General features: G+C 70.0%; 46 protein-coding genes and 3 pseudogenes (2 of these 49 only partly in view). 32 read left to right on the top strand and 17 right to left on the bottom strand.

Annotation, left to right across the window (positions count from 1 at the left end):
* The 6 genes in view from FL344_RS03170 to FL344_RS03145 are tightly spaced (at most 46 nt apart) and all read left to right on the top strand, a layout consistent with a single transcriptional unit that may run on beyond the window.
* Positions 1-1,082, top strand: partial view of a hypothetical protein gene (locus FL344_RS03170; protein ID WP_141617463.1) — the 3' portion only. The gene continues 673 nt to the left of window position 1, outside the view; only the last 1,082 of its 1,755 coding nucleotides appear in the window; its start codon lies beyond the left edge, outside the window; the stop codon is at positions 1,080-1,082.
* Complete coding sequence (locus FL344_RS03165; RefSeq protein WP_141617462.1) at positions 1,079-2,065, top strand: ABC transporter ATP-binding protein; 987 nt, start codon at positions 1,079-1,081, stop codon at positions 2,063-2,065. The genes FL344_RS03170 and FL344_RS03165 overlap by 4 nt, the downstream gene beginning before the upstream one ends.
* Positions 2,062-3,591, top strand: a complete 1,530-nt coding sequence (locus FL344_RS03160) for an ABC transporter permease (protein WP_141617461.1) — start codon at positions 2,062-2,064, stop codon at positions 3,589-3,591. Before FL344_RS03165 ends, FL344_RS03160 begins: the two co-directional genes overlap by 4 nt.
* 8 nt (positions 3,592-3,599) lie before the next feature.
* The gene (locus tag FL344_RS03155) at positions 3,600-4,448 is read left to right on the top strand and encodes a DUF58 domain-containing protein (protein WP_194862973.1); all 849 of its coding nucleotides are present in this window, start codon (positions 3,600-3,602) and stop codon (positions 4,446-4,448) included.
* A 46-nt stretch (positions 4,449-4,494) separates the two neighbouring features.
* Positions 4,495-6,279: a BatA and WFA domain-containing protein gene (locus FL344_RS03150; protein ID WP_141617459.1), complete on the top strand. Its 1,785-nt coding sequence runs from the start codon at positions 4,495-4,497 to the stop codon at positions 6,277-6,279.
* Positions 6,280-6,316: 37 nt separating this feature from the next.
* Positions 6,317-9,061 carry a VWA domain-containing protein gene (locus FL344_RS03145; RefSeq protein ID WP_141617458.1) on the top strand — a complete coding sequence of 915 codons (2,745 nt, stop codon included), beginning with the start codon at positions 6,317-6,319 and terminating at the stop codon, positions 9,059-9,061.
* Here the strand turns inward: FL344_RS03145 and FL344_RS38390 are convergent.
* Both FL344_RS38390 and FL344_RS39685 read right to left on the bottom strand, forming a co-directional pair.
* Complete coding sequence (locus tag FL344_RS38390) at positions 8,942-9,433, bottom strand: co-chaperone YbbN (RefSeq protein ID WP_255508166.1); 492 nt, start codon at positions 9,431-9,433, stop codon at positions 8,942-8,944. The genes FL344_RS03145 and FL344_RS38390 overlap by 120 nt on opposite strands.
* Positions 9,407-9,649 (bottom strand): annotated as a pseudogene (locus tag FL344_RS39685) (LysR family transcriptional regulator); the annotation flags it as partial. The gene FL344_RS38390 and the pseudogene FL344_RS39685, both read right to left, overlap by 27 nt.
* Positions 9,650-9,894: 245 nt before the next feature.
* Between FL344_RS39685 and FL344_RS03135 the strand changes: the two are divergent.
* The gene (locus FL344_RS03135; protein ID WP_141592370.1) at positions 9,895-10,941 is read left to right on the top strand and encodes a hypothetical protein; all 1,047 of its coding nucleotides are present in this window, start codon (positions 9,895-9,897) and stop codon (positions 10,939-10,941) included.
* A gap of 58 nt (positions 10,942-10,999) precedes the next feature.
* On the opposite strand, the gene FL344_RS03130 is transcribed toward FL344_RS03135, so the two are convergent.
* A complete protein-coding gene (locus FL344_RS03130; RefSeq protein ID WP_141617457.1) occupies positions 11,000-15,733 on the bottom strand; it encodes a translocation/assembly module TamB in 4,734 nt (1,577 codons plus the stop codon).
* A complete protein-coding gene (locus FL344_RS03125; protein ID WP_141617456.1) occupies positions 15,730-17,877 on the bottom strand; it encodes a BamA/TamA family outer membrane protein in 2,148 nt (715 codons plus the stop codon). Before FL344_RS03125 ends, FL344_RS03130 begins: the two co-directional genes overlap by 4 nt.
* A gap of 156 nt (positions 17,878-18,033) precedes the next feature.
* Here FL344_RS03125 and FL344_RS03120 point away from each other — a divergent pair, with 156 nt between their 5' ends.
* Positions 18,034-18,345, top strand: coding sequence for a hypothetical protein (locus FL344_RS03120; RefSeq protein WP_090488432.1), 312 nt, complete (start codon positions 18,034-18,036; stop codon positions 18,343-18,345).
* Between the two features lie 45 nt (positions 18,346-18,390).
* Here FL344_RS03120 and FL344_RS03115 read toward each other — a convergent pair whose 3' ends face one another.
* Positions 18,391-19,941 carry a 4-alpha-glucanotransferase gene (locus tag FL344_RS03115; RefSeq protein WP_141617455.1) on the bottom strand — a complete coding sequence of 517 codons (1,551 nt, stop codon included), beginning with the start codon at positions 19,939-19,941 and terminating at the stop codon, positions 18,391-18,393.
* Between the two features lie 107 nt (positions 19,942-20,048).
* Here FL344_RS03115 and FL344_RS03110 point away from each other — a divergent pair, with 107 nt between their 5' ends.
* The 6 genes from FL344_RS03110 to FL344_RS03085 all read left to right on the top strand — a co-directional run bounded on the left by FL344_RS03110 (position 20,049) and on the right by FL344_RS03085 (position 25,632).
* The gene (locus FL344_RS03110; RefSeq protein WP_141617454.1) at positions 20,049-20,633 is read left to right on the top strand and encodes a DNA-3-methyladenine glycosylase; all 585 of its coding nucleotides are present in this window, start codon (positions 20,049-20,051) and stop codon (positions 20,631-20,633) included.
* A 35-nt stretch (positions 20,634-20,668) separates the two neighbouring features.
* Positions 20,669-21,283, top strand: coding sequence for an RNA polymerase sigma factor (locus FL344_RS03105; RefSeq protein WP_090488437.1), 615 nt, complete (start codon positions 20,669-20,671; stop codon positions 21,281-21,283).
* On the top strand, positions 21,280-21,588 hold the full coding sequence (locus FL344_RS03100; protein WP_225888203.1) for an anti-sigma factor: 309 nt from the start codon (positions 21,280-21,282) through the stop codon (positions 21,586-21,588). Before FL344_RS03105 ends, FL344_RS03100 begins: the two co-directional genes overlap by 4 nt.
* Entirely contained in the window at positions 21,585-22,661 is a 1,077-nt protein-coding gene (locus FL344_RS03095) for a radical SAM protein (protein WP_090488439.1), read from the top strand. The genes FL344_RS03100 and FL344_RS03095 overlap by 4 nt, the downstream gene beginning before the upstream one ends.
* 125 nt (positions 22,662-22,786) lie before the next feature.
* Entirely contained in the window at positions 22,787-23,407 is a 621-nt protein-coding gene (locus tag FL344_RS03090) for a DedA family protein (protein ID WP_141589340.1), read from the top strand.
* Between the two features lie 113 nt (positions 23,408-23,520).
* The gene (locus FL344_RS03085; protein WP_228564737.1) at positions 23,521-25,632 is read left to right on the top strand and encodes a hypothetical protein; all 2,112 of its coding nucleotides are present in this window, start codon (positions 23,521-23,523) and stop codon (positions 25,630-25,632) included.
* 36 nt (positions 25,633-25,668) lie between these two features.
* Here FL344_RS03085 and FL344_RS03080 read toward each other — a convergent pair whose 3' ends face one another.
* Positions 25,669-28,815 (bottom strand): ABC transporter substrate-binding protein, encoded by a 3,147-nt coding sequence (locus FL344_RS03080; RefSeq protein WP_141617452.1) that lies wholly within the window; start codon positions 28,813-28,815, stop codon positions 25,669-25,671.
* A 62-nt stretch (positions 28,816-28,877) separates the two neighbouring features.
* Here FL344_RS03080 and FL344_RS03075 point away from each other — a divergent pair, with 62 nt between their 5' ends.
* On the top strand, positions 28,878-29,903 hold the full coding sequence (locus FL344_RS03075) for a lasso peptide biosynthesis protein (RefSeq protein WP_141617451.1): 1,026 nt from the start codon (positions 28,878-28,880) through the stop codon (positions 29,901-29,903).
* A 9-nt stretch (positions 29,904-29,912) separates the two neighbouring features.
* On the opposite strand, the gene FL344_RS03070 is transcribed toward FL344_RS03075, so the two are convergent.
* On the bottom strand, positions 29,913-30,938 hold the full coding sequence (locus FL344_RS03070; protein WP_090488449.1) for an arginine N-succinyltransferase: 1,026 nt from the start codon (positions 30,936-30,938) through the stop codon (positions 29,913-29,915).
* Between the two features lie 256 nt (positions 30,939-31,194).
* Here FL344_RS03070 and FL344_RS03065 point away from each other — a divergent pair, with 256 nt between their 5' ends.
* The 4 genes from FL344_RS03065 (at position 31,195) to FL344_RS03050 (ending at position 36,937) form a co-directional block, all read left to right on the top strand.
* Positions 31,195-32,325, top strand: coding sequence for a heparin lyase I family protein (locus tag FL344_RS03065; RefSeq protein ID WP_141617450.1), 1,131 nt, complete (start codon positions 31,195-31,197; stop codon positions 32,323-32,325).
* 750 nt (positions 32,326-33,075) lie between these two features.
* On the top strand, positions 33,076-33,663 hold the full coding sequence (locus tag FL344_RS03060; protein ID WP_141617449.1) for a hypothetical protein: 588 nt from the start codon (positions 33,076-33,078) through the stop codon (positions 33,661-33,663).
* Between the two features lie 312 nt (positions 33,664-33,975).
* A complete protein-coding gene (locus FL344_RS03055; RefSeq protein WP_141617448.1) occupies positions 33,976-35,571 on the top strand; it encodes a serine hydrolase in 1,596 nt (531 codons plus the stop codon).
* 82 nt (positions 35,572-35,653) lie between these two features.
* Positions 35,654-36,937, top strand: a complete 1,284-nt coding sequence (locus tag FL344_RS03050) for a TIGR04013 family B12-binding domain/radical SAM domain-containing protein (RefSeq protein WP_141617447.1) — start codon at positions 35,654-35,656, stop codon at positions 36,935-36,937.
* Positions 36,938-36,984: 47 nt separating this feature from the next.
* Here FL344_RS03050 and FL344_RS03045 read toward each other — a convergent pair whose 3' ends face one another.
* Both FL344_RS03045 and FL344_RS03040 read right to left on the bottom strand, forming a co-directional pair.
* Entirely contained in the window at positions 36,985-38,400 is a 1,416-nt protein-coding gene (locus tag FL344_RS03045; protein WP_194862970.1) for a HEAT repeat domain-containing protein, read from the bottom strand.
* A 266-nt stretch (positions 38,401-38,666) separates the two neighbouring features.
* Complete coding sequence (locus FL344_RS03040) at positions 38,667-38,852, bottom strand: hypothetical protein (RefSeq protein WP_141617445.1); 186 nt, start codon at positions 38,850-38,852, stop codon at positions 38,667-38,669.
* Between FL344_RS03040 and FL344_RS03035 the strand changes: the two genes are divergently transcribed.
* The 6 genes and pseudogenes from FL344_RS03035 (at position 38,814) to FL344_RS03010 (ending at position 40,677) form a co-directional block, all read left to right on the top strand.
* The gene (locus FL344_RS03035) at positions 38,814-39,335 is read left to right on the top strand and encodes a transposase (protein ID WP_368667412.1); all 522 of its coding nucleotides are present in this window, start codon (positions 38,814-38,816) and stop codon (positions 39,333-39,335) included. The genes FL344_RS03040 and FL344_RS03035 overlap by 39 nt on opposite strands.
* 23 nt (positions 39,336-39,358) lie before the next feature.
* Complete coding sequence (locus tag FL344_RS03030) at positions 39,359-39,532, top strand: hypothetical protein (RefSeq protein WP_194862969.1); 174 nt, start codon at positions 39,359-39,361, stop codon at positions 39,530-39,532.
* A gap of 94 nt (positions 39,533-39,626) precedes the next feature.
* Positions 39,627-39,830 (top strand): annotated as a pseudogene (locus tag FL344_RS03025) (DUF2380 domain-containing protein); the annotation flags it as partial.
* Between the two features lie 8 nt (positions 39,831-39,838).
* Positions 39,839-39,961, top strand: a pseudogene (locus FL344_RS03020) (double-CXXCG motif protein); the annotation flags it as partial.
* A gap of 67 nt (positions 39,962-40,028) precedes the next feature.
* Complete coding sequence (locus FL344_RS03015) at positions 40,029-40,367, top strand: hypothetical protein (protein ID WP_011556377.1); 339 nt, start codon at positions 40,029-40,031, stop codon at positions 40,365-40,367.
* A 67-nt stretch (positions 40,368-40,434) separates the two neighbouring features.
* Positions 40,435-40,677 carry a hypothetical protein gene (locus FL344_RS03010; RefSeq protein WP_141617442.1) on the top strand — a complete coding sequence of 81 codons (243 nt, stop codon included), beginning with the start codon at positions 40,435-40,437 and terminating at the stop codon, positions 40,675-40,677.
* A gap of 3 nt (positions 40,678-40,680) precedes the next feature.
* Here the strand turns inward: FL344_RS03010 and FL344_RS03005 are convergent, their stop codons facing one another.
* The 3 genes from FL344_RS03005 to aceB all read right to left on the bottom strand — a co-directional run bounded on the left by FL344_RS03005 (position 40,681) and on the right by aceB (position 44,236).
* Positions 40,681-41,088, bottom strand: a complete 408-nt coding sequence (locus tag FL344_RS03005) for a hypothetical protein (protein WP_194862968.1) — start codon at positions 41,086-41,088, stop codon at positions 40,681-40,683.
* Between the two features lie 178 nt (positions 41,089-41,266).
* Positions 41,267-42,553, bottom strand: coding sequence for an isocitrate lyase (gene aceA, locus FL344_RS03000; RefSeq protein WP_141589328.1), 1,287 nt, complete (start codon positions 42,551-42,553; stop codon positions 41,267-41,269).
* A gap of 57 nt (positions 42,554-42,610) precedes the next feature.
* The gene (aceB, locus tag FL344_RS02995) at positions 42,611-44,236 is read right to left on the bottom strand and encodes a malate synthase A (RefSeq protein ID WP_141617440.1); all 1,626 of its coding nucleotides are present in this window, start codon (positions 44,234-44,236) and stop codon (positions 42,611-42,613) included.
* A gap of 248 nt (positions 44,237-44,484) precedes the next feature.
* Here aceB and FL344_RS02990 point away from each other — a divergent pair, with 248 nt between their 5' ends.
* The 4 genes from FL344_RS02990 to FL344_RS02975 all read left to right on the top strand — a co-directional run bounded on the left by FL344_RS02990 (position 44,485) and on the right by FL344_RS02975 (position 47,621).
* The gene (locus tag FL344_RS02990; RefSeq protein WP_228557770.1) at positions 44,485-44,838 is read left to right on the top strand and encodes a PspC domain-containing protein; all 354 of its coding nucleotides are present in this window, start codon (positions 44,485-44,487) and stop codon (positions 44,836-44,838) included.
* 99 nt (positions 44,839-44,937) lie between these two features.
* The gene (gene fumC / locus FL344_RS02985) at positions 44,938-46,338 is read left to right on the top strand and encodes a class II fumarate hydratase (RefSeq protein WP_141617439.1); all 1,401 of its coding nucleotides are present in this window, start codon (positions 44,938-44,940) and stop codon (positions 46,336-46,338) included.
* Between the two features lie 105 nt (positions 46,339-46,443).
* A complete protein-coding gene (gene clpP, locus FL344_RS02980; RefSeq protein WP_090488476.1) occupies positions 46,444-47,055 on the top strand; it encodes an ATP-dependent Clp endopeptidase proteolytic subunit ClpP in 612 nt (203 codons plus the stop codon).
* A gap of 146 nt (positions 47,056-47,201) precedes the next feature.
* On the top strand, positions 47,202-47,621 hold the full coding sequence (locus FL344_RS02975) for a hypothetical protein (RefSeq protein WP_141589323.1): 420 nt from the start codon (positions 47,202-47,204) through the stop codon (positions 47,619-47,621).
* Between the two features lie 63 nt (positions 47,622-47,684).
* Here the strand turns inward: FL344_RS02975 and FL344_RS02970 are convergent, their stop codons facing one another.
* Both FL344_RS02970 and FL344_RS02965 read right to left on the bottom strand, forming a co-directional pair.
* Positions 47,685-48,149, bottom strand: coding sequence for a DUF3293 domain-containing protein (locus FL344_RS02970; protein WP_228564736.1), 465 nt, complete (start codon positions 48,147-48,149; stop codon positions 47,685-47,687).
* A 223-nt stretch (positions 48,150-48,372) separates the two neighbouring features.
* On the bottom strand, positions 48,373-49,809 hold the full coding sequence (locus tag FL344_RS02965; RefSeq protein ID WP_141617438.1) for a M48 family metalloprotease: 1,437 nt from the start codon (positions 49,807-49,809) through the stop codon (positions 48,373-48,375).
* A 147-nt stretch (positions 49,810-49,956) separates the two neighbouring features.
* Between FL344_RS02965 and FL344_RS02960 the strand changes: the two genes are divergently transcribed.
* A complete protein-coding gene (locus tag FL344_RS02960) occupies positions 49,957-50,583 on the top strand; it encodes a hypothetical protein (protein WP_194862967.1) in 627 nt (208 codons plus the stop codon).
* Between the two features lie 8 nt (positions 50,584-50,591).
* Here the strand turns inward: FL344_RS02960 and FL344_RS02955 are convergent, their stop codons facing one another.
* Together FL344_RS02955 and FL344_RS02950 are read right to left on the bottom strand one after the other, a co-directional pair.
* Positions 50,592-51,077, bottom strand: coding sequence for an ester cyclase (locus FL344_RS02955; protein WP_141617436.1), 486 nt, complete (start codon positions 51,075-51,077; stop codon positions 50,592-50,594).
* A 63-nt stretch (positions 51,078-51,140) separates the two neighbouring features.
* Complete coding sequence (locus tag FL344_RS02950; protein ID WP_141617435.1) at positions 51,141-53,474, bottom strand: acyl-CoA dehydrogenase; 2,334 nt, start codon at positions 53,472-53,474, stop codon at positions 51,141-51,143.
* A gap of 141 nt (positions 53,475-53,615) precedes the next feature.
* On the opposite strand from FL344_RS02950, the gene FL344_RS02945 reads away from it, so the two are divergent.
* Positions 53,616-54,890 carry a phosphatidylserine/phosphatidylglycerophosphate/cardiolipin synthase family protein gene (locus FL344_RS02945; protein WP_090488489.1) on the top strand — a complete coding sequence of 425 codons (1,275 nt, stop codon included), beginning with the start codon at positions 53,616-53,618 and terminating at the stop codon, positions 54,888-54,890.
* A gap of 54 nt (positions 54,891-54,944) precedes the next feature.
* On the opposite strand, the gene FL344_RS02940 is transcribed toward FL344_RS02945, so the two are convergent.
* Entirely contained in the window at positions 54,945-56,426 is a 1,482-nt protein-coding gene (locus FL344_RS02940) for a LamG domain-containing protein (protein WP_228564735.1), read from the bottom strand.
* Positions 56,427-56,866: 440 nt separating this feature from the next.
* Here FL344_RS02940 and FL344_RS02935 point away from each other — a divergent pair, with 440 nt between their 5' ends.
* Positions 56,867-57,062, top strand: the beginning of a protein-coding gene (locus FL344_RS02935; protein WP_141617434.1) for a serine/threonine-protein kinase. Its footprint extends 3,440 nt past the window's final position; the window shows 196 of its 3,636 coding nt (coding positions 1-196); it begins with the start codon at positions 56,867-56,869; its stop codon lies off the right edge, out of view.

Raw genomic sequence — 57,062 nt, 5'->3', positions numbered from 1 at the left:
CGGGAGGACGGCTCGTCCTGCCGCAGGTGTCGAGCAGCCTGACGGAGCATCTGCCGCTGTTCACCGCGGAAGGCTCCAGGGATGCCGTGCCGTATGGCTTCGGGCGGGTGCGGCTGTGTGGCGCCGCGCTCGAATGCGGACAGGCCTTGAACGCGATGCTGGGGGAGTTCATCCCAGGGCCCGTGAATCCCGCGGGGGCCGCGCCTCGGTGGGAGCGAAGCAACCTGCTCGCCGGGGGCATCACGCCGCTGCTGGACCATGCCAACACGCCCGTGGGGCGGTTCCTGCTGCTCATCTTCGCCTTCGTGCTGGCGGTGGGGCCGGGCGGACTGCTGCTGGCGCGGCGCCGAGGGCCGGTGGCGGTGCTCGTGGCGGTGCCCCTGGTGTCGGTCCTCACCTGTGTGGCGCTCGTGACCTGGTCGGTGCTCGTGGATGGTTTCGCCGTGCACTCCGCGCGCTACAGCCTCACGTGGCTGGACGCGGAGCGCTCGCGCGCGGTGACGCTCGGCGTCTCTGCCTGGTACGCCAACGTGTCTTCGGGGCCGGTGCGCTTCCCGGCGACGAGCGCGCTGCTGGCACCAGACAACGCCGACGAGATGCTGGCGGACCTGGACTGGACGAATGGCCTGACGGTGACGCATGGCTTCCTGCCGCCACGGACCTACCGTGAGTGGGGCGAGGTGGCCGTGCTGCCTTCTCGCGCGCGGCTCGTCGTCCGGCGGGAGGGCGGCACCGTCCGCGTCCAGAACGCGCTGGGAGCGCGGCTGGTGCAGGGCTACGTCCGGGTGGGGAGCCAGAGCTACGCGTTGCCCGCGCTGGAGGATGGCGCGGAAGGGACGCTGGGCGAACCGCTGCCCGCGGGCGCGACGCCGGTGAACCAGTTGGTGTCCAGCGTGGGGGAACCGTCGCTCGCCGAGGGGCGACTGTCAGGGGGTGAGGTGAACTTCCGCGCTCCGCTCCCGGAGGGTGGCTTCATCGCGCGCCTGGAGGGATTGGGGCCGGCGCCCTCGTCCGCCGTTGACGTGGAGCTGGAGGCCGGCATCCACCTGGTGCGAGGCCAGTCGGAAGGGGGGCGGCCATGAGCCTGCTGGAGGTGAAGGGACTGCGGCGCGACTACGGGGCGCTGCGCGCGGTGGATGACGTGTCGTTCTCCCTGGAGGCCGGCAGCATCCTGGGCTTCATCGGGCCCAACGGCGCGGGCAAGAGCACCACGCTGCGCATCCTGGCCACGCTGGATGTACCCACATCGGGTGAGGTACTGCTGGACGGCCACTCGCTGGTGGATGCGCCGGACCGGGCGCGTCCGCTCATCGGCTACATGCCGGACCGGTACGGCACCTATGACGACGTCACCGTCTTCGAGTTCCTGGACTTCTTCGCGCGCGCCTATGGACTGAAGGGCGCGTCGCGTCGGCAGCGGGTGGAGTCGGTGATGGCGTTCACCGGACTCACGCCCCTGGCGGACCGGCTCACCACCGCGTTGTCCAAGGGAATGCGGCAGCGCGTGGCGCTGGGGCGCACGCTGCTGCACGACCCGTCGCTGCTGCTGCTGGACGAGCCCGCGGACGGGTTGGACCCGCGCGCCCGTATCGAGCTGCGCGAGCTGTTGCGCGCCCTGGCGGACCAGGGCAAGGCGGTCATCATCTCCAGCCACATCCTCACGGAGCTGGCGGAGATCTGCGACACCTGCGCCATCATCGAGCAGGGGCGTCTGCTGGCCACCGGGAAGGTGGCGGACCTGCTCCAGCAGCAGGAGGTGGGCGCGGCGGTGACGCCCGAGCTGACGGTGCGGCTGGCCGTGGGCGACGCGGGCAACGCCGTCTGGGAGCGCGCGGAGCGGGTGCTCCTCGAACAGCCGCGCGTGAAGCGTGTGGCGCGGGAGGGCGAGGCGCTGCGCGTGCGCCTGGAGCTGGATGCGGGCGCGGGCCCCGCGCAGGTGGACGCGGCGGCGGCGGTGCTGCTGGCGGCGCTGGTGGCCGCGGGGCTTCCCGTGTGCGCCTTCAGCGCGCGGGAGCGGAACCTCGAGGATGCCTTCATGACGGTGACGAAGGGGAGGGTGGCGTGAGCGCGCCCATGGATACGGCGATGAGCCCTCCGGCCCCGGAGCCGATGGCTTCGGGCGGTGGCCAGGTCGCGGGCGCGGAGCCCTGGTCGCAGCGGTGGGGGGACCGGCTCAACCCGCTGGTGGTGAAGGAGCTCCGCCAGGGACTGCGCACGCGCGTCTTCTGGGTGTGCTTCGGGTTGATGCTGCTGGCGTGCCTGGCGGTGGCGCTGGTGGCCTACGTGGACACGCGCGAGGGCGCCTACTCGCGGCGCGGCCAGGGGTATTTCTTCTCCTTCTTCGTCTGCCTGGGCGTCGCACACTTCTTCGTCATCCCGTATAGCGCCTACCGCTCGTTGGCGCGTGAGCGCGAGGACGAGACGTGGGTGTTGCTGGTGCTCACCGGCCTGGGGCCGCGCCGCATCCTCCGGGGCAAGGTGGCGTCGTTCCTCGTGCAGGCGGCCCTGTATGCCTCCGCGGCGGGGCCCTTCCTCCTCTTCAGCTACTTCCTCAATGGCATCACGCTGCCCACGATTCTGGTGGTGCTGGCGCTGGGCGGCGCGTGGCTCGTCTTCCTCACGGTGGCCAGCGTGTGCGCGGCGACGCTGGCCGACGGCCGCATGGGGCGTGCCTTCGTCCACTTCGGCCTGCTGGGCGCACTGGGCCTGGCGCTGGTGCAGGGCCTGGGCGCGGCCTACGCGATATCGGAGATGGGAGACCGGTTCCTGAATGATGTGGAGTTCCTCTATCTGGTGGGCACCGCGCTGATGCTGATGCTCATGGACGGCTGGCTGCTCTTTGAGGCCGCCGCATCCCGGCTGTCCCTGCCCACCGAGGACTACACGCGGGGGCCGCGTCGCGCGGTGGGAGTGCAGGTGCTGGTGGGCATGCTCGCCGGCTGTGCCATCTGGTGGCTGACGGGGCGTAAGCACAGTGTTCCGGAGATGTTCGCGCTCCTGGGCGGCGTCCACCTGCTGGGCGTGGGCATGTTCGTGGTCGCGGACGTGGATGGTCAGGCGCGCCCGCTGCGCGCGAGCACCCGGCCCTGGTCCGTGTTGCGGCCCGGCGCGCTGCGGGGCTTCCGCTGGATGGTGTTCCTGCTGGGGGCCTGGAGCGCGCTGTTCTGGGGCTTGCAGGTGGGGTCCTCGGACCTGCCGCTGAAGGGCCTCTCCCTGCGGATGGCCACCCTGGCATTGCCGGCGTATGGCGTGCTGTTCCTGTCGCTGGCGGTGTGGTTGGGGCGGAAGGTGCGCCCGGACCGGCTGGCCACGCCCGTGGCGGTGCGCTTGATGTTCGTGGCTTCCGTGGCGCTGGCCTCGGCGCTGCCTCCGTTGGTGGCGGTGTTGATGGGATTCGATGGGGATGATCCCATCCTCAACCTCTTCAACCCCGTGGTGGGCATCGCGAACTTCGCCACGTACGACTACGGGGCGTCCGGGCCGAAGATGTCCTGGGACTTGCTGGGCGCGGTCGTGGGCCTGGCGCTGGTGGCCGCCTACGGGACGGACCGGATGCTGGTGGCGCGTGAGCGGCGGGCCCACACGTCGTGAGCGAGCGGATGGACGCAGCCGCCGTCGCGCGGCTTGTTCCAGGGCTGGCCCTGGCGCTGCCCAGGGGACCCCACCGGGGGCTCGTGGGGGAGGTCCGTGCCACGTCCGCGGGCAGCGCGCTGGAACTGCATGACTTCCGTGCGTACCAGCCCGGGGATGACCTGCGGCAGGTGGACTGGAACGCGGTGGCGCGCACGGGAGAGCTCGTGCTGCGCATCCGCCAGGACGAGGTGTCGCCGCGCGTGGAGGTGGTGCTGGATGGTTCGCGCTCCATGGCGCTGTCCCCGCGCAAGGCCGCGTGTGCGCGGGAGGTGGCGCTGCTGACGGCGGAGGTGGCGGCGCGGCAGGGACTGTCGCCCACGTTGCTGGTGGCCGGTGCCCGGCCGGAGCGTGCTCAGGGACAGGCGTGCCGGGCGGCCTTGGATGCGGCGGAATTCGACGCGAGGGACGGGCTGCCGGAGTCGCTGGGGCGCCTGCCGCCGCTGCGGCCGTGTGGGCTGCGCGTGGTGGTGAGTGACTTCCTCTTCGAAGCGGACCTGCCGGCGCTGTGTGCGCGGCTGGCGCGTGGCGCGTCGGGCCTCTTCCTGGTGCAGGTGCTGGACGCCGAGGACCTGGACCCCGCGGGTGGAGATGGCGCCCGGCTGGTGGATTCGGAGAGCGGCGCGGCGCTGGAGGAATTGCTGACGGACGAGGTGCTGGCCGCGTACACGCGCCGCTTCGCGGAGCACCAGCGCGCTTTGAGGGGCGCGGCCTTGCGTGCTCGCGGGGCGCTGCTCACCGCTCGGGCTCAGGATGGGCTGGGCGCGTTGGTCGCGGGGCCGCTGCGGCCTCTATTCCTCGCGGCGGGTGCGTCGTGAGGGGGCGCTGGGGGGCGGGCATGGAGCGCGTCGCGGGAGGTGACGCGTGAGCTTCGGCTTCCCGTGGGGGCTGCTGGCGCTGGGCGCGCTCGTGCCGCTGGTGGCGGCGTACTTCCTGCGGCGCCGGCAGAAGCCGGTGGTGGTGAGCGCGCTCTTCCTGTGGCGCAGACCCAGTCCCCGCGCCGAAGCAGGGCCTCGCTGGGAGCGCTTCACGCGGGAGGCGTCGCTGCTGTTGGAGGTGCTGGCGGTGGTGGCCGCCGCGCTCTTCCTGGCGGACGTACGGTGGGGCGATTCGGCGCGGGTCCGGCACCTGGTGCTGGTGGTGGACGGGAGCCTGTCCATGTCCGCGCGCGGGCCGGACGGTGTGACGGTGTTGGAGCAGGTGCGGCGCGAGGCGGCGGCGCGCGTGGAGTCGGAGGAGGCAACGCAGGTGACGCTGCTGGCCAGTGGCGGCACGCCGCGCATGCTCGCGGGGCCAGAGGCGGAGCCTTCTCGGGCGTTGGCCGCGCTGGAGTCCTTCCAGGCGCAGGGCGCGGACCATGACCCGATGCCCACGCTCATCTGGGCGCAGGAGCTGGCGGGGGCGGGACGGCGCGTGGCCTTCTTCACGGACGTTCCTCCGGTGAACGCGGCCCTGGTGCCCGCGTCCGTGCGGTGGACGGCGCTGGGGACCGCGCGAGGCAACGTGGCGCTGGTCTCCGCGCAGCGGCGCGATGAGGGGCCTACGGCCACGGTGACGCTGCGGGTGGCGCGTTTCGGGGAGGCGCCGGAGGAGGTGGACGTTCGGGTCCGCGCGTTGCCTGGGGCCGGTGCGAAGGCAGGCACGGAGCGGGTGGAACGCGTGCAGCTTCCGGAGGAGGGCACCGCGACGGTCCGGCTGACGTTCCAGGAAGCCGGCGATGTGGAGGTGTCGCTTCCAGACGACGCGTTGCCCGAGGACGGCCAGGTGCGGCTGCCGCCCGCGCCCATGCGGCCCATCGCGGTGGCGTTGGCGCAGGGGCTGGGCGCTCCCGAGCAGACCGCACTGGAGCGGTTCCTCGCGGTATCGCCGGAGGTGGCGCGCGGAGCGGAGGGCTCGGCGACGGACGTGGTGTTGGTGCTGGGCCCGCCGGGGACGGATGCTCGGGTGACGGTGGGGGCGGGCGGTGCGCCGCGCACGTTCGTGGGGCCGTTCTTCTCCGAGAAGGGGCATCCGCTGCTGGATGACGTGCAGTTGGCGGGCGTGCGGTGGACGGCAGGGGACAATCCACCTGGAAAGCCACTGGTGAGCGCTGGGGACGCGGTGCTGGTGTCCGAAGAGGCGGACGGCCGGGTTCACGTCAACGTGGACCTGTCGCGTTCGAACGTGCAGCGCGTGTCCGCGTGGCCGGTGCTGCTGAGCAATCTGGTGCGCGAGGCCCGCCGCACGCGGGAGGGTTTTCCTCGGCGGCAGTTGATGCTGGGCGAGCCGCTGCCAGTGGTGACGCTCGCGGGTGCGCGTTACACGCTCGTGGGGCCGGGTGGCAGCCGGCCTGTGTTTGGCGCGGGCGAGGTGACGCTGTCACCTCCCGCCGGGCCTGGGGCCTATTCGCTGGAGCGTGACGGCGACGTGGTGGACACGGCGCAGGTGTTGGCGCTGGACGCCCGGGAGTCGGACCTGCGTGAGCGCGGGCGCGCGGAGGTGCCGGCACGTGAGGTCGGCGACGACGACGCGGGAGGCAGCGCGCCGGGCCGGGCTCGATGGCCTCTGGTTCTTCTGCTCGCCGCGCTGGTGGCGGACTTCTACCTCACGCGGCGAGAGACGCCGGGCGCTTCAGGTGCGAGTGCTCCAAGTACCGGGGGCTCGTCATGAGCGCGTCCGCCATGGCTTCCCTGCGCTGGAGTCGCGCATGACCTTCTCCCTCCCGCAGGCGTGGGTGCTGCTGCTGCCGCTGGGCCTCTTCCTCTGGAAGTACGGCCGCCGGCCGGGCCCGCCCATGTGGCTGCGCGCCGCGCTGCTGGTGCTCGTCGTCGGCGCGCTCTCGGGCCCCGAGCTGCGATGGGCCGATGCCGGCAGTGACGTCGTCGTGGTGGTGGACCGCTCCGCGTCCATGCCTCGTGACGTGGACCGCACGGCCCAGGAACTCATCACCCTCCTGGAGTCGCAGCGCCGTCCCGGGGACCGCGTGGGGGTCATCACCTTCGGCCGGGAAGCGCGCGTCGAGCAGCCCCTTTCTACCCTCGGAGGCTTTGGCGGTTTCACGCGCCCTGTGGACGCGGAGGCTTCCGACCTGTCCGCCGCGTTGGATGCCGCGAGCGCCCTCATCCCCGACGAGCGCACTGGCCGCGTGTTGGTGCTGTCCGATGGCCGCGCCACGGGCGTGGACGCGCGCGGCGCCGCGCGGCGACTGGCGGCCCGGGGCCTCGCCGTGGACTGGCGCCACATCGCTCGCCCCGAACCGCCGCTCGATGTGGCCGTCGTCTCCGTGGACGTCCCCGCCGCCGTCTCCGAGCGCGAGCCCTTCCAGTTCTCCGCCGTGGTGCATGCCTCCGCCGCCGTCACCGGTACCGTCCGCCTGGAGCGCAATGGCCGCGTGCTCCTCCAGGGGCCCTTCGACTTCCAGCCGGGCCCCAACGTGCTGCCGCTGCGCGACCTGGTCGAGGAGCCCGGCCTGGTCCGTTACCGGCTCTCCGTGACCGCTCCCGGCGACGGCGTCGTGGAGAACGACCAGGGCGTCGCCGTGCTGCGCGTGGAGGGCCCACCCCGGGTGTTGCTGCTCACGAACCAGTCCCGGGGCACGCTCGCGCAGTCGCTCGCCGCTTCGGGGTTGCAACTCGATGTGCGCGCGCCGTTCCGCCTCACGTTGGATGACCTGGATGGCGTGGGCACCGTGGTGCTGGAGAACGTGGACGCCAATGCGCTCGGCGAGCCGGGGCTCAACGCGCTGGCGGCCTACGTCGAGCAGGCCGGAGGCGGGCTGGTGATGACCGGCGGACGCAATAGCTTCGGCGAGGGCGGCTTCCGTCGTTCGCCCGTGGAGCCGCTGCTCCCGGTGTCCCTGGAGATGCGCGAGGAGCAGCGCCGCGCGTCCCTGGCGCTGAGCGTGTTGATGGATGCCTCCTGCTCCATGGGGATGACCGTCCCGGATGGGCGGACGAAGATGGAGCTGGCCGCCGAGGGCGTCGTGGCCGCCCTGACGCTGCTCAACCCCAAGGACGAGGTCTCCGTGCACATGGTGGACACGGCGGCCCATGAAATCTTCCCGCTCAGCCCGGTGGAGGCGGGGCTGCCCCTGGATGCCGTCGCGCGCGGATTCAGCGGTGGGGGTGGCATCTACGTGGGCGAGGCGCTCCGTGCCGGCCGCACGGAAATCCTCCGCAGCGAGAAGCCCACGCGCCACGTCCTCCTGTTCTCCGACGCCGCGGACTCCGAGGAGCCCGATGACTACCAGCGCACGCTGGCCCACTTGCGCGAGCAGGAGGTGACGGTGTCCGTCATCGGGCTGGGCGTGCCCTCGGACCCGGACGCGGACCTGCTCCGGGAAGTGGCCCAGCGGGGCGGTGGGCGCGTCTACTTCGCCGAGGATGCGATGAGCCTGCCGCGCATCTTCAGCCAGGAGACGCTCACGGTGGCGCGCGCCACCTTCGTGGATGAGCCCGCGTCGCTGGAAGGCGCGCCGGACCTGCCGCTGCTCGGCCGGCTGTCTGCGGAGGGGCTGCCCCAGGTGGGCGGCTACAACCTCACCTACCTCAAGCCCCGCGCCAACGTGGCGCTGCGCACCCTGGACACGAATGGCGCGCCCATCCTGGCGATGTGGCCGCGAGGCGCGGGGCGCACGGTGGCCTTCACCGCGGAGGTGGACGGGCCGTACACCGGCGAGCTGCGAACGTGGTCCTCCCTGCGCGCGGCCCTGGAGGGGATGGTGCGCTGGACGCTGGCGGGCGCGGCGCCCGTCGGGGACGCGGTGGTGCGGACCGAGCGGAGGGGGCACCTGCTGCGCGTGACGCTGGACCTGCCTCCCGGCGAGGCGCTGCCCGGCGCGGCACCGACGATGGTGCTCCTGCCCGGCGACGGACGCGCCGCGCCGGTGGAGCGTCCGATGCGGTGGGAGGATGAAGACCGGCTCGTCGCCGAGTACCCGCTGGAGGGCAGTGGAACGTGGCACCCGGTGGTACGGCTGGGCGCGAAGGTGCTCCGCGCGCCGCCCGTCACGCTGCCCTACGCGCCGGAGTTCGAGCCCGGCTCCACGAAGGCGGGACTGGAGCTGCTGCGCGCCATCGCGGCGGTAGGTGGCGGCGTGGAGCGCTTGTCCATGACGGGCCTCTTCATGGAGGCCCCGGAGTCGCTGGGCCGCGTGGCGCTGGCGCCGTGGCTGGTGGCCCTGGCGCTGGCCCTGCTGCTGGCGGAGGTGGCCGTGCGCCGCTTCCTCTCCGCGCCACGGCTGCGTGCGCCGCGGACCCGCGAGAACTCCGTGTCCATCCCCGCGGCACCCACGGCGCCGCCGTCCGCTCCGGCAACACGGACAACCCCGACGTCAGCTCCGCCGGCCCGCGAGGGCGACGCGGCGCCGGCGCCAGCGAAGCCGGCCGAGGGCAGCGTGGACTCCGCGCTGGATGCCGCGCGAGCCCGGGCCCGCCGACGGCTGGACCGTTGAAACGAAGGCGTTGGTAGAGGTGCGGGCCGCCCCGGACAGGAAGGGGCTGGCGCGGAGGAGGGCGACTGTCCGCAGTGGGTACGAGTCGCCCCGAACGAGATGGGGGGATCGGAGATGTGGGGCGACCCGCGCCCTGCGAGACTCACAGGGCGAATGAGTGGATACACGAACAGTGTACACTTTGCAACACGGGCCTAAAATTATCCGTGAGTGGAATGTGGTGCGGTAGCGCACGTCCTGGTCGGCCCGGGGTGTTGGGCACCAGGTAGCGGTGAAGTCCACCAGCACGGGCTCGGATGACTCCAGCACCTCCCGTTGAAAGTGCGCGTCGTCCAGCGGGATGACGCGCGACTCGCCGAGCGCGCGATTCACCTCGCGAGCCTCCGCCACCAGCCTCGCGCAGTGGGCGTGGTCGTCGCGGCTCACCTCCGTGAGCCGGAGCCCGCGCGTATTGCGCTCGATGAGTCGGACGCCGAGCCGCTCCTCCAACGCCGCGAGACGGCAACTCACCGTGGACTTGCGCAGCCCCAGCCGCTCCGCCGAGGCGGTGATGCCACCAGTCGCCACCACCTCGGTGAAGAGGAGCATGTCGTCCGCCGCCCTTCGCCAGCGAGGAAGTGCCTCATGGCGGGGACGCGACTCCCGCTGCCCGCGCGCTGTCTGTGTAGCCTGGGTGACGGATTCAGCAGGACACCAATAATCCGTCAGGCATTGAAGATAAGAAATTCTTGAATAATGTTTCACGCGGCAGGAGCCTCGGACTCCCCCAGGCCGTGTCCGGTGGACGGTGAGCACTGCTCTCCGGATTCGCGGCCCATCCCCCCGAGGACGCGATGAAGACGCGATTGTGGTTGCTCCTGGTGCCCGCGTTGGTGGCGGCCGGCTGTGGTCCCATCGACGAGGCAGATGAGCCCGTCATCGATGAGCTGACCGGCCAGGTGCTGCTGGAGGCCACCACGAAGTACGACATGCACCGGCTGCTGGAGGACACCGACATCACCGGTGGCCAGTGGATTACCACCGCGCAGGTGCAGGCCTTCCTCCAGCAGAACAACTCGTTCCTGGCGAACTACCGGGACCCGGCCTTCAGCAACAAGACGGCCGCCGCGCTCATCGTCGAGCGCTCCAAGGCCTTTGGCATCAGCCCGCTGTACATGCTGGCCCGCATCCAGGTGGAGTCCAGCCTCATCCAGAGCGGCACCTCCAACAACCTGGCCAAGGCCACCGGCTGTGGCTGTCCGGACACCAGCGGCTGTGACGCGCAATACGTGGGCTTCGGCAAGCAGATTGACTGCTCCGCCAAGAAGCTGCGCGGCTACCTGACGGACCTGGACGCGGGCCGTGCCACCATCTCCGGCTGGCGCGTGGGCGTGACGAAGTCCACGTCGGACCCGTGCTCGGTGCGTCCCGCCAACAAGGCGACGGCGGCGCTCTACACGTACACGCCCTGGGTGGGCGCGTATGCCCTCCAGTGCGGCCGCACCAACGTGGGCGGCTCGTCGCTGGTGTCCGTCGTCTACCACCGCTACGAGTCGGCCTATGCGTGGGGCTCCGCCTCCGGCTGCTACTCCGAGACGGCCGACACCACCGTGCCGGAGCTCGGCTGCGTGCAGAGCTCGTCGGACGCCATGTGGCGGCAGTGCCAGTCGGGCGCCTTCACCGCGGGCAGCACCACCAAGCCCACGAACTGCACCGCGTCCTATGGCTGGTGCTCCTCCGCCACGCTGGGCCGCTCCGTGCCGCCGCGCACCTGCGTGCAGTCCACGGGCGACCAGCAGTGGCACCAGTGCGGCGCCAACAGCACGTGGCTGAGCGCGCCGAGCGCGCCCATTTCTGGCGCGGGCCCCGCGGGCTCGTGCTTCGCGATGTACGGCCTCTAGTCGTCGAAGCGGCGGCTCCCGCCCGGAAGGACGGGAGCCCGCCGTGTCCCAGCGAGCCTCAGTACTGGTTGGTCCAGATGAGGTCCAACCCGCCCGAGCGCGCGTCGCCGTACTGGCCCTCCAGGCTCCAGCGCGTGCCCAACTGGTACTCGAAGCGCACCGCGTTGGCGTTCTCTCCCTGCTGGAGGTTGGCGCCCACGCGGCCGGTGTAGCCGACGTAGATTTTGTCCGTCACGTAGGTGCCGACTTCCAGCTTGGTGCCCGCGATGCCGGAGTCCCCCGCCTCGATGGAGACGACGTCCAGCGGCAGCTTCGCGGCCAGGGCCTTGCGGGCCTCATTGGCCACCAGCGAGCCCACCACGGACGCGGCCTGCGCGCTGGCGTTCATGGAGGCACCGGAGCTGCGCTCCAGCGTGCGCCGGCCCGTCGCCAGCAGCGTGTAGATTTCCGACTCCGGCAGCGGCGGGTCACTGGTGGGCTTGAGCGTGATTTCCCGCCCCTGGCCCCGGATGGTGACGAACACGGTGACCTTGGCGCTGTCGTTGCGGTGCTCGGCGGTGACGTTGATGTACGGCGCCATGGCCGGGCCGGTGAAGCGCACCTGGCTGTCGCGCTGGATGTCGAAGCGGCGGCCGAGCACGTCCACACGCCCGCGCAGCACGCGCACTTCACCGAACAGGCGCGCCACGTCCGTGTATTCGACGCGAAAGTCATCTGACAGTCCCAGCTCCGCGTTGATGTCGGAGCCCTTCACCCAAAGGTTGCGGGGCGCATTCACATTCACCCAGAACACAATGGGGGGCGTGGCCGTTTCCTCGTCTTCCACCGCCACGCCCTCCGCCGGGGCCGCGCCTTCCACCGGTGTCCCGTCGGGATTCGCCGGGGGCTGCGCCTGGGCCGCTTCCTTGCGCTTCTTGCGGTCCAGCGGCTCTCCGTTGCGTACCAGCACCACGTCACCGGGCCGCTCCAGCGCCTGCAGGTCCTTGCGCTTAGCTTCCGGCAGCTCGATGGTGGCCTCGGGGATGGTGACGTTGCGCAGGTTGACCAGTCGTTGGGACAGCGTGCCCTCCACCTTCGCGCGCAGGCTCACCAGCGCCATGAGCTGGTCGTCGACGATGATGGGGAAGTTGCGCATCACCAGCGGCGGGTCGGACGTCCCGGGGCTGGACAGCTCGTACTCATTCCGGGCGTTGAGCACCGCGGTCAACGGCGAGTTGAGGCGCAGGGCGCCGTTGCCGGCCTTCGCCGACAGCGTCGTGACGGCGATGGATTCGCGGCTGGCTTTCAGGGCGAGCTGGATGTCGCGGTACTCGCCCAAGCCCATCAGCCCCAGCTTGCCGTCCTTCCACTCCACGCTGCCATTCATGCGGGGCGCGCCCAACGTGCCGGCGACGCTGGCGTCCGCCTGGAGCACGCCGCCGATGCTGCGCAGCATCTCCACCGTGCCGGACAGGAAGGCCGGGTTGAAGTTGCGCGCCTTGAGCGCGACCTCCACCGGCGCGTTGTCTGTCTGGAGGCCCCGGTTGAGCGCGGGCAGTGACACGTCCAGGCCCAGACCTCCGTTCACCAGCATGGTGCCGCCGCCCGGCTCGGTGAGCAGCAGGTCGAAGCGGGAGCGGGTGTCCCGGTACGTGTAGTTCAGGCGCACCTGGCCCAGCCCCGTGTTGCCCACGCCCAGGTCCTGCACGCCTGCGGTGAGCTCCATCTGCGGCGTGTCGAGCGTGCCCCGCGCGCCCAGCTCCATGGCCAGCACGCCCTGGATGCCCTGGGACCGGCCGCCCTGCGGTGGCGGCGCGCCCTCCGCCACGGGCGACGCCGGGGTGGCCAGGCCGGGAATCTCCTGGAGCGGCACCGGGCCCACGCGGCCGGTGATGTCGAAGGGGATGTAGCCGTAGACCTCGCGGTCCTGGAGCGCGCCCAGCGGGGCCGCCAGCGTGGCCGTCAGCTGCGCCAGCGGTCCGTCCTGGCGCTGCGCGTTCAGCGTGAGCTTCACGTCCTTGTCGCCGCCCACGACGCTGAGCTGCCCGTTCATGGGCGGAAGCCCGTTCATCGTCACGGCGTTGGCCTGCACGCGCAGCGTCGCGTGGGGCACCAGGACCGAGCCCTCGAAGTCCAGGTGCGCCGTCACCGTGCCGCCCGGCTGCTGCACGCCGCTCATGCCCTTGAGCAGGGTGAGGGGCAGCTGCGTCACGCGGGCCTCCACGCCCAGCGTCGTCGCCAGGAGTTCATCGGACGTGGGCGGCTTCGCCATCAGCCCGCCCACCGTGAAGGGCGTCCGCAGGGCCAGGTACGTCTGCGAGCCCAGGCCCTCCACGTCCAGGCGCGCATCCAGCGTCTGGTCCTCGCGGTCGGACGCGGCGCGCAGCTGGAAGGCCAGCGGCTGGGGTAGCGAGAAGCCCGGCGGCGGCGTCTGGTAGCGCACGTCCTGCCCGCGAAGGGTGAAGTCCAGCAGGGGCTCACGCGCGGGGCCTTCCACGGTCAGCGTGCCGGCCAGCCGGCCGCTGGCGCTCTCGGGCTGGCCCGCGAGCTTCATGGCGCCGGCGATGTCCAGGTCCTCCAGATTCAGGCGCACGGACATCGCATCGCGCCGGCGCTTGAGCACGCCCTGCACCGGCACGTCGAACTCGGCGGCGAGCCGCGCCACGGGCAGGCTGGCCTCCAGCGTTCCGGTGGCGCGGTCCTTCACGTATCGCGCCTTCAGCTTCGCCTGGAGCCCCTCGTAGCCGCGCGCGCTGCCGTCTTCCAGCCGCAGGTCGGTCTCCGCGTCGGGGCGCGCCATCGTCCCGCTGACGGCGGCGTGGCCTGTCAGCCTGCCGCCCAGGCCCAGCGACTCCGGGACGAAGGACCTGGGCAGGCGCGACAAATCGAACGCGCCCAATTCCACGCGCGCGTTGACGCGCTGGCCGCGCATCGCGCCCTGTAGTGACAGCGTCTGCCCCTCCGACGCGAGCCGCAGTGGGGGCGCCACGTCAACGTTGCCTCCGCCGAAGCCCACGTGCGTGGGCGTCTGGAGCGTCCAGGTGGCCTCCGGCCAGAACAGCGCGAGCTGCCGGATGGCCAACCCGTGGCGATTGGCATCCACCTGGCCACTGAGCGTGAGCCCCAGCTCCGCGTCTCCCGCCACGCGCACGCTGGCCTCCAGCGCACGCTCCTGCGTGGCCAGCGTGACGGCGACGTCGCGCAAGTCCCGTCCGCCCGCCTTCAGCCGGGACACCACCAGCGTGGCGTTGGACGTGAGGGGGTGGCTGACGTCCGGCATCTCCAGCTTCAGGGAGACGTCCTGCGCCGCCACGTCGCCGTACCGCAGCGCCGCGAAGCCGCCGTCGACCTTCACGGCGGGCGTGCGCAGCGGGCCCTTCACGGAGAAGTCCAACGTGCCGTTGCCCGCCATGGGGGCCACCACGCCCGGCATCAGCTTGGACAGCATCTGCGAGAGCAGGGCGAGGTTGCCGGCGGTGAGGCCGCCTTGCAGGTTCACCGACTTCGCGGTGCCGTCTCCCTTGGCCTGCAGGGCGACGCCCGGCGCGAGCACCCGCAGCCGCATCAGCGAATACCGGCCCTCCTTCGCGCTGGCCTCCAGCTCCACCGGCCCCAGCGGCTGGCCCAGGTATTGGGAGGGGGACACGATGAGCTTCACCTCGCCTTCCATCGACTCCAGGCTCGTGCCTCCGCCCTTCGCGTTCAGGTCCGCGGCGATGCGCGTCTTGGGGCCCTGCGCCATCAGCTCCGACAGGTCGACGTCGCGCGCCTTCACGGACAGGCCGTCGGTGCGCATCCGCTCCAAATCCATGCCGCCCTTCACGGACACGGAGGCGCTGGCGGCCTTCGCGGTGACGTCCACCCGCGCCGCGTCGCCGTCCAGTCCGGCGGAGCCCTCCGCGGACACCGGCACCCGCAACGGCCAGGTGGGCACGAAGGCCCGCAGCAGGTCGGGCGGCGCGGACAGGCGCCGCAGCTCCAGTCCTGCTTGGAGCGGGCCCTCCGGCGCGCCCGGCGGCGTCTCTGGCGGGAGCTTCGCGCGGCCGCTGGCGTCCAGCACCAGCCCCGCGGCCTCCAGGTCGACATCGCCTTCAAATGTGCCCTCTTCGCCGCGGGCCTTCAGCGCCAGCCGCACGGGTCCGGGGACGGGACGGGCGAGGCTCGCGGTGGCGTCCAGGTTCGCGCCCACGCCCTGCGTCGCGGCGGCGTAGCGGGCCGAGCCCAGGGCATCCAGGTCCTCCAGCCGCACCTGCCGCTCACCGCCTTCGGGCAACGTCTGGCGGAAGTCGACATAGCCGTCCTCGAGCACGAGCTCGTGCAAGTCCAGCGTCAGCGAGCCGCGGCCTTTGGAGGGCTCCTCGGGGCTGGGCGTGCGGGGCTCCAACGCGCGCGTCAGGTTCAGTCCGCGCTCGTCCTGGGCCAGATACAGGCGCGGACGCTCGAGTCGCGCGGAGGGGAGGTTCACGTGCTGGCGCACCAGCCCCGCCAGCCGCGCGCGCACGTCCACCCGGGCGATTTCCGCCACCAGCTCGCCTTCGGGGTCATACAGCCTCACGTCTTCGAGGATGACGCCGCTCAGGGACAGGTCCAGGCGCCCCAGCTCCAGCCGGCCGGAGAGCTGCTCATGTGCCAGCGCGAGTCCCTTCTGGACGAGCCAGGCCTCTCCGCGCGACGTCGTGACGAAGACGAGCACGCCCGCGACGACGAGCACGATGAGGCCCATGAGGCCCAGCAGGCCCCACAGCACGCGGCGGCCCCAGCGCGCGGGCCGGCGGGGTGGGGGAGGCGCGGCGCTCGGGGCGGATTCCGTCAAAACGCCTCTCCAATCGACAGGTGCAGCGCGCACAGCCCGTCCGGAGCGCCCGCGAACGCGCCGCTGGGCGTCGTCGGACCCGTGGGCCTCCACCGGCTTCCGATGCCGAAGCAGCCTCCGGCTTCGGGATAGATGTATCCCGGGGTGGAAACGGGCAATCCCCCGCCAATGTTCAACCGCCGGGCGATGTCCAGCCGGACGGGCCCGACGACCGTCAGATACCGCAGGCCCATGCCCACGGCGTGGTAGTGCTGGGGGCCGAAGAGCTTGGGCCGGTTCGCGTGGGAGAAGTCCTCGATGCCCACCAGGCCCGTGTCATAGAAGGCCGCCACCATCAGGCTCTCCGTGAACTGGTAGCGCATCTCCACCGAGGTCTCGAAGAGGCTGTTGCCACCCACGGGCACGGTGTCCCATTCCTCGTCCTGGACGACATCCGGGTTGCCGTCGCCGTCCACGTCCGCCGTGCGCTGCAGGGCGGCCAGGGGGGACAGGCGCTGGCCGTTGAAGCCGCGCATGAACGTGCCACCGCCCGAGAAGAAGCGGGTGACGATGGAGCTCTGGCTGCCGCCCGCGGGGTTCAGCGTGCCCGCGCGCACCTTCGCCGCCAGGATGAACCGCTTGTCCTCGCCGAACGAACGGTAGACGCGCAGGTCGGGCAGCAGGCGGACGTAGTTGAAGTCTCCCATGAGGGGCGTGCCTCCGCCCTTCTGGACGGAGAGGGAGATGTAGTAGCCGTCGCGCGGCTCGATGACGTCATCGCGCCGGTCCCAGGTGAAGGCCAGCTCCAGGAAGCTGAGCGCCACGTTGCACTGCGCCTGGCCCTCGCCGCAGCCCAGGACGATGGGCGGCACGCGGGAGTCGGCGCTGACGCGGCCGCTGAGCCGGTACACCTGGAGGTTGTACGACGGGAAGATGGAGAAGTCGGGGTGCGGCTGCCAGATGACACCCGTCTGGAGCCTGCCGCCCCAGAAGTCATAGGCCTGCTCCAGGCCCTTCTCCACGCTGAGCGAGTTCTGCGCCCGCAAGTCCCTGAAGAGGAAGCGGGGCTGCTCGTACTCGGCGGTGACGTCGAAGACAGGACCGTCCTTGTTGAAGTTGAGGACGTTGGGGATGAAGGCGTAGCCCAGCCGGCCGCGGACGGTGAAGCGGCGCAGGCCGCCGCCGAAGTTGCGGTGGGTCCACTCGCCCACCGCGCGGACCTCCTGCCGGGCCGCGTCCACGCCCAAACCGCCGCCCAGCCGCACGGAGCGGAAGGGCGCCTCGCGCACGTCCACCACCACCGGCACCGTGCCGGATTCGCGGTCCGGCGCGCCGCGGTTCACCTTCACCGCGCCGAACACGCCCATGCGGAACACGCGCGCCTGCGCGTTGGCCAGCGCCGTCTCGCTGTACCAGTCCCCCTTCTTCAGCGCGCCCGTCACCTGCTCGATGATGCGGCGCGGAGGCACCTGGGGATTGGCGTCCGTGGCGACGAAGGTGTTGCCGAAGCGGTAGCGGATGCCGGGCCGGGTGCGCAATTCCACCACCGCCTGCCTTGTGTCCACGTCCACCCGGACCTCGCCGTCGACTTCGGCCTCGGCGTAGGCCAGCTCGCGCAGCCGCTCCTGGACGCGGGCCTTCGCTTCCTCCCAGGACTCTTCCTTGAAGACGTCGCCTTCGTGCAGGGGCAGTCCGTCCAGCACGTACTTGCGGTGCTCCTCGCGCACGTCCTCCGGCAGGGTGTCCAGGCCCGTCACCTGGATTTCGCTGATGCGGGTGGGTTCGCCCTCCTGCACGCTGATGTCGATGGCGACCTTGTCGTCACCGGCCGGCTTCACCTCGGCGTGGGTGACCTTCGCCTGGTAGAAGCCCTGGGCCTGGTAGTACCGCTCGATGCGGCGCAGGTCCGCCTGCCACGCGTTGGCGTCGAAGTAGCTGGGGCCGCCAAAGGGCCAGAAGCCCCAGAAGGGCGTGGCGGTGGTGAGGATGCGGTCCTTGATGGCGCCCTCGCTCACCTGGTGCGTTCCCTGGATTTCCAGGTCGGTGACCTTGGGGCCTGAGGGGGGCGGCGCATTCGTGGTGGCGCAGGCCGCGGTGAGCAGCAGCGCGAGCGGAGTGGCAAGGCGGAGGTATCTGAGCAGGTCGGCGGCCACGGGGTGTTTCATAGCTGGAAGGCTCGCGGCCCCAACACTTCTTCCGTCCTGGATGGCAATGCTTTGTCGCATACCGGGACGTCGGGGCAAACCCCAGTGTCCGGTCTCGCGGAATGGCGCCTCGCGAAGACGTGCAAGCCGCTCCCGCCTGGCCCAAGATGGGGGGTCATGGCCCAGTCCCGGCGAATCAGAAGCCTGGTGTTCTCCGTGCTCGCGGTATGCGCGTCCTCGTGTGGCGTCTCCGAGGACGAGGCGGTGCGCCCCAAGGAGGGCGAGAGCTTGTCGGACGCGCCCTACTGCGGCTCGTTCGGCTGCGTGAACCCGTACCAGTTCTGCGCGGAAATCTTCCTGGAGTTCGGCCGCTCGCCGCCCATCTGCGTCTTCGACGACATCTGCGAGCGGCTGGAGTGCGCCAACTCCAACCGCACCTGCGCCCTGTTCGACGGCTTCCCGGCCCAGGTGAAGTGCATCAAACCGTGAGGCCGTGCGTGTCCGCCCGCTTCGGGGCCCCGGGCGGACGGTGCCTCAGCGCCGCGCGGACGCGGTGAGCCAGGCCAGCCGTTCAGCGGCCTCGCGCGTGCGCGAATCGGTGAGCAGGTCGCTCACGTTCTGTTCGATGCGGTAGGCCCAGTTCGAATCGCTCATGGAGCCGGGCAGGTTGATGCGGTCCCGGGTGCCGAGCACGTCCTGCCAGGGCAGCACGCACAGGTCGCTGTTGGCGTTGAGCGCCGAGGCCAGCATGGCCCGGTGCACGTCCGGGGTGAACTCGCGGGTGAGGGCCACGCCGTTGAGCTCCGGCCATGAGCGCGCCGCCGCCTGCCGCTCGTGGTCGCCCGCGCCCTCCCACCACTCGGCCACCGTGTCCGTGTCATGCGTGCCGGTGGTGACCAGGGACACCGCCGGGAACTGGCGCGGGTCGCGGTAGTGGTTGTCGTCGCGCTCCCAGCGCATCACCCGGTAGCCGGGCAGTTGGAGCTCCGCGAGGATGTGGCGCACGAAGTGCGGAATCACGCCCAGGTCCTCGGCGACGATGCCGGCGCCCTCGGACAGCAGGCGGAAGGTCTTCTCGCCCAGGCGGCGGTGGCTCTCCTCGTCCGGCGGGATGAAGCGCCCGGTGGGCGTCTGCGCGTCGCGAATCCACTGCCGGAAGTACCCCACCGCGTGGTCCACGCGGCGCAAGTCGTAGTAGCTGGCCGCCTTCTTCGCGCGCGTCTTCAGCCACGCGAAGTCGTCCTTCTCCATGGCCGCCAGGTCGAAGTAGGGCAGGCCCCAGTCCTGGCCCGTGGCGGAGAAGTCATCCGGAGGCACGCCCAGGCGGGCGTCGCGCCGCAGGATGTCCGGGTGCGCCCACACGTCCGCGCTGTCCTGACCGATGATGAACGGCTCGTCGCCGCACAGGAGGACGTCCTTGGCGCGGGCCTGCGTCCGCACCTCGTTCCACTGCTGCTCGGCCACCCACTGGAGCCAGGCGTGGTAGCGCACGCGGCGCTCCAGCTCCCGGGACTTCTGGGCCAGGGCCTCGGGCTGACGGGTGCGCAGCGGCTCCGGCCACTCCCACCACGGGCGGCGGTCCTCCTGCTCGCTGATGGCGGTGAAGAGCGCGTAGCTCTCCAGCCACTCGCCCTGGGTGTCGCGCCACTGGCGGAAGGCCTTCGCCCGCTCGGACTGGGGCGCCCAGTGCTGCGCTTCGAAGACGTCGAAGGCGCGCGCGAAGGCGGTGTCCTTGAGGGGGAAGACCAGGTCGTAGCGCACGCGCGGCGCCGAGCGCGCCTCGGCCAGTTGGGCGCGCTGCGCGTCGGACAGGGCCGCCTCGCCGCCGGCCGCGGTGAACTCCGGCAGCCGCTGCAGGTCGATGAAGAGGGGATTGAGGCCGAAGGCCGAGCGCGTCGCGTAGGGGCTCGGGTCGCCCGGCGCGGTGGGCAGCAGCGGCAGCACCATCAGCATCCGCTGGCGGGCGGCCTTCATCCAGGTGAACAGTCCCTCCAGGGCACCGAAGTCACCGATGCCAAAGTCGGTCTGCGAGCGGAGGGAGAAGAGCGGGAGCAAGAGACCGGAGAGCCGGCCAGGGGTGGACATGGTGCGATGCAATCTGCCCCAGCCCTGCGCTGGTGGGAACTGCGGACGCTCTCCGAGTGTGTCTGGGTTCTTCTCTTTCCGGACGGAAGGGCCGTTAACATCCAGGTGTGAACTGGTTGCCGGAGTCTTTCTACGCCCGTCCCGCGCTGGTGGTTGCCCGGGAGCTGCTCGGCGCCTTGCTGGTGGTGGAGGAGGGCGGGCAGCGCCGGGTGGGCCGCATCGTGGAGACGGAGGCCTATATCGGCGAGCACGACCTGGCGTGCCACGCGGCCAAGGGGCTCACCCCTCGCACCGAGGTCATGTTCGGACCGGCCGGCGTGGCGTACGTCTATCTGATTTATGGCATGCACCACTGTTTCAACGTGGTGACGGATGCCGCGGGGGTGGGCGCGGCGGTGCTGGTGCGGGCGGTGGAGCCGGTGGAGGGCCTGCCCCTGGGGACGCGCACGGACGGACCGGGCCGCCTGTGCAAGGCGCTGGGCCTCACCCGTGCGCACAACCGGCGGGGCCTGTGCACGCCCGCGCTGCACCTGCGACCCGGGACGCCTGTTCCCGAGTCAGCCGTGTCCCGGGGGCCTCGGATTGGCGTGGATTACGCCGGGACCTGGGCCGCCGAACCCTTCCGGTTGTGGGTCCGGGACAGTCAACATGTCAGCAAGGGGCCGCCACCGGGGCGCCGCAAGCCCGCTTGACGGCGGGCTTTCTGGCTGGTCAGGTGCGCCCCGCCATGTCCGACGAGGCCGTCATGGGCGAGGACCGTCAGCTCCTCGCTCGCGCACAGGATGGGGATGTTTCCGCCTTCGAGGCCCTGGTGGATGCCCACCGGGACAAGGTGTATGGCCTGGCGCTCCGGATGACCCGTTCGGAAGCCGATGCGGCCGAAATCACCCAGGACACCTTCCTGTCCGCCTACCAACACCTGAAGGATTTCCGGGGGGATGCGGCCTTCGGTTCCTGGGTGCACCGCATCGCCGCCAACCATGCGCTCATGCGCCTGCGCCACCGCCGCGTGGCCCAGGCAGCCGAGCAGGAGCTCCAGGGCCCGGAGTTCACCGAGCGGGGCTCCCTGGCGGAGTATCCCCAGACGGATTGGAGCCGGGACGCCGAGGAGAAGGCCCTGGACGCCGAGCTGGGCTCCGCCATCCAGCAAGCCTCGGACCGCCTGCCCGAGGGGTACCGGGAGGTCTTCCTCTTGAAAGACGTGGAGGGCCTCAGTTACGAACAGATTGCAGAGGCGACGGGGGACTCCATCCCCGCCATCAAGAGCCGGTTGCACCGGGCACGGCTCGCGCTCCGTGAAGCCATCGACGCTTTCTACAACCGGGATAGCCGCGAGTTGTGAAACGCGACGAAGCGCTCGGCATCATCGAGAGGAACGAGGGCGCGCCGCAGCCAGCCGAGGTTCGGATGTACAACTGCAAAGATTCCATCAACCTCCTGCTGCAATTCCTCGACGGAGAGATGTCTCCCGAGGACACACAGCACTTACGTGAGCACCTGCGCGGATGCAGTCCCTGTGTGGACTTCCTGCGCACCTACCGGGCCACACCCGGGCTGTGCAAGAAGGCGCTGGCGGCGAAGATGCCGAAGGAAGTCTCCGAGAAGCTCACCGAGTTCCTTCGCTCCAAAATCAAGTCCGCCTCGTGAACCTGAAGTCATTGTCGTTGCAGGAGCTGGAGGCCGCGCTCGCGCCGCTCTCCCCGTCGCCCGCCGCCGTCCGCAAGGTGTTCGCGGCCGTCTTCGCTCACGGCGCGCAGTCCGTGGAGGAGGTCGCTTCGGCCCGTCAGGTGCCGCGCCGCGTAGGAGACCACCTGCGTGCCCACGCGGAGATGCCGAAGCTGGCCATCGTCGAGCGCCGCCGCGCGGACGACGGCTTCGTGAAGTACCTCTTCGACTCGCCGCTGGGCGGACGTATCGAAGCGGTCCGCATCCCCATCTTCGATGAGAAGTACGTCATCTGCGTCTCCAGCCAGGTGGGCTGTGCGCTGGCGTGCGACTTCTGCATGACGGGGAAGTTGGGCTTCAAAAGGAACCTCCAGACCTGGGAGATATTGGACCAGGTGCTCCAGGTCCGGGAGGAAGCGGACCGGCCGGTGCGCGGCGTCGTCTTCATGGGGATGGGGGAGCCGCTGCTCAACTACAAGGAGACGCTGCGGGCCGCGGACATCCTGCGGCACCCGGCGGGGTTCTCCATCGCGGGCGAGGCGATTACCTTCTCCACGGCGGGCCATGTGCCGGCGATCCGCCGCTACGTGCGGGAGGGGCATCCGTACCGGCTGGCCTTCTCCGTGACGAGCGCCATCGCGGAGAAGCGGGCGAAGGTGCTGCCGATTGAGAAGACGCACCCGCTGCCGGAGCTCATCGCCGCCATCCGCGAGTACAGCGAGGTGCGGCGCGAGCGGGCGATGATCGCCTATGTCGCCATCAGCGGCTTCAACATGGGCCGCGAGGACGCGGAGGCGCTGAAGGCCGCCTTCGAGGGCATCCGCATCAAGGTGGACCTCATCGACGTGACGGACCCCACCGGGAAGTACCTGCCGCCCACGCCCGAGGAGCTGAGCGCGTTCCGCGACCACCTCCAGATTCTCAAGTCGCCGGTGGCGCGCCGGTACTCCGGTGGCAAGGAGATTGGCGCGGCGTGTGGCACGCTGGCGGCCACGCAGTACGGCGGCACGGTGATGCCGCGGCCCGCCGAGGCGCCTCCGTCCACGACGCCATGACGCGGGCCCCGCATGGGCCCCGGGGATGTTCACCGCTGGCGGGGCCAGGACGGAAGCACCTTTCGTGTTGGCGGCTTCCGACTTAAATCCGACGGAGCACGGCTCGCCGGAGGTTGCACGCTCGGATGGTGGAATTCATCGACCAGCTCATCTCGGCCCTGGGGCCCCTGGGCCTGCTCGTGCTGGGGCTGGCGGCGATGCTGGAGTACGTCGTGCCGCCCTTTCCCGGAGACACCATCACCCTGCTGGGGGGCGTGTACGCGGTGCGGGGTTCGCAGCCGTGGATGCTCGTCTTCCTGGTGGTGACGGTGGGCAGCGTGGCGGGCGCGGCCATCAACTACGCGGTGGGGCACTGGCTGGCGAAGCGCTTCGACGCCCACCCGGAGCGCAGCTTCTTCGGCATCACCCATGCGCGGCTGGAACAGGTTCAAGCGCGCATGCGCGTGAATGGGCCGTGGCTGCTGCTGGTGAATCGTTTCCTGCCGGGCATCCGGGGCCTCATCTTCGTCGCCGCGGGCGCCTCTCGCATGCCGCGCTTCAACGCGCTGGCGCTGGGCGCGGTGTCCGCCATGGCACATACCGGGCTGGTGCTGGGGCTGGGCGCGGCGGTGGGCGGCAATCTGGAGCGACTGACGGCGCTCGTCACCCGGTACCAGTACGCGGTGGTGGGACTGGTCGTCATTGGCGCCATTGGCGTGGGCATCCGGATGTTGGCCCGGCGCCGTGCCCCAGCGCCGGGGCCTTGAGTTCGTCTCACGACGGCGCCTTCGCGTTGCATTGCAGGGGCGCGCGGCCCCGCGCTTGAGTCGCGGGCATGCATCCGCAGGCGCGTTCCTGGAGTCCATTGTGGGTGGCGCTCATGCTCGCCGTGGGCGGGTGCCAGTCGGGGGACTCCGGGACGGGAGGCTCGCGTCAGGGGTTCCGGCCCCGGGATGCGGTGGTGGACTTCGGCCGTGTGCTGGAGGGGACGCAGGCGCGCCGCGCGGTGACGGTACTGGCCACGGGCCGTGTGGGCCTGACGGTGACGGCATCCGTGGAGGCGCCCTTCGCCGTGGTGACGTCCGAGGTGAGCGTTTCTGGCGGCGGAGCGACTGAAGTGGAGGTCGTCTTCACCGCGGGGCATGGGCCGTCGGAGGGGATGCTGCTGCTGTCAGGCGCGGGGCTGACGGAGTCCGTTCGCCTCACGGGCCTGGGCATCCGGCCCACGCCGTGTCCGGAGCGCCCCTGCTTCGACGCCCGCTTCGACGTGGCAGCAGGGATGTGCGTGGAGACGCCGCTGGAGGAAGGCGCCGCGTGCACGCCGGAGAGCCGCTGCCAGGTGGATGGCCGTTGCCAGGCGAGCGTCTGCGTGGGCCACCCGAGGACGTGTGATGACAACAACCCGTGCACGGTGGATGCGTGTTCGCCCACGCGGGGGTGTGTGACGTCGCGGGTGGCGTGTCCCGCACCGCAGAACCCCTGCAAGGTGGGGTTGTGCGACCGGGACGAGGGCTGCACGGCGGTGGACGCCGACGACTTCAGTCCTTGCGGCCCGGCGGACTGTCAGAAGGCGCGTCTGTGCTTCAGCGGCGCATGCCGGGAGGTGACGCCACCCGAGGGCTTCGTCTGCGCGCCCGCTACCGCCTGCCAGGGAGAAGGGACGTGCCAGGGCGGCGTGTGTCAGCGGCCGGACCCTGTCGAGCTCGCGCCGGAGCTCAGCCTGGAACTGGAAGGCGTGCCGGTGGCGGCGGACGGTGGGACGGTGTTGCTCGTCTCGGAGGACGCTCTCTACACCTCCGTGTGTGGCGGGGACGCGGGCTGCCAGTTGGTCGCGTACACGCGCTCTGGGCTGCTGCGGTACGCGTCTTCGTACCCGGATGGGGGCGCGCGGACGCTGCTGGCCGCGTCGGATGCGGGCGTGGTGGTTCATGCACCAGAGGGGCTCGAGGCCTATGCACCGCGCGGCTCCGGTGCGCGTCTTTGGCAGGCCTCGTGGGCGTCGCTAGGGGCGGGCGAGGGCCTGCCGCTAGGAGGCGCCGCCGCGAGCCACATCGCACTCACGCACGAGGAGGACATCCTCGCTTACGTCGCGTGGCGGGCCGTGCCGGATGCCGGCGGCGGGGATGATGGCGGCACCGCGCCCGAATTCGCGAGGCTCGTCTGGCTGTCGGGGCGCGAGGACGCTGGCACGTTGCTGGGCGCGTCACAGGTCGAAGCGTGGCGAGGAGAGGCGCGGCTGGGGCTGGACGTGCTGGGGACGGCCTATCTCTACACGGTGGATGGACGACTGGCGCGGGTGGAGGTGTCGCCAGGAGTGACAGATGGCGGTGGGGGGACTGAGTTGAAGTTGAGCGCGCTGCTGGATGGCGGTGTTCCGGATGGCGGTGCGTCACTGGCCATCGCGGGTGGGCGGCTGCTGGTGGGAGCGCGAGCCTTTGTGCCGGCGGATGGCGGCGTGCCCGTCATGCTCTCCGAAGGGGGCGGTGGCGCCAGCGCGCGGGTGCTCATCGCGGAGCCGGCGCTCCTGGCCACGGCTGGCCAGCTCTTCGCAAGGGCGTGTGCGCGCACGGACGGCGTTCCCTGCACGGCGCGGGAGGAGCGTGTCGTGCTTCGCGCCGTGGACCCGGAGTCCGGACACGTGGTGTGGGAGGTGGATGCGCTTCCGGATGAGGTGGCACCGGGCACGGTGTACGAAGCCGCGTTGCTTCAAGGGGGCGCGGTGGCGGTGCTCGCTGACGCCGAACTGCCGGAGGGCCACCAGGCCTGGATACAGTTCTTTGCTCAAGGTGCCCGAGTCGGAAGCTGCCCGCTTCCCAGTCGCCCGCGGGTGGCGGGTGCCGCGTTCCTGGGGCAGCACCTCTATGTCGTCTTGAACCGCGATGGCGTGTGGCGGCTGGAGTCGTACGGCCTGGGGCGGGACTTCACGACGGAAGACCGCGGCTGGCCGCAGCGCCATGGTGGACCCTCGCGGATGAGAAACGAATCTCCGTGATGCCGGCGTCGCGCGCCACCCGTGCCTCGGGCTGTCTCAGGTGGCGGCGTTCGGGTCGACCCAGAGGTCTTCGAAGCGCACCTGGGGCGGCGTCTGGTGCAGCCGCAGGCTCTGGACCGCGGGGGTCGCGGCCGCGTGGGCGCGGTCGTGGTACAGCGGGATGAGGGGGCAGTCCTCCTGGAAGAGCTGCTCCGCGCGCAGATAGAGCTGACGGCGCAGCTCCGGGTCGATGGAGACGCGGGCCTCGGCGGTGAGGCGGTCCAGCTCCGGGTTCCGGTAGCCCATGGGGAACACCGTCTGGGCGTTGGAGTGGAGGAGGAAGTGCAGGAAGGTGTCCGGGTCCGGGTAGTCGGCCAGCCAGCGGTTGCGGAAGGCGGGGAGGCGGCCCTCGGTCACCTGGGCCGTGTATTCCTCGAGCGACATCTCCACGTAGCGCAGCTCCAGAAGCCCGGCCTGGAGCAGCGGGCGGAAGAGCACCGCGTCCTCCGCGGAGTGGTCATTGCCGGTGGGACGGTGGAGCGTCAGCCGCAGCCTGCGCAGGCCTGCCTCTCGCAGCAGCCGCTCGGCGAGGGCCACGTCCGGTACGGGCGCGGGTCCCATGTCCGCGTTATCCAGCAGCTCGGGCGGGGTCAGCGAGCGAGCCACGCGCGCGCCGGGGTGGAACTGGCTCACCATGGCCGGGATGTCCATGCCCGCGCGGAGTGCGCGACGGACCCTCACGTCGTCGAAGGGCGCCTCCCGGTGGTTGAGCACCACGAAGGCCGTGGAGGGCGTGGTGCTCGCGGCAAGCTGGAAGGCCTCCAGGCCGGGCAGCTCCACATGCTCCGTGTCGAGGAACGACACCAGGTCCACCGCCCCCTGGCGCAGCAGCGCCACCGCCTCCTTGCGAGAGCCGGCGAGCAGGAACTCCAGCCGGTCCACCATCGGGCCGCCCGGGCGCCAGTAGGAGGGGTTCCGCTCCAGCACCACGTGCTCGGGTTCCAGGGCGAGGAGCCGGAACGGCCCGGTGCCCACCAGCCGCCCGTTGGCGTCCGTCCGGGCCACCGCGGTGGCGGTGAGCGCCATCAACTGGAGGAAGAACGCCTTGGGCTCGCGGAGGCGAATCTCCAGCGTGTGGTCGTCCAGCACTTCCAGGCCGGACACGTCGCGCGCCATGCCAGCGGCGTACTCCGGCGCGCCCTCCACGTCCTCCAAGAGGCTCCGGTCGGGCGAGCGGAGCGCCGGGTCCAGCAGCCGCTCCAGGTGGCGCTTCACGTCGCTCGCCGTCAGCAGCGTGCCGTCGTGGAAGGTGACGCCCCGGCGCAGATAGAAGCGGTAGCGGCGCGCGGAAGGGTCTGCGTCCCAGCGCTCGGCCAGGTCGGGCTCCAGCCCGCCGTCCTCTCTGCGCACCAGCGTGGAGAACACGCACGAGGTGAGCTCGGAGACCTGGTTCTCCACGCTGAAGAGCGGGTCCACCGCCTGGCGGTTCCGCAGCGACGCGGCCTGGTGCATGCCCACGCGCAGCGTCCCTCCGGAGTGGGGCGTGGGGAGCTTGAAGTGGTACACCTCCGCTTCCAGGCCCTCGGCTTCGTGGCCCAGTTGGTCCACCGTTCGCGTCAGCCCGTCGCCGATGCGGATGACCCGGCGTGCGTCCTCGCGCACCTGGGCGACTTCCTCGCGGATGGAGGCGTCGGCCTTGGTGAGCACCACGTTGGCGGAGCGCAACTCCTCCAGGGCGGCGCTCAGCCGCACCACCGACTCGGAGAGGTCGCGCCCGGTGCGCGCCTGGGCCTCCGCCTTCTGTGAGGCGCCCTGGCCCACGCGGGCCATCTCCTGCGTCTGGCGCAGCAGCTCGCGCGCGTGGCCGGACTGTTCGATGGCCATGCGCGTGACGTTCTCCACCCGCAGGGCCACGCGGCGGCTGGCTTCAACGACTGTGGCACCCTGCGCCTCCAGCCGTTGCGTCTCCGCCACCGTGGCTTCAACGGCGGTGAAGGTGCGCTGGGTGATGGTGCGAATCTCCACCAGGGCCTCGGCGGCACGGTCACCCAGGGCCACACCGGCGGTGGCCCGCTCGCGGCCTTCCTGCACCAGCGCCACCGCCGTCTGTACGGCGTCGCGCACGCCCGCCACCATGGCGCCGATTTCGCGGGTGGAGCGCGTGGTGCGCTCGGCCAGGTTGCGAATCTCGTTGGCCACCACGCCGAAGGGCCGCCCCTGCACGCCCGCCTGGGCGGCGATGATGGCGGCATTGAGGGCCAGCAGGTTGGTCTGGTCCGCAATCTCCTGGATGACGTCGACGATGCGGCCGATTTCCGTCGAGCGCGTGCCCAGCATCTCCATCAGCTCGGCGGCCTTCCGGACCGTCTCCTCCACCCGGTACATGCCCTTGACGCTGTCGCCCACCAGCACCTCGCCGCGCTCGGCGGTGGCCGTCACGGCGATGGCCAGCTGGTTCGTCTCATTGGCACGGCGGCGCACGGAATCGATGCCGCCTTCCACGGCGGCGACGAAGTCCTCGGCCTCGCTGGCGAAGCGGCCCAGCTCGTCACCGGACGCGGCGATGTTGGCCATCCGTTCGGCCATGGCCTGCATCAGCGACGTGGTGTTGTGGGCGAAGGTGTTGACCTGGGCCAGCGAGTCCACCACCTGCTCCAGTCGCTCCGTCATCTCCAGCAGCGCGCCGGTGGTGTCGACGGCGAAGACCTCCAGTTGGTGTACCCGCTTGCCCGCCACCTGGAGGCTGCCGCCCATGCCGCTGACGGACTCCAGCGTGCGCTCCACCGCGCCGCCCTGCCGCCGCGCGGCCTCCAGCAGCATCCGGGCCTGCCCGCTCACGTCCGTGCTGGTGCGGTGCAGGTTGGCCGTCACCCGCTGCACCTGCGCCAGGGCGCGCCGCAGGGACAGGATGAGGCGGCGCACGTCCTCGTGGCCTTCATAGCGAGGCCCCACCGTGGTGGTGAGGTCGCCCTCCGCCAGCCGCGCCATCACCTGGCGGCGCACCCGCCGCCGCTGCGCCGCCCAGCGGAACCACGCGAGGTATCCCCCCGCGAGATAGAGCGCGGGCGTGGCGAGCAGCACCACCGCCCAGGTGGCATTCGGAAGCGGCGCCCCGGACACGGCTCGCAGCATCCCCCCCAGGAGGAGCGCGGAGACCAGCCCTGCCGCCAGGCCGAACGTGAACAGGTACCGTTTGGCGCCCATGAAGGAGTGGAACGCTACTCCGCCTTCTCGCGCCGGTCCTCAAAACGCCGCACACTGGGGCCGTGGCCACCCTGCTTGCCCTGCTGCTGCTGACGCTTCCGGTAAAGCCAGAGAATCCCGGCAGCGCTGGCGCGCCATCCGCGCCCCAGGCGGATTCCACGCGTTACGTCTTCGCCTGGCGCGGCGTGCCGGTCGGTACGGTGACGCTGAAGCTGGCGCCGGGCCGTTTTACCTACGTCAGCCAGCACCTGCACACCCGCGCCGGAAAGGCGGGAGCGCGCCGCCGGGAGCAGTCCCTGGAGGTGGACGCCCAGGGGCGGGTGCGTGGCTCGCCGGCGGTGCCGCAGGCGCTGTGGCTCTGGAAGGGCGTGCCCGCCGTGGGGTGTGTCGTGGGGCGGGAGGAGCTGACGGGCCGCGAGGGCCCGCACTGCGTCACCCGGGTGGAGGACCGGCGCGTGGAGGGAACGTTGTTGGGGACGGCCTTCCAGGCCCGCTATGGGGCGGACGGCCGGATGGAGGCGCTGGAGGTGGGCGACTCGCGCTTCACCGTGGCCGCGCCTGGGGAGCGGCTGCGCGCGCCTCCCGAGCTCTTCGCGGATGGGCTGCCCGTGGAGGGGGCCCGAGGCGCGCTGTCACTGGAGCCGCCGCTCGACGTTCCAGCGCGGCTCGTGGGGCTGACGCCGTGGAGGGCGGCGGCGGCGCGGGCGCTGGCGGCCGAGGTCCACGCGGCCTTCCCGGAGAAGACGCCCGGTGGCGCGGACTGGAGCGAGGACGGCGAGGGCGAGGCGGGCGGGTGCCTGGCGCACGCGCTGCGCTTCGCGGCGGGGGCCCGTGCTCGGGGCGTGAAGGTGGCGCTGGTGCACGGGCTGCTGGTGGTGGACGGCGGGCCGGCGCGCCCCCACGCCTGGGTGCGCGTGGCGCTGGCGAAGGGCGGGACGTTGGATTTGGACCCGACGTCCCTGGACGAGGTGTCACCGCAGACGCACCTGCCCATCGCCCTGGCGGAGGCGCAGGGCCCCGCGCTGGAGGCGGGGGCGCGCTGGCTGTCGCTGCTGCGCGGGGCGCACCGGGTGGTGCGCCAGCCGTGAGGCAGCGGGTTACTCGAAGGGGATGATGGACACCTTCGCGCCGGCCTGGATGTCCAGGACCTCCTTGGCTCGTGCGGGCAGGAAGGCCTGGGTGTTCTCCAGGCGGGCCTGGCAGCGCACGGCGCGGAAGCGGTTGCGGCCGGAGTCACTCTCCGCCGCGACGAGGACGTCATCCCCCTCCAGGTCGAAGTCCTCCTCCGCCACCTTGAGCGTGCGGAACTTGCGCACGAGGGAGATGTCGGCGGTGTTGGCCTCGAAGTGGGGACCGCCGTCGAACGGGTCGATGCGCTCCATGTACTTGAAGCCGATGCGCTCCAGCATGCGCTGCACGCCGCGCGTCTGCGGGCCCACCTCGCCCAGGACCTTCTGCACGCGCGCGGGGAAGAGCGACGCGTAGATGTCCGAGGCGGGGAAGAGCTCCTTGATGAACTCCTTGTTCTGCCGGCTGAGGCGGTCCGCCTCCTGGTAGGTGAGGCCGGTGAACTTCTTGCCGCAGGCCTCCCACAAGAGGCTGCGGCCGTCCGGCAGCAGCGGCGGCAGCAGCTCCGCCAGCACGCGAGGGCGGAAGAGCCGCCGGTGCATGGCGATGAAGAGGAAGCGCCCGTACGACAGCTGCTTGCCGGGCTTGTCCGGCGTGGCGCGGTAGGGCGGGTCCACGACGAGGCCGCCCACCTCGGTGGGGCCCTCGTAGTTGTAGGCGATGGAGAGGACCTTGTGGCGAAGGTGACGGGAGAGGGACGCGGAGTAGTGCTCGCGCTCGCTCACCTCGTAATAGATGTGCGGAGCCTCATAGGTGCCGTGCTGCGCGATGATCATCGACGTGCCGATGATGAGGCTGTTGCGCACGTCTTCGAGCACGAAGAGGTACTCGCGCTCGAAGGGGTTCTTCACCTTGCCCGCGAAGCTCTTCACCGACGTGTCCACGATGGCCGACAGCGTTTCCTCGTTGTTCGGCAGGTTCACCGTGTTCAGCACGGCCGCGAGCCTTTTGAGCCCGGGCAGGTCGGTCTTCTGTACGTCACGCAGGACAAGCATGGGGACACTCGGGGCGCCCCCGGAACGGAGCGCCGGAAAGTGCGGACTATACCCCACACCTGCCGCCAGTCAGCTTGAAGGTTGACCGGCGTGTTGATGACGCGACGTGTTGCTGTCGGCTTGCCAGGACGCCCGTAGTGTGTCAGCCGCCCTGCGCTCGACGTGAAACATGGCGTGAAACATTCAAGGCCTTGCATGCCCGCCTGCCCTCTTGCCGGCCCAGCGGGAAGGATTTCGCGGGGGAATGAAGCAGTGAATGGTTTGCGGTACCGTGTGCCGGTTGTTGCATTCCAAACCTTTGCGAGGATGTGTTTTGAGAGCCTTTATCCCCGGATGGCTTGTGATGTGGTGCGTCCCCGGGCTCGCCATGGCAGGCGTCGTGTGGCGGGGGGACTTCGAGACGGGGGACCGCTCGCAGTACTCCCGCGCGCAGATGGTGAACGCGGACCGGCTGCAGGTGGTGACGTCACCCGTGGCCGAGGGCAAATACGCGCTGAAGGCGACGGTGCATCAGGGCGACGACCCCATCAACGCCAGCGGGAATCGCAACGAGCTGGTCTACCTCAGCAACGAACCGGTGGGCTCGGAGTACTACTACCGCTGGAAGGTGATGTTCGCGAACGACTTCCCCAGCGTGGACACCTGGCAGCTCTTCACCCAGTGGCACCACGACGGATGCTGTGGTTCGCCGCCGGTGGAGTTCTACGTGAAGGGGGAGGAAATCCGGCTGTCGCTCCCCGGCACCAGCGAGATTCCGTGGCGCACGAAGCTCACCCGAGGCGTGTGGCACGAGTTCATCCTGCACGCGAAGTGGTCGTCCGACCCGAAGGTGGGCTTCGTCGAGCTGTGGCACAACAAGGAGTTGGTGCTGCCCAAGCGCGGCGCGATGACGATGTACTCGGGGCAGCGCAACTACCTGAAGCTCGGGCTCTACCGGAGTGACACCGTGAAGCCGGTGGGCGTCGTCTACCATGATGGTTTCATCCAGGCGACGGCGCTGTCGGACGTGCTCGAGCAGAAGCCGGAGCCGCCACCCGTGGACGCGGGCTCGCCCATGGACGCTGGCTCGCCCGAGGACGCGGGGACGTCGATGGACGCGGGGACGCCCATGGACGCCGGCTCGCCCGAGGACGCGGGCAGCGTGGACCCGGACCCCGTGGACGCGGGTGGGGCCGAGGAGCCGGGGCCGCAGCCGGAGGCGGACGCGGGGACGCCAGCCTGGGATGCGGGCACGGAGCCTGGGCCGAACGTGCCCCCGCCCGGAGGCATCTCCTCGGATGAGGGCGCCGCGGCACAGTCGGGGTGCAGCAGCACCGGTGGCTCCGCGGCGGCCTTCGCGCTGCTGGGGCTGATGGGCCTGGCCGGCTACCGCCGCCGCAAGGGCTGAGCCTCCCGGGGCGCGCGGGCCCTCGGGCTCGCGCGCCATCGTGGGGAAAAGTGAGGGACGCGGCGCGCTCCACGTGTCCGGAGCGCTCGCACCCACGGGTGAGGTCGGCTCGCCCGGGAAGGTCCGTCCGGCTCCGAAGCGGTGCGCCGCTCTCGTTCGAGCCATGAACCCGACGTGATACGTCTCATGCCTCCCGTATCGAAGCCGAGGCGGCCGGTGGAGCGCTACTCCAGGCGTGAACTCCAGCCTGATTCCTGACGGACTCAGAGTGTGTCTGACGTGTCAGCAGCGCTCCGTGCCGGTCCTCTGCTTGTGAGCAGCAAGGCCAATGACCTGACAGGTCTGAAAGGGGCCTGTCGGGTGCGGACTCGCCCGTCACGGGCCGTGTCGTGGCGCTCCCTGGCCTCACTGTGGGAGGTGGCGACCTGATGAGGCGAGTCCAGGCATTCGCACGATTCCATGTGCTGCGGCTGGAATGGAGGTGGATTGCGTCTGGGATTGGGGTGGACTCAAGCGTTCGGGGGCAATGAATTGCATGGAGAGGGTTGGCGTTCCGGCGGTTGGCGCTGACGCGTCAGTCGCAGGGCGCAATTCCTGGCTCGATGCGAGCTTCAGAGGAAGCAGGGGCAGGGCAATCGATGGCATGTGCGTTGCTTTGGTGAGTGTCAGGCGGGATGAACTCCTTGCCGTGAACCCGATGTGAGGGTTCAGGAACGACATACATCAACCACGCGAAGGGATTGGTGCGACATGCTGAAGATCAGCTTCCTGATTGATTCCAACACGCTTCCCAAGGGAGGGGCCTCCATCGGTGCCGCGGTCGCGATCAAACATCCGACGTTCCTCCTGAACGACAAGACCCATCCCCACCAGGATGACCCCGACTACGCGGTGCCCGTCCAGAGTGGGGAGAACGTCCGCATCTACATCCAAGAGGCGAATTACGGCTCGACCGGGGGGATCGCGCCCAATGGCATCATCGTGCGGAGGTTCAACGATGTTCCGCTCACGGACGCCATCATGAACGACGCCAGGCAGCGGCCCATCGACATCCCCAACTTCGATTTGGATCTGGGCCCCATTCCGGATTTCATTGGTTACAACACCGAGGAAACCCCGAAGTGGACCCAGACGCCTCCCTCCTGGGCCTGGCCCAACATGCCGCTCATTGACCAGGAACTCCGGGCGGGCTGGACGCCCACCTACGTTCCGTACGTCACGTTCAATGCCAGCAAGCTCGTGAGCGGTTTGCTCGAGTACGGAGTGGTGTTCGCGCTGACGAGGGACGGGGCGAACGTCCAGTACTTCTACTTCGACCCCTTCCTCAAGATCGGCTAGTCGAGCTGATAATCCCTTCAGCGCACGCGCTGCCCGCGCAAGCCAGTAGCTGCTGATGTCGCTGGACTTGCACGACGCCGCGCAGAAAGCCACCGCTGCCGTCCGGGCCTCGATGGAACCCGGGCGGCCAGCGGTGGCCCCGCGCCGTCTGATGGCGCGGGCGCTTGAGTGGCGGCCGCATGCCTCGTCCCTCTCCGGCCCGGCGTCAGTGCCCTCGCAGGGGATTGATGCCGCTTCGCCCTGTCGTGCGGGCCATGCAATATCGGCGCTTCCGGTGCGTAGTTCGAACAGGCCCGTCCCCGGGGAACGCCCATGCGACACAGTCTCTACCTCCCGCTCTGTACCTTGCTGGCCTGTGCCCACACGCAACCCGTGGCCACGCCCGCTTCGACTCCAGTCCCTGCCGTGCAGCCGGCGCCAGCAGACCCCGAGTCCCAGCTCTGCGAGGCGTTGCAGCGGGCTGGCAGGGCGATGGATGCCGGGCGCTTCGACGCCGCGCTCTCGGAGATGCAGCGGCTGTGGGAGGGGGGGCGCCAGACGGACGAAGTGGCATGGTTCGCCGCCTACGCCTCGCTGGGTACAGGCGACGACGCCGCGGCCTTCCAGTGGCTGGAGCGCGCCGTCGAGCGGGGGATGGGCTCGCCGGGCGACCTGCTGCACGACAAGTCCCTGGAGCCGTTGCGGCGGATGCCGGGCTACGACGCGCTGGTGGCGCGGGCGCGAGAGAACGCGCTGAAGGCGCGCGCCGAGGGCAACGTTGGGGCGGGACTGGAGAAGGCGACGCCCGCCGAGGCGGGGCTGTCGGAGCCGGCGCTCGCGGCCTTCGTGAAGGCGGCCGAAGAATCGGGCTCGTCGGCCCTGGTGGTGCTCCGCCACGGCAAGCTGGTGGGGGAGTGGTACTTCGGCGGCGAGACGCAGCGCATCGAGTCCATGTCCGCCACCAAGGGCGTGGTGGCGCTGGCCATCGGGCTGCTCATCGACGAGGGCCGCATTCCTTCCGTCGACGCGCCTGTCTCCGCCTTCTTCCCGGAGTGGAAGGACGGCCTCAAGGGGAAGGTCACCTTGCGGCACCTGCTCAGCCACACTTCGGGGCTGGCCGCGAACGCCAGCGCGATGGACATCTACGAATCGCGGGACTTCGTCCGCTACGCGCTGGACAGCCACGTGGTGGACGTGCCGGGCAGCCGGTTCTTCTACAACAACAAGGCCACCAACCTGCTGGCGGGCGTGGTGGAGCGCGCCTCGGGCGAGAAGCTGGACGCCTATCTCATGCGGCGCCTCTTCGAGCCGCTCGGCATCCGTGACGTGTTCTGGCAGAAGGACCCGTCCGGCAATCCGCTGGGCATGTCCGGCCTGCGCCTGCACCCCGTGGACTTCGCCAAGGTGGGCCAGTTGATGCTCCAGCGGGGCGTCTGGCAGGGGCAGCGCATCCTGAGCGAGGCCTGGATTCAGGAATCCACCGCCGCGCCATCTCAGGCCCACACCCCCACGGCGGGCTTGTTGTGGTGGCTCGTCTACGACAAGGCGTTCCGCGTGCTGGGGCAGGACATGGTGAACGAGGCGCGTCGCAACGGCATGCCGGAGGCGTCGCTGTCCCGCCTGCGGGACGTGGTGGACAAGCCGATTCCCTCCGGGGACTTCATGCAGGTGCTCTCCGAGCGGCTGGGCGGGATGAAGGGCGTCATGGCGTTCATGGAGAAGAGCGCCCGCATCCCGCTGCGCACGCACGTGGAGGGCTCGCCCCGGGGTTACTCCGCGCGAGGCTCCTTCGGGCAGCTCCTGCTGGTGGCGCCGGAGCAGGACCTGGTGGTGGTGCGCATGGCTGTGCCGGACGGGCGGGTTCCCCCAGACGTCATGGAGTTCCCTGCATTCAACACGTTGGCCCTCTCGCTGGTGCCTTCTCCCTGACGGGCCACGGGCGCACGCGGCGGGCCCGGCTGCCTGCCCGTGTGCCTGCGCCGCCGGCCCTGTGGCATAAAGCGCTTCCAGCATGCAGCCATCTCGCCGTGTTTCGCTCGTCCTGAGCTACCAGTACCCGGGTAAGTACGCCTTCACCGTGCTTGCGGGCGCCGTGGAGTCGGACCCGGCGCTGGCGGACGTGACGCTGTACTTTCCGCGCAGCCGCGAGACGCTGCTGGACACGATTCGCGAGCGCGTGGACGCCGGAGACACGGTGGTGGCGGCGTGGTCTTTCTACTCGGCCAGCTTCGCCCCGGCGGCGGAGGAGCTGGCATGGGTGTGTGAGCGGCTGGGGGGACGGGACGTGCTGTGCATCGCCGGCGGCGTGCACGCCACGGCGGAGACGCTCCAGACGCTTCAGGCGGGCTTCGACCTGGTGGCGGTGGGCGAGGGTGAGTACTCCCTGCGCGCCTTGCTCGGCCGGGTGCTGCGCGGCGAGGAGCCGCGTGAGACGCACGGCGTCGCGTATCTGAAGGACGGGAAGCTGGTGCAGCACGGCCGAGGGGAGGGCGTGCAACTGGACGACTTCCCGCCCTTCGCGGCGCGCAACGGGCAGTACGGCGCCATCGAGATTACGCGCGGCTGCATCTACGCGTGTCGCTTCTGCCAGACGCCGTTCATGAGCAAGGCGCGCTTCCGCCACCGCTCCGTGGCCAACGTGGCGCACTGGGCGCGGGAGCTGCGGCGCTCGGGCCGGCGCGACATCCGCTTCATCACGCCCACCTCCATGTCCTACGGGACCGCCGACGAGTCGGTGAACCTGGACGCGGTGGAGGCGCTGCTTGCCGCCGTGAAGGAGGCCATGGCGCCCGATGGGCGCGTCTACTACGGCACCTTTCCGTCGGAGGTCCGCCCCGAGCACGTCACGCCCGAGGCGCTGGCGCTGCTCAAGCGCTACGTCCACAACGACAACCTCATCATCGGCGGCCAGTCCGGCTCCGAGCGCATCCTCCAGAGCACTCGCCGGGGGCACGACGTGGAGACGGTGGTGCGCGCCACCCGCATCGCGGTGGAGTGTGGCTTCGTGCCCAACGTGGACTTCATCCTCGGGCTGCCCGGCGAGGAGCCCGCGGACGTGGATGCCACGGTGGCGCTGATGGAGAAGTTGGCGGGCCTGGGCGCGCGCGTGCATGGGCATACATTCATGCCGCTGCCGGGGACGCCCTTCCGTGATGCGCCGCCCGGGTCGGTGGATGAGGCGACACAGCGCAAGCTGGACCGGCTGGCCTCGCAGGGGCGCTTGTATGGGCACTGGAAGCAGCAGGTCGCGCTCGCCGAGGGCATTGCCTCACGCCGTCGCCCGCGTGCGGGGTAAGGGCCGCGCGGAACGGGCAAGACAGACCTGAAGTCTACCCCATGACGTCAGGGCTGTGCCTCGCGTCGAACCAGGTGCTGCGCGAGCAGGTCGCCCAGGAACTCGCAGAGGTAACCTCGCTGTACCAATTCCAGGAGCGCGGAGAGGTCCTCGTCCGTGCCCAGTTGGGAGAGCGCCACGACGGCTTCCCTGAGTTCAGGAGAGAGGAACGGCGTTGAGCAGCAGGGGTAGAGGTCCTCGTCCCCTCGCGAAGGTGCTTGGGCAAGCACGTCCATGAACAGAGGCCGGCTGGCTTCCCCGTCCAGCACTCCGAGCCACCGGAGCGCCTGGGCACGCACTCCTGGGGCCGCTGCTTCACGCGCCAGGGGCCGAAGCACTTCCAGCCACTGGCGCTGCCCCTGCTGGACGAGCCCCGCGAGCGCATGCAGCCGGACCTCGGGATGCGCGTCATTCGTCAGGGAGAGGAGGCGGTCGGTCCACGCCGCGCTGGCTTCACCGAGCATCACCAGCCCCGCGATGGCCAGGGGGCGCGCTTCCGCGTCCGGTCCTTCCAGCGCGTCGAGGAACAGGGGCCGCGCGTCCGGGGCTCGCGAGTCCAGCGCCAGCCGGAGGACGCTGACGATGAGAGACGTATTGCCAGGATAGCGCATGGCCACCCGGGCCCAGCGCATGGCCATGGCCGGGTCGTGGTCGCACAGCTGTTCGAGCAGACTCCTCCGGGCGTTCTCCTCCAACTCGAAGTCACACAGCCACCGGGGCAGGACGCGCCGCCGCGCTTCGTTCCATTGCCCCAGGACAGGCAGTGCCCAGTCGAAGGCGGGCGGATGCGCCAGGATGCCGTAGGGCGCGAGTCCGGCTGCTCTCTCCATCCGGACGACGGAGTCAAGCCGACGCAACAGCCTGTCATCTCCGAAGTGGGCTCGCAGCTCCTCCAGGGGAAGCATGAGTCCTTCCGCCGCCCCGTGACGAAGCGCGGGGTTCGCGCCCACGAACCGTGACAGCTCGTCGCGCGACATCTCCCACCCCCACGCGTTCCGCATGACCTTCCGCTCCAGGGCCTCGGCACTCAGGTCCTGGCTCCACGTCATCAGGAGCGCCCAGGCCTCGGGCCGCTCCCGCTGGGAGAAAGCCACGTCGAAGTTGAAGTCATGACCCTGGTCGCCCTCGGCGTCGATGAGGGGACGGTCGACTTCGTACCAATGCGCGAACAACCAATCGACGTAGGCGCGAGGCTGCGGAACTTGAATGAATGGGAATGTGCAGAGGAGACGTGCCCGGTCGTGGGGGGACAACCGGAGCAGCATGTCCTTCAGCGGTGTCGTGAAAGCGTCGAGCCTCGCGTAGCGCAGGGCCACTTCCAACGAGAGGCCCGTGCCGATTGCACGAACGTGCTCCTCGTGGAGCCGGGCCAGCTCCGCTCCCGAAAGCCACAGGCCCTGCTGCGCCCCGACCGTCAGCGCCATGCTCTGGAGGTCTGGATATGTTCCCCGATCGAGGATCATCGACCGCAGGAGCGGAAGGGGCGCGCCGCCGACGATGCCAAGCAGCCAGAGCGCTCGGTTTCGTGAGTCGGAGGATTCCGGGGGAGTTGTTTCCAGCAGGTTGAGCAACTGCGCGCGGAGGTGCTCGCGCGAGGACCACACCAGACGGGACTGCGAGGACACACAGGACGCCGGATTGGGTCCGGTTGGCGAGGCCGGCCGCGAACACGCGGGATGCTGCTTACAGCCTATACCACCCAGGCCCGGCGACCAGAAGCCCCCCACGGCGCTCCGTCGTCGTAGGCGATAGACCGTCCGCTGATAGACGCGATCGACTCCGACGCCAGGAACGTCACCAGCGCCGCGAACTCCTCCAGCCTGCCCAGCCGCCGTGGCTGACGAAGCACGGACGCGCCACCTCGCTCCTGTGGCATACGGCCCTCAAAAGTGGCCTGACCGGCAACCGGAACGAGGCGGAGGACCTGGTGCTGCGCTGGCTTCGCGAGGTGCTGCCCGAGGGCGTCAAGGTGACGGTGCTGGCTGACCATGGCTTTGGGGATGTCGAGTTGTTCGAGTTGCTGAACGCGGAGCTTGGCTTCGATTTCGTCATCCGCTTCCGCGAGTGCATCCACGTCGAGGATGCGAAGGGCGTCGTGCGGACCGCTGCCGAGTGGGTCCCCCGGAGTGGACGCGCGACGGCTTTGAAGAACGCGACCGTCACAGCCCGGCGCTACGGCCTCACGGCCGTCGCGGTGGTGAAGGCGCCTGGGATGAAGGATGCCTGGTGTCTGGCCACGAGCTTTGCGGCCAGCGCCGCGGAGTTGGTGAAACTCTACGGGCGGCGCTTATCGATGGAGAGAGCTTCCGCGATGCCAAGGACTGGAGATTCGGTAAGGGCCTGTCCTCCGCTCGTCTGAAGGACCCGGAGCGGCGCGACCGATTGCTGCTGGTGAGTGCGATGGCCGTGGCGCTGCTCACCCTGCTTGGGGCGGCCGCCGAGGACGCCGGCCTGGACCGGATGCTCGAGGCGAACACCGTCACCAGGCGCACCCATTCGCTCTTCAACCAGGGGCTGTATTTCTACGGCGCGCTGCCCATGATGAAAGACCATTGATTCGAGCCTCTGATGAGGCGTTTCGGCGAACTCGTCCTTGAGCAGATGTTCTTCAGAGAGGTCTACGCCGTCCTATGTACGAGGGGATGTCTCAGGGGATGGGCAGCAGCTGCCTCGGGGCGCTGTCATGCTGTTCCCCAGTTGGGGTGGTGCGTGGAATCAGGCGTGGCGCGACTTCAGAGGTCGCAACCCAGGCGCGTCTCCTGAAGAGATCTTCAAGTACGCAGGGGAACTCATCTATCGCTCCCAGCTCATGAGCGGACCCATCCGGCCCTATTATTCTCGGCCTGGAACGTGAGGATGCCGGACCGCGACGTCTTCCGCGTGGGCAACTTCGCGACCGTGATGGTGGGCACCGAGCGATTCAAGGAGGCGGTGCAGCGCTTGGAGCTGGAGGGCATCACCTTCCGTGAGCTGCCCACCCGCTAGGCGCTCGCAAGGGGGCCCGTCACTTCCACGCGCCTCCGCTCCGCCAGGCGCTTAGGATGGGGACGCGATGTCCACCGACCAGGCACCTCCCTACTGGCTCCTCATCTCCGTCCTCTTCAGCAACCAGCCGCTGTCGCCCTCGCTGGCGATGACGCTGCACCAGGTGGCCTACGAACTCCACCAGCGCGGTGAGGGCGCCAAGGAAGTGGCCGGGGACATGGTGAGCGGCCGGGTGGTGAACCTGCGCAAGGACGTGTCCTTCGGCGGCATCGCCGGGCCGGCCTTCGAGGCGGAGATCGAGACCGAGCGGGGCTCCGGCGTCGTCCGCTTCGTCCTCACCCGGCAGGGGCTGGAGATGATGAAGCAGCAGCCCGCCGAGCCGCCCCGGCCCAAGTACCTCAACTGAGCCAGCGCGGGCCCGCCCGCCTGCCCGCCCCCTGCTCGCGGACGGTGGGCGTCTCCACTTTGGAGACATGGACCCCAAGGACTACCTCAAGCGCAGCGCGGGCATCCCGCTGGATCCGAAGAAGCAGAAGGACCCCGAGGAAGACGGCGAGCGCGTCCCCGCCGAGGGGCGCGCCGAGTTCCTCAACGATGTCTCCGAGCACAACGGCGGTCAGCGCACCGACGTCGAATTACCGTGGCGCAAGGGCCCCGAGCTGCAACGAGGCCAGCGCGACGCCTACAACGCGGAGAGCGACAAGAAGAAGGGGTGACCCTTACTCCCGGTCGAGGTCCACCTTCATCTTGTTGCCCATGTGCAGGATGGAGTTCGACAGCGTCGCGGCGGACATCTCCGCCAGCTCCATCAGGACCTGCTCCTGCTGCGCCTGCTCCGAGCCGGCCGGGGCCTGGGACGCCGGGCCCCGCGAGCCGTCCTCGGAGATGGGCCCGCGGCCCACGGCGGACAGGTAGGAGTTCAGGAGGCCGTTGTTCGGCGAGCTGCCCACCGAGGCGAGCGCCGAGGCGACCACCGCGCCCCCCGACACCATCAGCGGATCCCCAGGCCGGTTGGCAGGGGCCATCGGGTTCACCAGCGCGCCAAAGCTCGTGCTCGCGGCGCGGCTCTGCGCCTGCGTGGTGGCGGGCTGAATCATCGGACCGGTGAAGGAGTTGATGCGGGTCATGGCGCCTCCGTCTCGGCCCGGGACGCGCACCACGCACGTGTCGGACCTCTCGAAACCCCATTATCGCCCGGCCGCCGGCGAAGTTGCGCGAAAGGCCGAAAACGCCCGAAGGCCGCGGACTTACGGGCGTGCTCCCCGTCAGCCGCGGCCTTCTTGGGACTTCAGGAGGCGCCGTTGCCTAGAACTGGTGGGCCTCGGTGGACTCCGTCAGGGCGAGCGTGCTGGCGTTGCCGCCGCAGATGGCCTCGGCCACCTGGTCGAAGTAGCCGGTGCCCACCTCGCGCTGGTGGCGGGTGGCGGTGTAGCCGTCCTTCTCCGCCGCGAACTCGGCCTGCTGCAGCTCACTGTAGGCCGCCATGCCACGGTCCTTGTACTTCCGCGCCAGCTCGTACATCCCGAAGTTGAGCGCGTGGAAGCCGGCCAGGGTGACGAACTGGAACTTGTAGCCCATGGCGCCCAGCTCGCGCTGGAACTTCGCGATGGTGGCGTCGTCCAGGTTCTTCTTCCAGTTGAAGGACGGCGAGCAGTTGTAGGCCAAGAGCTTGTTCGGGTACTTGGCGCGGATGGACTCGGCGAACTTCTTCGCCTGGGCCAGGTCCGGGGTGCTCGTCTCGCACCACACCAGGTCCGCGTACGGCGCGTACGCCAGGCCGCGGGCGATGGCGCAGTCCAGGCCGCCGTTGAGGCGGTAGAAGCCTTCCGGGGTGCGGCCGGACTTCTTGTCGATGAAGGCGTGGTCGTACTCGTCCGCGTCGCTCATCAGCAGCTTGGCGCTGTCCGCGTCCGTGCGGGCCACCAGCAGCGTGGGCACGCCCATGACGTCCGCCGCGAGCCGGGCCGCGTTGAGGGTGCGGATGAAGTGGCTGGTGGGCACCAGCACCTTGCCGCCCATGTGGCCGCACTTCTTCTCGCTGGCCAGTTGGTCCTCGAAGTGCACGCCGGCGGCGCCCGCTTCAATCATGCCCTTCATCAGCTCGAAGGCGTTGAGCGGGCCACCGAAGCCGGCCTCGGCGTCGGCGATGATGGGCGCGAACCAGTAGCGGTCCTTGCGGCCCTCCGCGTGGTCAATCTGGTCCGCGCGGCGCAGGGCGTTGTTGATCTTGCGGACCACGGTGGGGACGCTGTCCACCGGGTAGAGGCTCTGGTCCGGGTACATCTGCCCCGCGGAGTTCGCGTCCGCCGCCACCTGCCAGCCGGACAGGTAGATGGCCTTCAGGCCCGCGCGCACCATCTGCACCGCCTGGTTGCCGGTGAGCGACCCGAGCGCGTTGATGTAGTCCTCGGTGTGGAGCAGCTCCCAGAGCTTCTTCGCGCCCAGCTCCGCCAGCGTGTGGCTGACGGTGATGGAGCCGCGGAGCTTCTCCACGTCCTTCGGGGCGTAGTTGCGCTGGATGCCCTCGAAACGCCGCGCGTGGAGCTTGGCGTGAGGGGAGGCATCGGCGGTCGTCGGAGTGGCGTCGTACATCGTGGGCTCCTCGCTACGGTAAAAGTGGTGGGTTGCTGCTGCGAAAGTGCGAAGGGTTCAGCGTTGGGCTTCCAGGGCGTCGTAGGCCGGCAGGGTGAGGAAGTCCTCGAAGGTGCTGGCGGTGGAGAGCTGCTCGAAGAGCACGCGCGCGCGCTCCAGGTGGGCGGCGCCGTAGTGCTCCTTGGCGCCTTCCTTCTCGAGGCGGCCCATCTCCTCGCCCAGCGCGTCGCGGAAGAGGGCGGGCGTCACCTTGCGGCCGTCCTCCAGGGTGGCGCCGTGGTGGATCCACTGCCACACCTGGGCGCGTGAGATTTCGGCGGTGGCCGCGTCCTCCATCAGGTTGTAGAGCGGCACGCAGCCCAGGCCGCCCAGCCACGCGGCGGTGTACTGGATGCCCACGCGGATGTTGTGGCGCAGGCCTTCCTCGGTGCGCGTGCCGGACGGCACCTTGAGCAGCTCCGCCTCGCCAATCTTCACGTCCTCGCGCTTGTTGGAGAGCTGATTGGGGCCCTTCATGTGCGAGTCGAAGATGTCGCGCGCGATTGCAACGAGGCCGGGGTGCGCCACCCACGTCCCGTCGTGGCCGTTCTTCACCTCGCGCAGCTTGTCCGCGCGGACCTTGTCCATGACGGCGTCGTTGGCCGCCGCGTCCCCCTTGATGGGGATGAAGGCCGCCATGCCGCCCATGGCGTGCACGTTGCGGCGGTGGCAGGTCTGGATGAGCAGCTGCGAGTAGGCGTTGAGGAACGCCTTGTCCATCGTCACCTGGCCGCGGTCGGGCAGCACCACGCGGGTGTCCGACTGGAGCGTCTTGATGAAGCTGAAGATGTAGTCCCAGCGTCCGCAGTTGAGGCCGGCGGAGTGCTCGCGCAGCTCGTAGAGGATTTCGTCCATCTCGAACGCGGCGGGCAGCGTCTCGATGAGGACGGTGGCCTTGATGGTTCCGCGCGGGATGCCCAGCTCCGCCTGGGCCAGGTGGAACACGTCGTTCCACAGCCGGGCCTCCAGGTGGCTCTGCATCTTCGGCAGGTAGAAGTAGGGGCCGGTGCCGCGCTCGAGCTGCTCCCGGGCGTTGTGGAAGAAGAAGAGCCCGAAGTCGAACAGCGAGCCGGAGATGGGCTTGCCGTCGATTTCGATGTGCCGCTCCGGCAGGTGCCAGCCGCGGGGGCGCACGAAGAGCACGGCGCGCTTCGGGTTGAGGGCGTAGTGCTTCCCGTTCTCCGCCGTGAAGGAGATGGTGCCGCGCACGGCGTCGCGCAGGTTGATTTGCCCGCGCACCACGTTGTCCCAGGTGGGGCTGTTGGCGTCCTCGAAGTCCGCCATGAAGACATTCGCCCCGGAGTTCAGCGCGTTGATGACCATCTTCCGGTCCACCGGGCCGGTGATCTCCACGCGGCGGTCCTGAAGGTCGGCGGGCAGGGGAGCCACCGTCCAGTCGCCCTCCCGGATGGCCTTCGTCTCCGGCAGGAAGTGGGGCCGCTCTCCCTTGCTCCAGGCCGCCTGCACCGTCTTGCGGCGCTCCAGGAGGGCCAGCCGGCGCTCGCCGAAGTTGCGGGCCAGCTTCGCCACGAATTCCAGGGCCTCGGGCGTGAGGACCTCGGCGTAGTCGGGGTGCCAGGGCCCCTTCACCACCACTCCCGGTCCGAACGCCGGGGGATTCACAGAGGGGGCTTGGTCCGACATCTGAGCTCCTTTGGCTAGGTGCGTTGTAAATCTGCTGTGACGGCTCGGAAAATGAGTCCTACGAGGGCAAAAAGGAAGTGCGGAGTGAATCTTTGCCTGCTTGCCTGTAACTGTGTCAACAGCCGGTGTGTTAAATCTGTAAATCAACAGATCGTCCCCGGAGCGTATGCAATGGGGTGCACCAGGGCGCGTAGGTAGGAATGAGGGCCACGGACGCCAAGTGGGAGTGGCCCCAGAAGGGAGATGTGATGGACGCCAAGAGACGCTGCGCCACCTGCACCGAGGAAGTGAGCCTGGAGGTCCGGAGGTGCCCGCGCTGCGGCGCGCGCACGGAGCCCATGCACCGGGGCGTGGATGGGCGGCTGCTGACCGGGGTGTGCGCGGCGCTGGGGCGGGAGCTGGGTGTGGACGCGGCGCTGATTCGCGTGGGCTTCGTGGTGGCGCTGGCGGTGTCCGGGGGCACCGCGCTGATGGTGTACCTGCTGCTGTGGGCCTTCACGCCGCCGTCGGCGACGGGCACCGCGCCCTTGCGGCGCACGTACAGCTGGCTGTCCGGTCTGGGCAATTCGGAGCGCACGCCCCGCGTCGAGCGCCGGGTGTAGTGCTCAGCGTCCAACGGAGAAAATCACGCCGGAGCCCTGCCTGAAGGCTCCGGCCTGTTATTCGATGGGGCCCACCCTTCTTTCCGAGGAGCCCCGCGCGTGAGCACGAAGAACGTCCGTACCGAGAAAGACACCTTCGGTCCCATCGACGTCCCCGCCGACCGGCTGTGGGGCGCGCAGACGCAGCGCAGCCTCCAGAACTTCGCCATCTCCACGGAGCGCATGCCGCTGGCCCTCATCCGCGCCCTGGTGCTGGTGAAGAAGGCCGCCGCGCGGGTGAACGTGGAGAACGGCTCGCTGGCGAAGGAGAAGGGCGAGGCCATCATCCAGGCCGCGGACGAGGTGCTGGCCGGCCAGCACGACGCGGAGTTCCCCTTGAGCGTCTGGCAGACGGGCAGCGGGACGCAGACGAACATGAACACGAACGAGGTGCTCGCCAACCGCGCCTCGGAGCTGCTGGGCGGCGAGCGCGGCGAGGGCCGCAAGGTCCACCCGAACGACGACGTCAACAAGGGGCAGAGCTCCAACGACGTCTTCCCCACCGCGATGAGCGTGGCCGCTGTGGCCGCCATCACCGAGCACGTGCTGCCGGAGCTGAAGGCGCTGCGCGACGTGCTCGCGCAGAAGGCCCGCGCCTTCCATGACGTGGTGAAGGTGGGCCGCACCCACTTGCAGGACGCCACGCCCCTGACGCTGGGGCAGGAGGTCAGCGGCTTCGTGGCGCAACTGGACCACGCGAAGGGCCACCTGGAGCGCACCCTGCCGCACCTCCTGGAGCTGGCCCTGGGCGGCACGGCGGTGGGCACCGGCCTCAACGCCCCCAAGGGCTATGCCGAGCGGGTGGCGCAGGAGCTGGCCCAGCTCACCGGCCACCCCTTCGTCACCGCGCCCAACAAGTTCGAGGCGCTGGCCGCCAACGACGCGCTGGTGCAGGCGCACGGGGCGCTGAAGGGGCTGGCGGTGGTGCTCTTCAAGGTGGCCAACGACGTGCGCTGGCTGTCCTCGGGGCCGCGCTCGGGGCTGGCGGAAATCACCATCCCGGAGAACGAGCCGGGCAGCTCCATCATGCCGGGCAAGGTGAACCCCACCCAGAGCGAGGCGCTCACCATGCTGTGCGCCCAGGTGATGGGCAACGACGTCGCCGTCACCGTGGGTGGGGCGTCCGGCAACTTCCAGCTCAACGTCTTCAAGCCGCTCATCGCCCACAACGTGCTCCAGAGCTGCCGGTTGCTGGCGGACGGCATGCGCAGCTTCCGCCTGCACTGCGCGGTGGGCATCGAGCCCAACCGGCCCCGCATCCAGGAGAACCTGGAGCGCAGCCTGATGCTCGTCACGGCGCTCAACCCCCACATCGGCTACGACAACGCGGCGAAAATCGCCAAGACGGCCCACAGGGACGGCACGACGCTCAAGGAGACGGCCGTGGCGCTGGGGCTCGTCACACCCGAGCAGTTCGACCAGTGGGTCCGCCCGGAGGACATGACGGGCCACAAGGGGTAGGCCCCCAGGGGAGCAGGGGGCCCCGGCGTCGAAGCGTGGGGCAGCGCACGCTCCGGGAAGAAGGGACGGGCGCGGCGGCGGAAGGGCGATTAGGGTAGGGGCGTCATGAACGTCCCCTTCGTCATCGAGACCACGCACCGCGGCGAGCGGGCGTACGACCTGTACAGCCGGCTCCTCAAGGACCGCATCATCATGCTGGGCACGCCTGTCAATGACGACGTGGCCAACATCATCGTTGCCCAGCTCCTCTTCCTGGAGTCGGAGGACCCGGACAAGGGCATCAACCTCTACATCAACTCGCCGGGTGGCTCCGTGACGGCGGGCCTCGCGATCTACGACACCATGCAGTACGTGAAGTGTCCGGTGTCCACCATCTGCGTCGGGCAGGCGGCCTCGATGGGCGCGCTGCTGCTGCTGGCGGGGGCGAAGGGCAAGCGCTACGCCCTGCCCAACAGCCGCATCATGATTCACCAGCCGCTGGGCGGCGCGCAGGGTCAGGCCACGGACATCGACATCCAGGCCAAGGAAATCCTCCGCCTGCGCAGCTACATCAACGGCCTCATCGTGAAGCACACGGGGCACACCATCGAGCGCATCGAGAAGGACACCGAGCGCGACTACTTCATGAGCGCCGAGGATGCGCGGCAGTACGGCCTCATCGACGAGGTGGTGGAGAAGCAGCGCGCCATCGCCCCGACGCCCGCTCCGGCGAAGTAGGGCCCTTCCCGCCCCGGACGCATGCCGGGGCGGGGTGCTCCTCCCGGCGGGGTGCCACACGGGCGCCGCGCCGGAGGCAGGTTCTGCACTGGACGTTTCCGGCTTCCCTGCCTGCAGGTGGCACGCGGCGTGCTCACCATGGGCATATGACGCCGATCCGATTTCGCATCGTCCCCCGGTTCCTCTTGCCCGGCGCCATCCTGGCCTCCATGGCCTGCGCGACGGGGCCCACCGGCCGTCCCCCCGCCCCTCCCAGCTCGGCCGCCGTGCAGACGGAGCTGGGAGCCCGGGACGTGGTCCAGGCCGGCGAGGAATACGCCCGCAACAACTCACTGGTGCTGGCCCAGGCCGGGGAGGCGGTGGAGATCCGCCCCAACTTCTGGCGCATCCGCTTCGGCCTCGCGGACCAGCCCGGCCGCGTGCTGGAAATCGAGTTCGATGAGCTGGCGCGCAGGGTCATCAATGCCCGCGAGCTGGAAGTCATCCCGGAGAACCCGGGTGACGCCGCCTTGGGTGGCAGCGGCACCGTGCCGGCGGCGGGGCAGCCCCGAGGCCCCATTCCCTGAGCGTGGGCGTCGCCCCGCGCCCCGGTCCTCACGGGCGGCGCGGGGGCACCCTGTCCGCGTGCTTCACGGGGCGGGTGCGCGGGCTTCCTCGCAGAACAGCAGCTCCGCCTGGCCTCCCGTGCGTCCCACTAGCACGGCGACTTGTCCGTAGGCGCGGCCGAAGCGTCCGGCCTCCTCGCGGGGAAGCCCGGGGACGAAGAGGCTCTGCTCGCACCAACTGCCGTCATCCGCCTCGCCCAGCGCGGGGGCGGCCCCCCAACCCCCGGCGACGAGCTGCGCGACCATGCGCTCCTGCGCGCGGCGGTTCTCCTCGCCGCTCCGCCACTGCGAGCCGGGATTCCACGCCGTCAGGAAGGCCCACTCGCGGTGGCCGCGTGCCGCAAGCGTTGCGTCCAGCGCCGGGTGCAAGGCGCCCGCCCGCAGGATTTGCTCGACGCCACCCGTGCTGGGATGGGGCCGGATGATGTAGCGCGTCGCCGCGTAGGCCGTCGCCAACCGCTCGCGTTCGTGGTGGCTCATTCCGCTCATGATGCGCCGCGTGCCTTCCGGGGAAAATCGGGTTTCGGATGATTCAATGTGAATGTTCGATTCCGTTCGACGCCCATGCCCCCGCTTCGTTCCGGAACGGAATGAACGGCTTCGAAGGGGAACAGGCTTCGTCGTTCTGTTGCTGTCGTGTCGCGTTGCGACGACAGCGACGTCGAATCCTGAGAGACGCACCATGCTCCGGCGCACCCTGCCGGAGCACGGCTCAGGGCGTGGACCGCACCCCGCCCGTCACGCGTTTCACGGTGCGACCCGCGGGAAGCATGTCACCGGGCTGCACGCCGTTGATGATGGACAGCTCCTCCACGGGGATGGTGGACGGGTGCTGCTCGTTGAACTGCTGCAACGTCATGGGTGACGTCACCTTCGCCAGTTCAATCCGTGCGGGTTGGACGGCCAGCGCGGAGGCGTCCGTCAGCTCGCCGAAGCTGGAGAAGGTGGCGCGGAAGGCGTCCTCGTAGGCGGGAAGCTGCTGCGCGCCGGTGTAGCCCAGGAGCTGGAGCGTGGTGCCGCCCTGCGACACGAAGGCCGTGACGCCGGCGATGACGCCTTGCTCCGTCTGCGCCTGGAAGAACGCGGCGCCCTGCGGGAAGCCCGTGGGCGCCGCGCTCACCGGCTGGATGCCTTCCTGCGCGAGGAAGCGCTGCATCGCCTCCTGCGGCGCGATGTTGCCGGTGGGCACCAGCCCGACGATGGCGTCCTCCTGCGGGCTGATGCCCGCCACCTGCTGCGGCTGGTTCGCCGTCTTCCATCCCTGGGGAAAGGTGAGCTGGAAGCGCAGTCCCGGGTGCATGAAGACGTTGCCCCGGAAAAAGCCCTGCCGCGGGTCGTTGCCGTAGGCCATGCCCTGGAGCATGGCGAGGTATTCCTCCCGGCCATCCTTGAGTTGGTTGAAGTCCACGTGGGCCTTCGCGGCGCGCTCCTGCGCCGTCTTCACGCGGTCACCCGGGTCGGGGTGGGTGGACAGCCACGTCGGGAGGCTCTGTCCGCCCGCGGCCTTGCCCACGCGGTCCAGGGTGGCGAAGACGTTGGCTGCCTGGCGCACGTCGTAGCCGCCGTTCAGCATGTACTTGAAGCCCAGTTCGTCCGCCTGGCGCTCGTCGTCGCGGCCGTACTTGAGGAACAGCAACTGGAGGCCGGCGGCGGCCAGGCCCCCGAAGCGGGCCACGTCCTCGCTGAGCACGCTGCCCAGCAGCAGGCCGGCCTGGGCGAGCTGAGCCTGGGATATCTGCTCCACGGAGTGCCGTGCGGTGATGTGGGCGATTTCGTGTCCCAGCACGGAGGCCAGCTCCGCCTCGGAGTTCATCGCGGTCAGCAGGCCCCGCGTCACGAACACGGGCCCTCCGGGGAGGGCGAAGGCGTTCACCACCGGGTCATCCACGGCCTGGACCGTCCAGGGCAGCTCCGGCCTTTCGGAGGCCTTCGCCATGGGCAGGCCCACCCGGGCGACGTATTCCTGGACCTTGGGCTCCTGGATGAGGCCAATGGAGCCGCGCACCTCCTCCGCGCTCTGCTTGCCCAGGGCAATCTCGTCCTGTTGAGAGACGAGCGACAGCATGCGCTTGCCGGTGGCGGGATTGCGCACGCAGGTTGTCAGCGAGAGCAGGGCCAACAGCGGCAGCAGCCGGAGTCGTGAAGTCATGGGGCCTTCCTGGTAGTGGTGGATGCGCAAATAGGTCAGCGGCGGCACGGCGACCATGGTGGGGGTGGGCGGGTCGTCACTGCTGGACAGTCGGGCGCGCGCACCGGGCCCGCTTCCGTTAGCTTCTCTTCGCGAGGAGGCGTTCGAATGGATTCGGATTCGCTCGAAGCACGGATGGTGCGGCTGGAGCGCAGTTGCCGGCGGTGGCAGGGGCTGACGTTCACCGCGCTCGCGTTGGCGGGACTGGGGCTGGGCGCGGCGGCGCTCCGGGGCGAAGACGTGTCCTCCGGGACGCTGGTGGCCTCCCGGCTGGTGCTCACGGACGCGCGCGGGCAGACGCGGGCCACGCTGGACACCGACGCGCAGGGCAACGCGGGCCTGGTGCTGCGCGACGGCGAGGGCCGGCCCCGGGCGCTCCTGGGCGTGGGCGAGGACGGCTCGCCCCGGCTGCGCTTCTCCACCGCCGAGGGCCAGTCCCTGGCGGAGCTGATGGTGTACTCCGACGAGGCGCCGCGCCTGACGCTGTCCAAGCCCGGCGGCGGGGAGCTGTTCGCGGTGGGCCTCCAGGTGGATGGTTCGTCGCGGCTGGAGCTGTCGGACGCGGACGGACGGCCCCGGGCCATCCTGGGTGCGGACGAGCATGGCTCTCCCGGTCTGGTGCTGAGGGACCGCAAGGGGCTGCCACGCGTGGCGCTCCGGGTGTCGCCGTCGGATGGCGCCAGCCTGGTGGTGGAAGGCCAGGACGGCGCGGTGTTCCGCGCGCCTGGCGGCTGAGCCGAAGGCTACAGCGTGGGCGGCACCACCTTGTAGCCGCGCTGGAGCAGCGGCGACAGGCGGTCGGAGATGTCCCAGGACTCCACCACCTTGCCGTCGCGCAGCCGGTACAGGGAGTGCCCTTGCAGCAGGAGGGGCTGGGGGGCCGGCGCGGTGGCCTTCCAGTGCGCGAGCACCAGGTCGCCGTCCGCCACCAGGTGGAGGATGTCGAACTTCAGCTCGGGGAACTTTTTGAAGCTGGCCTCCGCCTGCTGACGGATGAAGGCGGGTCCCACCGCGTTGAGGGGCGCGCCCTGGGAGCGGTCCACGAAGTCCTCGGCGATGAACTCCGGGATGCGGTCCAGCTTGCGCAGGTTGTAGAGCTCCTCGGTGAGCTGCCGCACCCGCTGCTTGTTCTGGGCCTCCAGGGCGGCCGCGCGCTCCACGGGAGACATCGTGGCGCAGCCCGACAGCCACCCGAGGGCGCACATCAGAATCGTCGTGTGTCGTGTCATGGCCCCACGATGCTGTGCATGGGGGCGGCAGGCGGGCAGTGCCGCCCGCCCCAAACGTTCACCTCATGGCGACAGGTGGCCCAATCCAATGGGCGCGGCGAGGCAGGTGTCCGGTACTCCAAACGCGTTCACCAGCGCCACCGCGTCCGGGCGGAGCTCGGCGCACAGCCGCGTCACCTCCTTGCGGATGGCCTTCGCCTTGGTGCCCTCCAGCCACCCGTGCTCCTGGAACCAGCCGTTGGCGGACTCCAGGCAGGACAGGCCGTAGAGGTCGCACAGGCGTCCCAGCACCGTCTTCAAGCCGGGGTCCTTCACGTCGGCCACGCCCTTGAGGAACTGCTCCAGTACCAGCCGCTCCACGTGGGCGTGCGCCAGCTCCAGCAGGTGGACCTGGACCTGGTTGAAGGCCTCGAAGGCCTCCACGCCCGCGCTCAGCCGCTTGCGCAGGCGCCGCGACACGGTGGCCAGCAGCTCGTCCTCACGGAAGCGCAGCGCGCGCAGGTGGTAGTCGTTGTCGCGCAGGTGGTCGCTGTCGGTGCGCCGCGCGGCGAAGGGGTTGCGGTCCACCACGGCGGTGGCCCGGTCCGCCAGCAGCTTCAGCACGGCGAAGACGCGGTCGTCCTCGAAGCGCTGCCGGTAGCCGGTGAGCAGGCCCTTGGCGACCAGCTGCATCAGCACCGTGTTGTCGCCCTCGAAGGTGGTGAACACGTCCGTGTCCGCCTTGAGCGCCGCCAGCCGGTTGGCCTGGAGGTAGCCCTGGCCGCCGCACGCCTCGCGCGCCTCCTGGAGGACGGCGGTGGTGTGCCAGGTGCTGTAGGCCTTGAGGCCGGCCGCCAGCGACTCCACCTCGCGCGCGTCCTCCTCGGTGCGCTTCACGTAGCGCTCGACGAGGTATTCGAGCGCGAAGTCCATGGCGTACGTCTTGGCCAGGGGCACGAGCAGGCGCCGCTGGTGGGCCTGGTGGTCCAGCAGGCGGAACTCCTGGTCGCCCGCGGGGCCGAACTGGCGCCGCAGGTCGCCGTAGCGCACGGCGATGGTGAGCCCGCTCTTGGCCGCGCTCAGCGCCGCGGCGGCCACGCTCACCCGGCCCGCCACCAGCGTGCCCAGCATGGTGAAGAAGCGCTTGGAGTCGCCGGTGATGGCGCTGGTGTATTCGCCCTGCGCGTTCACCTGTCCGAAGCGGTCCAGCAGGTTCTCCCGCGGGACGCGGACGTGCTCGAACCAGATGCGGCCGTTGTCCACGCCGTTGAGGCCCATCTTCTCGCCGCAGTCCTCGATGCGAATCCCGGGCAGCACCTTCCCGGCCGGGTCGCGCAGTGGCACCAGCAGCGCGTGGACGCCCAGCGCCCGGCCGCCGACCTCGAGCTGCGCGAACACGGTGGCGATGCGCCCGTGCCGCGCGGCGTTGCCAATCCACTCCTTGCGCGCCGTCTCCGTCGGCGTGTGCACCACGAACTCGCCGGCCTCCGCGTCGTAGCGGGCCACCGTCTCCACGTCCCGGACGTTGGAGCCGTGGCCCAGCTCGCTCATGGCGAAGCAGCCGGGCAGCTCCAGTGAAGCCACCTGGGGCAGGTACTTCCGGTGGTGCTTCTCGGTGCCGAGGAAGAGGATGCTGGCGCCGAAGAGGCCGAAGTGGACGCCGGCCTTGATGACGAGGCTCAGGTCGAAATAGGCCAGCGTCTCGAAGGCGGTCACGAAGGCGCCCAGGTCCGCGCTCGTCTCATTGCCCGCGGGGAAGGCGATGCGTCCCAGTCCGTGGTCGGCCATGGCCTTGAGCCAGGCGAGCACCTGGTCCCGGTACTTCGCCGTGTCGCGCGTGTCCGTGTGGCGGTAGGCCGGGTCCGCCAGCCACTGGCGCACCTGGGCGCGCGTCTCCGGATAGGTCCGGTCCAGCACGGCACGCAGCGCCTCCGGGTCGAAGGACGTGGGCGTGCGCTGTTCGGCGCGGCTGGGGGACGCGGCGGGGACGAGCGCGCGAACGGCCTCGCTGCCGGAGACGCCCAGGGACGCCTCCAGCTGCGCCAGCGCGCGCGTCAGCTCCGGCATGGGCGCGGGAAGGCCCTCGTCGCCGTTGCCCACCTGGGCGAGCCGCGCGCCCAGCTCGGCGAGGTTGTTGTGTTCGCTGTGGGACAGGCGCTCCGCGGTGCGGCGGATGTGCTCGCGCACCTGGGCCAGCTCACCGGGGCTGGGCGGCACCAGCGGGTCCAGCCAGCGTGCCAGCACGGTGTTGGCGCGCAGGTCCAGCCAGGGCTGCGCGCGGGCGGCGGAGCCCATGGCGCGAATCTCCTCCGGCGTGAGCTCCCCGTCCGTCCAGGCCACGTACAGCATGGGCACGAGCGGAGCGAGTCGAGGAAGGGACAGCAGCTCGTGGGCTGTCGGTCGGGTGTCATCCACCATGGTTGGCGCTCCTGGAGGCTTGAGGACGAGCGCAGTGTGGCCAGCCTGCCGCCGCGCGGCAACGGGAAGCACGCGTCGGGCCCGAGGCAGGCGGGCAGGCGCGGCATTCCAAGCGGAGGGAGGCATCCCTAGCTTGCCCGTATGGATGAAATGCAGGAGCTGGAGGCGCTGATTCCCAAGCCCGGGGCGCTGGGCTTCTCGGGCAGCGTGGAGCGTGCGCGACATGAGATGCACGGGCCCTTCACGCTGCCGCCGGGGCCGGAGGCCTTCTCCTTCGCGCTGTACCAGTCCACGGGGGTGGGGCTGATTCCCGGACACGCGCTGGAGTTGCTGGAGAACGGCGCGGTCTTCGAGCGCATGCTGGCGGACATCCGCGCCGCCCAGAGCAGCGTCCATGTCCTGGTGTACATCTGGCGGCCCTGTGAGCTGTCGGACCGTGTGGTGGAGGCGCTGGTGGAGCGCGCCCGGGCGGGCGTGGCGTGCCGCGTGGTGGTGGACCCGGTGGGCAGCGAGGAGATTCGCGGCGACCGTGACTTCGACCAGAAGGTGGAGAAGGTGCTCACGGACGCTGGGGTGGAGGTCCACTACTTCCGGCTCCTGGCGGGCAAGGTGCTGGGCCGTCTGCTGGGGCGCAGTCACCAGAAGCTCGTCATCGTCGACGGGCGCATTGGCTACACGGGCGGCTTCGGCATCTGGAAGGTGTGGGAAGGCGACGGCCTGAAGCCGGACGAGTGGCGCGACACGCACATCCGCGTGGAGGGCCCCGAGGTGCGCCGGATGCAGTTGTCGTTCTCCCGTCACTGGCAGGAGTCGGGTGGCGGGTTGATTCCACCGAGCGCCTTTCCGGAAGCGGAACCCGCGGGCCCCTGCGCCGCGGGCTTCATCGACAGCGCGGGCAAGCTGGGCCTCACCGACGCGGAGCGAATGATTCGCATCGTGATTGGCGCCGCGCGTGAGCGCATCTGGATTGCCAACGCATACTTCTCACCGCCCAACGCGATTCTGGAGCAGTTGGAGGAGAAGTGCCGTCAGGGCGTGGAGATTCGTGTCCTGGGGCCGGGGCCCAACCATGACGTGCCCATCATGAGGGCGTCCCAGCGCTCGACGTACGAGCGGCTGCTGGCCGCGGGCGTGCGCATCTGGGAGTACCAGCCGTCGATGCTGCACTCGAAGACGCTGCTCGTGGACGACTGGCTCGCCGTGGTGGGCTCCACCAACATGGACTCGCTGTCGCTCAACAAGCTGAAGGAGGGCTCGCTCGTCATCCACGACGCGTCCTTCGTCCGCAAGCTGGCGCGGTGCTGGGCCAGGGACCTGCGGCACTCGAAGGAAATCACGCTGGAGAATGGGGGCCGCACCAATCCCTGGCGGCGGCTGGCCCGCCGGGCGACGCAGCTCGTGGGGCAGGACCGGTAGCGAGGGGAACAGCAGCCGGTTGAGCTCCCCTCGCCGGCCCTGAGTCCGCGTGCCCTACTTGCCCTTGGCGAGAATCGCACCGAGGCTGGGGTCGAACCAGGCGACGCGGTTGGGGCCCACGGCAAGGCTCGTGATGTTGCCGTACCTGACGGCAAACGCTAGCGCCCACTGGCTCCCTCCTACCGGGAGCCGGAGGATGTCGTATGGACTCAGGTTCTCCGCGATGAAGAGGTCCGTTCCGTCGCTGGCGATACCCGTGGTGGAGTTCGACGAATTCCAGAGGGATGAAGCAGGGCCGCCGGGCCTGGCTGCCTTCACGATGGTGCCGCCCGGCTGCATCCAGTAGAGATGATGACCATCCACTGCAAGGGGGCCAGCCAGGGCCGTCGTATAGAGAATGGCAGGCGTGCCGCCCTGGACCGGCATGTGGAGGATGGAGCCTCCCTGGGTCCAGAAGAGTTCCGCGCCATCCGTGACGAGCTGGCCAATCCCCGATAGCCCCGAGGCCAGGGATGTGATGCTCCCGCCATTGACGGGCATCTTGAAGATGGTCGTGCCGTTCTCGACCCAGTAGACAAACGTGGCATCCGTGGTCACGGCGCTCGGGTTTTCGCGGCCGGAGGCGAGAACCTGCGCTCTACCCGTGGAGAGCGACGCCTTCATCACCTGGCCGCAGGTTCGGTTCTCGACCCAGTACACGCTCGTGGTGTCCGCGGCCATGCCCGCCACGTCCGATCGCCCGTAGATGACCACGTGCTCCGTGCCAGGAGCCATCACGGTATCCGGGCCAGCCTGGTAGCTGGCGGTGAGGTCATTCGACGACAGCGCAGCGCCGTGAACGCGGAACTCGGAGATCGAGCCCTTGAAGAATGGATCCGCGGAATAGGCGGAACGACCCAACCACGCATTCGCGAGCGTGCCCAGGCTCGCCGGAGTGAGCGCGGTAGGGGTGGTGGTCTGAGCCACCTGCACGCCGTTGATGTACAGGCGGTTGACCCTCGTGACGCTGTCCATGGTCACGGCGACGTGCGTGAGTGCGCCCGTTGGGAACTCGGTCGCACTGGTGGCCTGCTCCTCTCCACTGATGGCCGGGCTGAAGATGCTGAAGCGTGGCGTATCGGCCGCCGGCCCCGAATCGAAGCCACCATTGCGCGGGGTGAGAACCAGGGACTTGTTCCAAACGCCATCGTTGAAGTCGAAGATGCGCGCCCATGTCTGCCCCGAGGCGGAATCCCACTTCACCCACGCCTCGAAGGTCGCATCCTGGAGGCTGGCGAGGGTCCCGGTGATGGGCAGGTTCACATAGGCCCCCGCTCCGTTCAGAATCACCTCGCCATTGACGGTCGTGGCACCCCCCTCGAGCGTGGCATGCGCCGCGCTCACCGAGTCGGTCCCGCCGGCGGTGAAGCTGTAGCGGTGGAGGAGGCTCGAACCGCCCAGCGTCAGGCCCGCACGCGAACTGCTCAACGCGTCTTGCTCGAGCTGGAGTTGCTGTTCGGGCGTGCACCCCACCAGACCGAGGACTCCTGCCAACATGGCGGAAACCTTCGTGGCATGGCGGAGTGCGTCCCACCCTCCGCGCGGCTTGGAATTTCGCGAGCTGAATTCGGACATTGTTCTCATGGCTTTCACCTGAAGAGGGGCAAGGGAGCGGCAATGCGTGGTGGAATCACCAGGCGTAAGTCTGTGTTTGCACCTCTCGTGCCCACTCGAGCTTCGCTTCCGAATCGGACTGCTCACGCTTCCATCAAGGGGCGTGGCGCGTCTCCGCCAGCGCACGCGTTGGTAGGGTGATTGCGCCCCAGGGGGATGTCTCGACAGTCCGGCGACATGCCGCGAGCACTCCTTGGACCGAAGCGGCTCCCGTGTCTCTTCTGAGAAGAGACCTCGTGATATAGGAACGACCGGGGAGCGCGGGGCCCTTCAACTGAGACGGCCGCTGGCTTTGCGCGCTGCTCTCTTTGAGGTGCCCATCGATGAATCGTGACGATGAGACGGAGATCTGGCTCGCGATTGACGAGGGGATCCTGTCCCGCGAGGAGGCGGCGGCCCTGCTTCAGGATGCGCGACGCCTGGGACGAAGCCCGCTGGAGTTGCTTCAGGAGCGGGGCCGGGTTTCGGAAGAGACACTTGCCTCTCTGATGCGGGAGAACCTTGCCCTGGAGGAGCGCC

The sequence above is a fragment of the Myxococcus sp. AB036A genome (assembly GCF_006547355.1).
GTDB lineage: Bacteria > Myxococcota > Myxococcia > Myxococcales > Myxococcaceae > Myxococcus > Myxococcus virescens.
The sequence above is the reverse complement of the archived record's forward strand: the minus strand, read 5'-3'. Positions and strand labels throughout refer to the sequence as shown.

Bases quoted from the DNA above. Each gene is read 5' to 3' on its own strand.
- FL344_RS02975 (WP_141589323.1), top strand. From the start codon at position 47,202: ATGACGCCGATCCGATTTCGCATCGTCCCCCGGTTCCTCTTGCCCGGC.
- FL344_RS02960 (WP_194862967.1), top strand. From the start codon at position 49,957: ATGGATTCGGATTCGCTCGAAGCACGGATGGTGCGGCTGGAGCGCAGT.
- FL344_RS02970 (WP_228564736.1), bottom strand. From the start codon at position 48,149: ATGAGCGGAATGAGCCACCACGAACGCGAGCGGTTGGCGACGGCCTAC.
- FL344_RS03145 (WP_141617458.1), top strand. From the start codon at position 6,317: ATGACCTTCTCCCTCCCGCAGGCGTGGGTGCTGCTGCTGCCGCTGGGC.
- FL344_RS03080 (WP_141617452.1), bottom strand. From the start codon at position 28,815: ATGGGCGCCAAACGGTACCTGTTCACGTTCGGCCTGGCGGCAGGGCTG.
- aceB (WP_141617440.1), bottom strand. From the start codon at position 44,236: ATGTCGGACCAAGCCCCCTCTGTGAATCCCCCGGCGTTCGGACCGGGA.
- clpP (WP_090488476.1), top strand. From the start codon at position 46,444: ATGAACGTCCCCTTCGTCATCGAGACCACGCACCGCGGCGAGCGGGCG.
- FL344_RS03055 (WP_141617448.1), top strand. From the start codon at position 33,976: ATGCGACACAGTCTCTACCTCCCGCTCTGTACCTTGCTGGCCTGTGCC.
- FL344_RS03120 (WP_090488432.1), top strand. From the start codon at position 18,034: ATGGCCCAGTCCCGGCGAATCAGAAGCCTGGTGTTCTCCGTGCTCGCG.
- FL344_RS02990 (WP_228557770.1), top strand. From the start codon at position 44,485: ATGGACGCCAAGAGACGCTGCGCCACCTGCACCGAGGAAGTGAGCCTG.
- FL344_RS03165 (WP_141617462.1), top strand. From the start codon at position 1,079: ATGAGCCTGCTGGAGGTGAAGGGACTGCGGCGCGACTACGGGGCGCTG.
- FL344_RS03010 (WP_141617442.1), top strand. From the start codon at position 40,435: ATGGACCCCAAGGACTACCTCAAGCGCAGCGCGGGCATCCCGCTGGAT.
- FL344_RS03125 (WP_141617456.1), bottom strand. From the start codon at position 17,877: ATGAAACACCCCGTGGCCGCCGACCTGCTCAGATACCTCCGCCTTGCC.
- FL344_RS02950 (WP_141617435.1), bottom strand. From the start codon at position 53,474: ATGGTGGATGACACCCGACCGACAGCCCACGAGCTGCTGTCCCTTCCT.
- FL344_RS03155 (WP_194862973.1), top strand. From the start codon at position 3,600: ATGGACGCAGCCGCCGTCGCGCGGCTTGTTCCAGGGCTGGCCCTGGCG.
- FL344_RS03040 (WP_141617445.1), bottom strand. From the start codon at position 38,852: ATGCCACAGGAGCGAGGTGGCGCGTCCGTGCTTCGTCAGCCACGGCGG.
- FL344_RS02955 (WP_141617436.1), bottom strand. From the start codon at position 51,077: ATGACACGACACACGACGATTCTGATGTGCGCCCTCGGGTGGCTGTCG.
- FL344_RS03090 (WP_141589340.1), top strand. From the start codon at position 22,787: ATGGTGGAATTCATCGACCAGCTCATCTCGGCCCTGGGGCCCCTGGGC.
- FL344_RS03060 (WP_141617449.1), top strand. From the start codon at position 33,076: ATGCTGAAGATCAGCTTCCTGATTGATTCCAACACGCTTCCCAAGGGA.
- FL344_RS03065 (WP_141617450.1), top strand. From the start codon at position 31,195: ATGGTTTGCGGTACCGTGTGCCGGTTGTTGCATTCCAAACCTTTGCGA.
- FL344_RS03085 (WP_228564737.1), top strand. From the start codon at position 23,521: ATGCTCGCCGTGGGCGGGTGCCAGTCGGGGGACTCCGGGACGGGAGGC.
- FL344_RS03050 (WP_141617447.1), top strand. From the start codon at position 35,654: ATGCAGCCATCTCGCCGTGTTTCGCTCGTCCTGAGCTACCAGTACCCG.
- FL344_RS03005 (WP_194862968.1), bottom strand. From the start codon at position 41,088: ATGACCCGCATCAACTCCTTCACCGGTCCGATGATTCAGCCCGCCACC.
- FL344_RS02965 (WP_141617438.1), bottom strand. From the start codon at position 49,809: ATGACTTCACGACTCCGGCTGCTGCCGCTGTTGGCCCTGCTCTCGCTG.
- FL344_RS03070 (WP_090488449.1), bottom strand. From the start codon at position 30,938: ATGCTTGTCCTGCGTGACGTACAGAAGACCGACCTGCCCGGGCTCAAA.
- FL344_RS03115 (WP_141617455.1), bottom strand. From the start codon at position 19,941: ATGTCCACCCCTGGCCGGCTCTCCGGTCTCTTGCTCCCGCTCTTCTCC.
- FL344_RS03015 (WP_011556377.1), top strand. From the start codon at position 40,029: ATGTCCACCGACCAGGCACCTCCCTACTGGCTCCTCATCTCCGTCCTC.
- FL344_RS02940 (WP_228564735.1), bottom strand. From the start codon at position 56,426: ATGTTGGCAGGAGTCCTCGGTCTGGTGGGGTGCACGCCCGAACAGCAA.
- FL344_RS03105 (WP_090488437.1), top strand. From the start codon at position 20,669: ATGTCCGACGAGGCCGTCATGGGCGAGGACCGTCAGCTCCTCGCTCGC.
- FL344_RS02945 (WP_090488489.1), top strand. From the start codon at position 53,616: ATGGATGAAATGCAGGAGCTGGAGGCGCTGATTCCCAAGCCCGGGGCG.
- aceA (WP_141589328.1), bottom strand. From the start codon at position 42,553: ATGTACGACGCCACTCCGACGACCGCCGATGCCTCCCCTCACGCCAAG.
- FL344_RS03045 (WP_194862970.1), bottom strand. From the start codon at position 38,400: ATGGCGCTGACGGTCGGGGCGCAGCAGGGCCTGTGGCTTTCGGGAGCG.
- FL344_RS03135 (WP_141592370.1), top strand. From the start codon at position 9,895: ATGAAGACGCGATTGTGGTTGCTCCTGGTGCCCGCGTTGGTGGCGGCC.